Origin of the sequence: Finegoldia magna, from assembly GCF_003182075.1 — a bacterium.
GTDB classification, from domain to species: Bacteria; Bacillota; Clostridia; order Tissierellales; family Peptoniphilaceae; genus Finegoldia; species Finegoldia magna.
Map to the genome: position 1 here is coordinate 1 of NZ_QGTH01000010.1, position 57,671 is coordinate 57,671.

Annotated in this window: 38 protein-coding genes (1 of these 38 running past the window's edge); 35 read left to right on the forward strand and 3 right to left on the reverse strand. The window is 32.2% G+C overall.

The features are described 5' to 3' along the window. From DES33_RS05275 to DES33_RS05425, 32 genes are all read left to right on the forward strand, one after another. On the forward strand, positions 1-553 hold a 553-nt coding region (locus DES33_RS05275), incomplete at its 5' end, for a stalk domain-containing protein (RefSeq protein ID WP_249033613.1). 10 nt (positions 554-563) lie between these two features. Further along, on the forward strand, positions 564-1,478 hold the full coding sequence (locus DES33_RS05280; RefSeq protein ID WP_110058303.1) for a CD1107 family mobile element protein: 915 nt from the start codon (positions 564-566) through the stop codon (positions 1,476-1,478). Between the two features lie 84 nt (positions 1,479-1,562). Then, positions 1,563-2,162 carry a type IV toxin-antitoxin system AbiEi family antitoxin domain-containing protein gene (locus DES33_RS05285; RefSeq protein WP_110058304.1) on the forward strand — a complete coding sequence of 200 codons (600 nt, stop codon included), beginning with the start codon at positions 1,563-1,565 and terminating at the stop codon, positions 2,160-2,162. After that, on the forward strand, positions 2,159-3,001 hold the full coding sequence (locus DES33_RS05290) for a nucleotidyl transferase AbiEii/AbiGii toxin family protein (protein WP_110058305.1): 843 nt from the start codon (positions 2,159-2,161) through the stop codon (positions 2,999-3,001). The genes DES33_RS05285 and DES33_RS05290 overlap by 4 nt, the downstream gene beginning before the upstream one ends. Positions 3,002-3,260: 259 nt before the next feature. After that, positions 3,261-3,338 carry a hypothetical protein gene (locus DES33_RS09805; RefSeq protein ID WP_249033616.1) on the forward strand — a complete coding sequence of 26 codons (78 nt, stop codon included), beginning with the start codon at positions 3,261-3,263 and terminating at the stop codon, positions 3,336-3,338. A gap of 215 nt (positions 3,339-3,553) precedes the next feature. Continuing rightward, positions 3,554-5,272 (forward strand): DNA topoisomerase 3, encoded by a 1,719-nt coding sequence (locus DES33_RS05300; protein ID WP_110058306.1) that lies wholly within the window; start codon positions 3,554-3,556, stop codon positions 5,270-5,272. Between the two features lie 1,063 nt (positions 5,273-6,335). Further along, positions 6,336-6,638, forward strand: a complete 303-nt coding sequence (locus DES33_RS09950) for a TnpV protein (RefSeq protein WP_408583246.1) — start codon at positions 6,336-6,338, stop codon at positions 6,636-6,638. A gap of 536 nt (positions 6,639-7,174) precedes the next feature. Further along, complete coding sequence (locus tag DES33_RS05305) at positions 7,175-14,923, forward strand: helicase-related protein (protein ID WP_428839414.1); 7,749 nt, start codon at positions 7,175-7,177, stop codon at positions 14,921-14,923. A 266-nt stretch (positions 14,924-15,189) separates the two neighbouring features. Then, positions 15,190-16,110, forward strand: coding sequence for a single-stranded DNA-binding protein (locus DES33_RS05310; RefSeq protein WP_110058308.1), 921 nt, complete (start codon positions 15,190-15,192; stop codon positions 16,108-16,110). A gap of 94 nt (positions 16,111-16,204) precedes the next feature. Continuing rightward, the gene (locus tag DES33_RS05315) at positions 16,205-16,576 is read left to right on the forward strand and encodes a metal-dependent transcriptional regulator (protein ID WP_101540565.1); all 372 of its coding nucleotides are present in this window, start codon (positions 16,205-16,207) and stop codon (positions 16,574-16,576) included. A gap of 411 nt (positions 16,577-16,987) precedes the next feature. After that, positions 16,988-17,743, forward strand: coding sequence for a thioesterase II family protein (locus tag DES33_RS05320; RefSeq protein WP_101540567.1), 756 nt, complete (start codon positions 16,988-16,990; stop codon positions 17,741-17,743). Beyond that, positions 17,730-18,425, forward strand: a complete 696-nt coding sequence (locus DES33_RS05325; RefSeq protein WP_110058309.1) for a 4'-phosphopantetheinyl transferase family protein — start codon at positions 17,730-17,732, stop codon at positions 18,423-18,425. Before DES33_RS05320 ends, DES33_RS05325 begins: the two co-directional genes overlap by 14 nt. Further along, complete coding sequence (locus DES33_RS05330; protein WP_110058310.1) at positions 18,422-20,008, forward strand: (2,3-dihydroxybenzoyl)adenylate synthase; 1,587 nt, start codon at positions 18,422-18,424, stop codon at positions 20,006-20,008. The genes DES33_RS05325 and DES33_RS05330 overlap by 4 nt, the downstream gene beginning before the upstream one ends. Before the next feature lie 12 nt (positions 20,009-20,020). Beyond that, positions 20,021-26,185, forward strand: a complete 6,165-nt coding sequence (locus DES33_RS05335; RefSeq protein ID WP_110058311.1) for a non-ribosomal peptide synthetase — start codon at positions 20,021-20,023, stop codon at positions 26,183-26,185. 13 nt (positions 26,186-26,198) lie between these two features. Next, positions 26,199-27,272, forward strand: coding sequence for a Gfo/Idh/MocA family oxidoreductase (locus DES33_RS05340; protein ID WP_101540571.1), 1,074 nt, complete (start codon positions 26,199-26,201; stop codon positions 27,270-27,272). After that, the gene (locus tag DES33_RS05345; protein WP_110058312.1) at positions 27,259-28,728 is read left to right on the forward strand and encodes a condensation domain-containing protein; all 1,470 of its coding nucleotides are present in this window, start codon (positions 27,259-27,261) and stop codon (positions 28,726-28,728) included. The genes DES33_RS05340 and DES33_RS05345 overlap by 14 nt, the downstream gene beginning before the upstream one ends. Further along, the gene (locus DES33_RS05350) at positions 28,721-30,148 is read left to right on the forward strand and encodes an acyl carrier protein (RefSeq protein ID WP_170111621.1); all 1,428 of its coding nucleotides are present in this window, start codon (positions 28,721-28,723) and stop codon (positions 30,146-30,148) included. Before DES33_RS05345 ends, DES33_RS05350 begins: the two co-directional genes overlap by 8 nt. Further along, a complete protein-coding gene (locus DES33_RS05355; RefSeq protein ID WP_110058314.1) occupies positions 30,145-31,218 on the forward strand; it encodes a saccharopine dehydrogenase family protein in 1,074 nt (357 codons plus the stop codon). Before DES33_RS05350 ends, DES33_RS05355 begins: the two co-directional genes overlap by 4 nt. Then, complete coding sequence (locus DES33_RS05360; protein WP_110058315.1) at positions 31,219-32,292, forward strand: Gfo/Idh/MocA family oxidoreductase; 1,074 nt, start codon at positions 31,219-31,221, stop codon at positions 32,290-32,292. Next, a complete protein-coding gene (locus tag DES33_RS05365) occupies positions 32,268-33,686 on the forward strand; it encodes a condensation domain-containing protein (RefSeq protein ID WP_110058316.1) in 1,419 nt (472 codons plus the stop codon). The genes DES33_RS05360 and DES33_RS05365 overlap by 25 nt, the downstream gene beginning before the upstream one ends. Before the next feature lie 160 nt (positions 33,687-33,846). Further along, positions 33,847-36,177: a methyltransferase domain-containing protein gene (locus DES33_RS05370; protein ID WP_110058317.1), complete on the forward strand. Its 2,331-nt coding sequence runs from the start codon at positions 33,847-33,849 to the stop codon at positions 36,175-36,177. A 19-nt stretch (positions 36,178-36,196) separates the two neighbouring features. Continuing rightward, a complete protein-coding gene (locus tag DES33_RS05375) occupies positions 36,197-38,323 on the forward strand; it encodes a methyltransferase (RefSeq protein WP_110058318.1) in 2,127 nt (708 codons plus the stop codon). A gap of 24 nt (positions 38,324-38,347) precedes the next feature. Then, positions 38,348-39,001, forward strand: a complete 654-nt coding sequence (locus DES33_RS05380) for an alpha/beta fold hydrolase (RefSeq protein ID WP_101540578.1) — start codon at positions 38,348-38,350, stop codon at positions 38,999-39,001. A gap of 693 nt (positions 39,002-39,694) precedes the next feature. Beyond that, a complete protein-coding gene (locus DES33_RS05385; RefSeq protein WP_227930678.1) occupies positions 39,695-40,303 on the forward strand; it encodes a TetR/AcrR family transcriptional regulator in 609 nt (202 codons plus the stop codon). A gap of 170 nt (positions 40,304-40,473) precedes the next feature. After that, complete coding sequence (locus DES33_RS05390) at positions 40,474-41,055, forward strand: MptD family putative ECF transporter S component (protein WP_101540580.1); 582 nt, start codon at positions 40,474-40,476, stop codon at positions 41,053-41,055. Then, positions 41,052-41,738 carry an energy-coupling factor transporter transmembrane component T family protein gene (locus DES33_RS05395; protein ID WP_110058320.1) on the forward strand — a complete coding sequence of 229 codons (687 nt, stop codon included), beginning with the start codon at positions 41,052-41,054 and terminating at the stop codon, positions 41,736-41,738. The genes DES33_RS05390 and DES33_RS05395 overlap by 4 nt, the downstream gene beginning before the upstream one ends. Continuing rightward, positions 41,735-43,195 carry an ABC transporter ATP-binding protein gene (locus DES33_RS05400; RefSeq protein WP_101540582.1) on the forward strand — a complete coding sequence of 487 codons (1,461 nt, stop codon included), beginning with the start codon at positions 41,735-41,737 and terminating at the stop codon, positions 43,193-43,195. The genes DES33_RS05395 and DES33_RS05400 overlap by 4 nt, the downstream gene beginning before the upstream one ends. After that, on the forward strand, positions 43,196-44,911 hold the full coding sequence (locus DES33_RS05405) for an ABC transporter ATP-binding protein (protein ID WP_110058321.1): 1,716 nt from the start codon (positions 43,196-43,198) through the stop codon (positions 44,909-44,911). It begins immediately after the preceding gene. After that, positions 44,911-46,647, forward strand: coding sequence for an ABC transporter ATP-binding protein (locus DES33_RS05410; protein ID WP_110058322.1), 1,737 nt, complete (start codon positions 44,911-44,913; stop codon positions 46,645-46,647). Before DES33_RS05405 ends, DES33_RS05410 begins: the two co-directional genes overlap by 1 nt. A gap of 12 nt (positions 46,648-46,659) precedes the next feature. After that, the gene (locus tag DES33_RS05415) at positions 46,660-47,997 is read left to right on the forward strand and encodes an MATE family efflux transporter (RefSeq protein ID WP_110058323.1); all 1,338 of its coding nucleotides are present in this window, start codon (positions 46,660-46,662) and stop codon (positions 47,995-47,997) included. Positions 47,998-48,276: 279 nt separating this feature from the next. After that, entirely contained in the window at positions 48,277-48,633 is a 357-nt protein-coding gene (locus DES33_RS05420) for a TetR/AcrR family transcriptional regulator (protein WP_110058324.1), read from the forward strand. A 912-nt stretch (positions 48,634-49,545) separates the two neighbouring features. Next, a complete protein-coding gene (locus DES33_RS05425; RefSeq protein ID WP_110058325.1) occupies positions 49,546-50,823 on the forward strand; it encodes an IS110 family RNA-guided transposase in 1,278 nt (425 codons plus the stop codon). Positions 50,824-50,980: 157 nt separating this feature from the next. On the opposite strand, the gene DES33_RS05430 is transcribed toward DES33_RS05425, so the two are convergent. From DES33_RS05430 to ltrA, 3 genes are all read right to left on the reverse strand, one after another. Beyond that, complete coding sequence (locus DES33_RS05430) at positions 50,981-52,336, reverse strand: relaxase/mobilization nuclease domain-containing protein (protein WP_110058326.1); 1,356 nt, start codon at positions 52,334-52,336, stop codon at positions 50,981-50,983. Then, positions 52,336-52,704, reverse strand: a complete 369-nt coding sequence (locus DES33_RS05435; RefSeq protein WP_101540588.1) for a plasmid mobilization protein — start codon at positions 52,702-52,704, stop codon at positions 52,336-52,338. Before DES33_RS05435 ends, DES33_RS05430 begins: the two co-directional genes overlap by 1 nt. 125 nt (positions 52,705-52,829) lie before the next feature. Then, the gene (gene ltrA, locus DES33_RS05440; RefSeq protein WP_110058327.1) at positions 52,830-54,110 is read right to left on the reverse strand and encodes a group II intron reverse transcriptase/maturase; all 1,281 of its coding nucleotides are present in this window, start codon (positions 54,108-54,110) and stop codon (positions 52,830-52,832) included. A gap of 672 nt (positions 54,111-54,782) precedes the next feature. Here ltrA and DES33_RS05445 point away from each other — a divergent pair. The 3 genes from DES33_RS05445 to DES33_RS05455 form a co-directional block, all read left to right on the forward strand. Beyond that, entirely contained in the window at positions 54,783-55,460 is a 678-nt protein-coding gene (locus tag DES33_RS05445; RefSeq protein ID WP_110058328.1) for a response regulator transcription factor, read from the forward strand. 40 nt (positions 55,461-55,500) lie between these two features. Continuing rightward, the gene (locus tag DES33_RS05450; RefSeq protein ID WP_170111623.1) at positions 55,501-56,580 is read left to right on the forward strand and encodes a sensor histidine kinase; all 1,080 of its coding nucleotides are present in this window, start codon (positions 55,501-55,503) and stop codon (positions 56,578-56,580) included. Between the two features lie 111 nt (positions 56,581-56,691). Next, positions 56,692-57,671 carry the 5' portion of a radical SAM protein gene (locus DES33_RS05455; RefSeq protein WP_019035149.1) on the forward strand. Its footprint extends 559 nt past the window's final position, so the window shows 980 of its 1,539 coding nt (coding positions 1-980); it begins with the start codon at positions 56,692-56,694; its stop codon lies off the right edge, out of view.

A 57,671-nucleotide genomic window follows, 5' to 3' on the forward strand; every position in this document is an offset into this window, starting at 1 on the left:
GGACGAACTATTGAAAGCTGATGACAAGAACATCCTAAATCAATTTGATCTTAACAAGATGAAAAAGCAAGAGGAACAACAAGGTAAAAAACAAGTTAAAGATGAAAAAGAATTTGCAGTTTTCCAAGTAGACAAAAACTTCTATAACATTATCAACAAAGATGGTAAGACAACAGTATATATGGATGTAAAAACTTATGTGGATCAAGGAAGAACTATGATTCCAGTAAGATATATTGCTTATACTCTAGGTTTTAATGTTGAGTATGACAACTCTACTCGTGAAGCTATTTTCTCCAATAAAGAGAATAATATCTTAGCTAAAAAGACATTAAGACTAAATATTGATACTGGCGTTATGAAAGATTCAGATGGAAAGGTCTACAATTCAGATGTTAAGCCAGTGATTATAAATGGAAGAATTCATGCTTCAATTTCAAATATTGCTAAAGCCTTTGGAGCAAGTCATGGGGATATTAAAGATGGAAAAGATCAAACCATTGAATGGGACAAAGACAAACAAGCTGTCTATGTCTTTAAACACGTAAAGTAAGGAGATATTTATGAGAAGAATCAAAAAGGGAGCAAGTCTAGTCTTGCTCCTTACCCTATTAATATTACCAATGAATGTTTTTGCTGGAACAGAGGGAGTAGTTAAAGAAAAAGGGCAAGAAATCTATGAACCTGAAAATCAAAAGGAAGGCTTAGACCAGCTTTTACAAAAAGAAGATCTTTACAGTCCTTCAAATGAAGAAATACCCTATCAAGATGTACCTAAAGTTCCGGAAAGGAAGGAAGAAAAAGTAAAGCCAGTAAACGGAGGTAATGAAAAAGCCATTAATCCCCTTGCCACAAAAGAAAATAAGGCAAGGGGGACAGTTATTGAAAATGTGGATAGACAAGATAAAGATATTACCCCTAAAAAAGAAGAAATTGTAGAAGAAAAGGAAGCAACATCCGTCAATCCTGAGCAGACAAATGAAAGTTCAAATCAGAAGTCTTTAGATATGAGACAGTTTTTAACCTTTCAAACAAAAAGCGGAAAGACCTTTCACTTAATTGTAGACCATGGAGAACACGAGGAAAATGTTCAGTTATTGACAGAGGTGGGAGAACAGGATCTTTTAAATATGATAGAAGGAGAGTCGGATTTTAAGCCTAAAAAGGAAGAGGTAAAAAAAGTTGAACCTGAAAAAGTAGAAGAAGTTAAAGAAGAAGTCAAGGAGGAGAAAAAATCAGGAGCAGGGCTATATCTATTTGTAGGTTTGATTGTAGCAGGAGTTCTTGGAGCTGGCTACTACTTTAAGGTTTATAAGAAAGAGGAAGATGAAGAAGACGACACCATCTATGATGAATGGGAAGATGAATATGAATACGACGGGACAGAAAAAGATGAGGATTTCATTGACGAAAATCCTTTAGATGAAGACGAGCAAGATACCGAAATATTAGTTCCAGATGAAGATGACTTTGAATAAAACACAGCACAGTTGTCTTTTAATCTCGTATAGGATATAATATATGCGATAAATTAAGACTATTGTTTATAAGGCGGTGAGAAAATGTCAGCTTTAAGGGAGAATATTTTAGAAACTATAAAAAGAAATGGTGGAACCATTACCATAAAAGAAGCAGAGGAAAATAATATTAGTCCAAAAAAATTACAGAGGATGGTAAAGCAAGGTAGCCTAGAGAGGGTTGCCAGAGGTCTTTATCTACATCCGGAATTTTTAGAAGATTCCTATTATATTTTTCAACATCGAGCACCTAAAGCTATTTTTTCTCATGAGACCGCCCTTTATCTTCACAAATTAAGTGATGAAAATCCCCATAAGATTATATCAACGATTCCATCAGGATATAATACATCTATGATTAAGGAAAGAGACAAGTATCTTTTCTACTATTTGAAAGAAGATTTATGGGAAAAAGGACAAGAAAAAATCAAAAGTCCCTTTGGAAATTTGGTTTACGTATATACAAAAGAAATGACCTTAGTGCAAATGATTAGTAAGCTTAACGGCTTAGATAAAGATCTCGTTCTTACAGCATTAAAAAGAGGTTTAAAGAACGCAGAACTAGATAAACTTGAACTATTAAGATATTCTAAATACTTTAAGTGTGAAGAACAAATGAGAAACTATTTGGAGGTTCTTATATGATATTTACAAGTCCCAGACAATTAAAAGATAAAATTAGAAATGCAGAACAGAAATATAATCTTCCGGCAAATACACTTTTAAATTATTATATGATGGAACGCTTTCTTTGCAGACTCTCTAGTAGCGAATATAGTGATAACTTTATTATTAAAGGGGGATTTCTAATCTCTTCCCTTATTGGGATAGACATGAGATCTACCATGGATATAGACACGACAATAAAAGGAATTCCTGTAAATGAAGAGTCAATTAGGAAGATAATTGAAGGAGTTATAAAAATAGAATTAGAAGATAATATTACCTGGGCAATTGAAAAAATACGCTCCATTCACGAGGCTGGAGAATATGACGATTTTCGAATAACTCTTATTGCAACATTCTTTAATATGCAAACACCCATAAAAATTGATATTACAACGGGAGATTGTATCATTCCTAAAGAGGTAGATTATAATTATCAACTTCTTTTTACAGATAAAAGTATCGACATTAAAGCTTACCCCTTGACCACAATTTTGGCTGAAAAGATAGAAACTATTTTATCAAGAAATGTTTTAAACACTAGAGCGAGAGATTACTATGATATATATATTTTAACAAAACTAAATCCTCAGTTAGACTATGAGGGGTTAAGGAAAGCTCTTATAATTAAGGCTGAGGAAAGGAATAGTTTGGAATATATACAAAATTCACAAAAATACCTGAAGGAGATTAAGGCAAGTAAAGAGCTTAAGGATATATGGGATAATTATAGTAGAAAAAACCAGTATTCTAAAGAGATAGATTGGAATGATATATTAGCCACAATAAATGAAGTTCTTACCAAACTAAGTCTTTAAAACTCGTATCAAAGAACAATAATACGAATAAAAAGGACGAAAATGGAACTTTAAATTTAGACGTTCAAGATTTAGAAATAGAAAATTCGTTTTTACAGTTTTGAAAAACTTAAATTATGAGGGTAAAAGTGAGGGTTAATGTGAAGGTCAAAATGAGGGACAAAATGTCGGTCAAAGTGTCGGTTAAAATGTCGGTCAAAAATTAAAGCCTGACGATAGGCGTAAACAAATTATTAAGATTATCAAAGATAAGTCACAAATCACGGCTCTAAATTTATCAGAAATTTTCTCTGTGTCAGAACGTACCATAGAGAGATTTAAAAAGCTTAGCATATAAAAAAGCAATAGAATATATCGGCAGTGCAAAAGATGGCTATTGGGTAGTTAAAAAATAGTATAGAAATATAAGGGTGGTTGTGTTATCTTAATAAAGGATCAAGCCCTTACCATCCGTGGTAGGGCACTATATAGTTTACAATTAAAAAATATCATAACTTAGGCGATAGAGAAAAAAATTTCATCTATCGCCTTTTTTAATGCAAAGGAGGCAATATGCAACTAGTAATAGCAGAGAAACCGAGTGTGGCAATGAGCATAGCCAAGGTTCTCGGTGTAAAGAATAGACAAAACGGATATATGGAGGGCAATGGCTACATCATAAGTTGGTGTGTAGGCCATTTAGTGGGATTAGTTTCTCCAGAATTTTACGATGAAAAATATAAGAAATGGGATATGGAGGACTTGCCCATTTTTCCTAAAGAGTTTAAATACTACGTCCTTCCCAAAGTAAAGAAACAATTCTCCATCTTAAAAACACTAATGAACAGAAAAGACATTAATGAAGTCATAAATGCCTGCGATGCTGGAAGGGAGGGGGAACTCATTTTTCGACTTGTATATAAGCAAGCAAAGTGCAAAAAAGACATAAAGAGATTATGGATTTCGTCCATGGAAGACAGAGCAATTAAAGAAGGCTTTGAAAAGCTAAAAGAGGGTCAGGACTACGATAATTTATTTGCTTCTGCTACGGCCAGGGCAAAGGCGGATTGGCTGGTAGGCATGAACTTAAGTAGACTTTACTCCCTTTTATATAAACAAAATTACTCGGTAGGTAGAGTCCAAACACCAACCCTTGCCCTAATGGTAAAAAGAGAGGGAGACATTCAAAGCTTTAAAAAAGAAAAATACTATACAGTAGAGCTTGATCTAGATGACTTTTCTCTAACAACAGAAAGAATAGATAATCCAGATATCGCTGAACAGTTAAAAAACTTAGTCCCAGAGACTATAAAAATAGATTATGTGGAAGAAAAAGAAAAAATCACAAAACCAGATCTGCCATTTGATCTAACTACACTACAAAGAGAATGTAACAGATATTTTGGCTACTCTGCCAAACAAAGCCTTGACTATGCCCAAAGTCTCTATGAGAAAAAATTGATTACTTATCCAAGGACGGATAGCAGGTATTTAACGGAGGATATGATTACAAGCCTTGTAAATAATATATTAGGGAAAAATGAATTTGATACGGATAGAATCAAGGTCATTTTTAATACCAAGAAAGTAACAGACCACCATGCCATTATCCCCACTGCAAGTGCAAGCATTGAAGAGATTGAGAGCTTACCGGAAAGCGAAAAAAGAGTCTTTAAACTCATTAAAAATAAATTACATGCCAGCTTTTCCTATCCACTTAAAGAAAAACTCACGAAAATAATAGCTGAATTTGATGGATTTGAATTTACAACTAAAGGAAAGACAGTTATAGATGGAGGATTTACAAAATATCTAGAAGATTACAAGCCTAAAGATAAGAAAGACAATCCCCTCCCTATAGTCAATCCAGGAGATGAGTTTAGCATAAAAGAAAAAACCATAAAAGAAAAATACACCCAGCCTCCTAAGCCCTATACAGAAGAAAGCCTTTTAAAAGCCATGGAAATAGCAGGAAAAGAGGATATAGATAAAAGTATTGAGGTAGAAAGAGTGGGGCTTGGAACACCAGCCACTAGGGCGGGGATTATAGAGAATTTAATCTATAAAAAATACATCAAAAGAGAGGGGAAAAATCTTATTCCGACGCATACAGGCTCGGCGGTAATAAGCATAGTGGCTGAAGACCTAAAAAATGCAAAACTAACATCTGATTGGGAAACGAAGCTTTATTATATATCCAAAGGAAAAGTCAAGGCAGAAGATTTTGTAAAAGAAATAGAAAACTTTATCAGTAAAGAGATAGATAAATATAAACATGTAAAAGGCCTGTAGCCATGGTAGACAGTAAAGATGCCTTTACTAATATACCTGAGAAAAGAAGATAACAAGGAAGGAGAAAAAATGGCAAGATACAATTTCAAGGAAGTAGCAGAGATATTAAATGCCACAAGAAAAGAGATAGCTAATCCAAGTTATTACACGGATTTTCTAAAAACCTTGGGCAATAACTATAAATATACTTATGCCCATCAACTAAGTATTTACTCTATAAGTCCCAATGCTACAGCTTGTGCAGAGTACGACTATTGGAAAAGCATTGGAAGAAGTGTAAAAAGAGGAGAAAAGGGCATCCCAATTATAGACTTTGAAACAGGCAAGGTAAAATACCTTTTCGATGTACTACAGACGGTAAACTATCAAAACCATATTGCCGAAGTTAAGGTATGGGAATATAAAAGGAAAGACCACCTAAAAGCCTTAGATTATCTAATAGACGATACGGTTGGACTTAATAGCCTAAACTATTTATCGGAAGAGGAAAAAGTTTCTGCTCTAGCGGAAACTTATGTTAAAGGAAGCTATTATCAGATTTTAGATAGTCTATCAGAAGAAAGCTTGACCTCTTACTCAAAAGTAAATCTAATAAATTTTTTAACAGAGTCTGTAAAAGTGGCAACGAGTGCCAGGATGGGCATAGGCTATATCCCTAATATGGAGAATCTAGAACTAATAGGCAGCTTATCCAACAAGGAAGATATGGACATCCTTTTAGGAAGCATTTCCCAAACCAACAAAAGTCTGCTCATAGATATAGGTAGAGCCATTACAAGAGAGGAATTTATTAAAAGAAACTTACAAAATGAAAATAGGGAGCAGACAAAAGGGCTTAAGGAGCGTTATAATACAATTACTCAAAATGAAATGGACCCAAATAAGGTTAAAAATATAGGAGGTAGTGAAGATGGCAGAGATGATAACCATAGCGGGCAAAAAATACCAGAAACAAGGGGAGGAATACATTCCAACATTGAAAGAGACACCTTTCGAGAAAGAGGGAGGGACCTACCGACTGGAGATGGTAGACCAACACGAGATGATGATTCCCAATATCCAAATGCCGATAAAGCTAGACATAGGGAAGCTGAACAGCTTTGGCAGGGCAAGGTTAAAATTTCTCAAGGAACACAAGGAGAACAGCTATCAGATTATGATGATGGAAGAAAGACTAATGGACCATCTGATGGATATAGAGAATCAAGTGGAAGAATTTCTGAGACAGGAAGAAAGAAAGATGATGGAAAGCTGGGGACTGACCTTAGAAATGAAGAGTCAGAATCTGGAGAAATATTTGAAACTGAAAAAGAACATGGATATGGAACTACAGGAGATAGCGATGAAGGAAATCGTCCTAGTATAGAAGATGAACGACAAAAAAGGGAAGCTCAGGCTTCCTTTTTTAATGAGAAAAATTCAGCAAGTCAAATTCGATTTACTAGTCCCATAAGTCAAGAAGAGATTGACCAATTTCTTATCCATGGAGGAAACATTGAAGGAGGCAGACTCCCTGTAATCGCTGAGTTTTCCAAGGGAAAGGATACTGAAAGTCAAATAGAATTTTTAAAGAAAAATTACCAAGGAGGAAATGGTCTTCTCATAGATGGCAGAGAGCTTTCAGCCTACTTTACAGATAGAGGAATGGCCCTTTCGGAAGGAAGAAAAATTGGAGACCCTCCTGATAAAGTTCTTTCTTGGGAAGAGATGGCTACAAGGATAAATGAACTCTTAGACAGGGGATACTTTGCAACAAATGTAGAAATAGACGAAAGCCAATCTTATGAAAGAAACCGTCTATCAGAAGCCGTTCTGTATATGTATAGGGATATAGCTGAAGATTATGAGGGCCAATACTTCACTTTTCTTTCAGCTTTGGTTACTGGAAGCTTTCCAGATAGTATGGAAGCTCTAAGTAAAGAATTAGAGGATAAGGATTTTAGGAATACACTTGTCCAAGAATATGAGGACTTTTTAAGTGCTTATAAGCAAAATCCACAAATTCTAAGATTTCACTATCATAAGACGGAAGACTTATTAGAAAAACTTAAAGACCTTGATATTACAAGAAAAGATTATGTAAGACTATTAAGAGATATTCAAAATCCTAATGCCTTTATTACTCAAGATGAAATTGATGATGTTTTAAGGGGAGGAAGTGGTTTCGTCCAAGGCAGGGAAAGAATATATAACTATTTTATAGAAGACCACAGTCTAAAGGAAAAGGCCGACTTTCTAAAGTCTGAATATGGGATAGGAGGCAGTTCTCCCGGGATTTCAGGAGATAGAAATAGTAACCAGTGGCATGATGGGAAAGGTATTAGATTAGAAAAAGAGTTCGCTCCTTCTATTGGTCTTAATTGGAACGAAGCAACAAAAAGGATTACTAATTTAATAGCAAAAGACCAATACCTAGAAGCGAAAAAAGAAATTGGTATAGAAAGTCAAAACCAAGAACAAGAAGTAGAGACAAAGGTTAAAAGTGAAGAAGATCTACCTGTTACAGACAACAGTTTATATATTGAACAGGGCTTTGATGGAAGCAAGACCTACTATGTAGATGGAATATCCCTAGCCTATATGGAAGAAAACGGACGACTGGTTTTCTATGATGATCAAATAGACAACGAGTTTAAGGAAGAGTTAATAAGAATCGCTCACGAGATTCAACAGGCCTATCCTTTAGATTATATAGAGGACGGCATCGTCTTAGAAGGAATAAATGATACCTTCTATATCAAAGATAGAGAAACGATAAATGGTATCGAATACTATCTTCTAGAAAGTCAAAGGGAATACGAGGATGTTCCTAATCTTATTGTCAATAAGGCAAGGGAAATTATAGATGATGATATTATAAATGGTTTTGATGAATTTAGAGAATTTCTTGGAGATAAAGGCCTCGAGCAAGGGGAAGAAACCCAGATAGACACTATAGCCGTAAAGGTCGGTCAATATTACGGACTTGTAGATAGGGAAGAGCTTAAAGATATTGGGCTTACCGCTGATGGCAGAAGGGTCTATCCAGAGGACAATCTTAAAGGTCAAGTTTACCCACTATATAAGGGAGAGACTTTTGAAGATAGCCAAAAGATTGATGCCCTATTTGATCGTCTTGTCGTAAAAATGAAAGATACAAATCTTATGGATTTAAATGATCTTTTTTATATTGAAAACCAAGGTCTAAGGGAAATAGAGACGGATACAGTAACAAAAGAAATAGAGGGGATAGATTTTTATATCTCATCATTTGGCCAGCAGTTTCCAGACTATTCCAATGATATTTATGTTTCCAATAAAAACCTTGAAATAAACGGAGCCTATCAGTCTATTGCCTATATTAATAAGGACAATGAAGTAAACTATAGATTTGAGCTTACAGGGGATATTAAAGAAGCTATTGAAGGCATAAGGGATAAAAAAGAAATCATCTCAAGGCTTATTCAAAAAGAGATAGAAGATCATCAGGTCTATTCCTTTGACCCACAAGGAGAAATCTTTACTTTAGACCATGTGGATGTGGAAGAAAACTTACTCAATCCACCGAAAAGTCTTCCCCAAGAAGAACAAAAGGGAGCTTATACAGAAGATCTTGCCCTAGATATGAAAGAATTGAAGTTAAAGCAGGTCCTTAAATGGAAGGACTATATTATTTCTGAAAACACAGCTATTTCTTATGACTCCTACAAGGAGATCCTTGATAATCTGCCCTATTTATTAGATGATGATCACAGGCAAGTCCTTCTTCAAGGCTACTTAAATGAACAAGTAGAAAAGGCTAAAGAAATGGAAGGAGATCTAGAGCCTATCTATAAGATAGGCATGGAAGTAAGCTATGACGGCAAAGAATACACCATCGCAGATATTAAAAAATATGAAGACTACAATACGATGACCTTAAAGGATAATGAAGAATATCTTGGTGGTTTTATTAAAAATAATGTTATTTTGCCCTATGGCAGAGAAAAAGATTTAAAGCTTAAAATCTTAAAAGAGCCAGAAAAGGAAATAAGTCAGTTAGATTTTAAGGACCTAATCGGACCTGGTGGGCAAGAAGTTCAAGCAAAAAGCTTTGATTCTGCGGAACGAATAAAAAGCGTAGAGAAAGAAGAAACTAGGGAAGAAAAGCCAGATAAAAATCGAGATTCTGAAAGTATTGAAGAAGTAACCGATACGAAAAACTACAAGATCCTTTCTAGTGAAGATGAAATCCCTTTACCACCGTCAAAAAGGTTAGAAAACAACATCAAAGCCATAGGCTTATTAAAGACGCTGGAAAAAGAAGATCGAATACCCAGTGATGAAGAAAAAGACATCTTAGCAGGCTATATAGGTTGGGGCGGATTGGCAGATGTCTTTGACGAAGAAAAAGAAGGACAGTGGCTAGAGGCAAGGAACTTCTTAAAGGAAAATCTCACAGAAAAAGAATACGAAGATGCCAGAGCTTCCACCCTTACCGCTTTTTATACACCAAATTTTGTTATAGAAAGTATTTATTCCACCCTATCCAAGATGGGCTTTAAAGAAGGAAATATATTAGAGCCATCCCTGGGCACAGGTAGATTTATAGGTAATCTTCCAGAAAGTATGGAAAAATCAAAAATCTATGGCACAGAGTTAGACCCCATCTCAGGAAATATTGCCAAGATTCTATATCCAAAAGCTAATATAGAAATTAAAGGCTTTGAAGAAACTAATTATTCCAATAATCTATTTGATCTTGCCCTAGGCAATGTTCCCTTTGGTGAATATAAGATAAATGATCGTGACTATGAGAAAAACAACTTCTTCATCCACGATTATTTTTTTGCCAAAACTTTAGACAAGGTAAGAGATGGAGGTATAATCGCCTTTATCACTTCTTCAGGCACCATGGATAAAAAGAATGAAGATGTAAGAAGGTACATCTCAGAAAGGGCGGAATTTCTAGGGGCTATAAGACTTTCCAACACCACCTTTAAAGGAGAAGCAGGAACAGAGGTTACTTCAGACATTATCTTTTTGAAGAAAAGGGATAGGCTCTTAAAGATAGACGAAGACTGGCAGAGTTTAGAAACAGATAACCAAGGCCTTACCTATAACAAGTATTTTGTAGAACACCCTGAAATGATTATGGGAAAAATGGAGGAAGTATCGGGACCTTTTGGCAAGACACTAAGCTGTATTGATACAGAAGACAACTTAAAAGAAAAGCTAAAAGAAGCCATTTTAAACATTGAAGGGACCTATGAGGAAATGGAAAGGGAAGAAGTATTCCAAGAGGCAAAAACCCTACCGGCAGATGATAGGGTCAAGAATTTTTCCTATACCCTAATTGATGACAAGGTATATTTTCGAGAGCAATCCTTGATGTTTGAAAAAAACTTAAGTGAGAAGGATAAAAATAAGGTTAAGGCTTATATAACTGTAAATGATGCTCTAAGAGAGTTAATTGACCGCCAAAAATATGACTTCACAGATGAAGAAATAAAAAAATCTCAAGCTAAGTTAAATAGGGTTTATGATGAGTTTAATAAGGACTACGGAAGATTAAACAGTAGGGAAAACTCAAGGCTATTTAGGGAAGACAGCAATTACTCCCTCCTATCTTCCATTGAGAACCTAGATAAAGAGGGAAACTTTATCGGCAAGTCCGACATCTTTACAAAGAGGACGATAAAAAAGCAACAAGTTATTGACCATGTGGACAATAGTCAAGATGCTCTAATCCTATCTGTAAGCAATATGGGAAATATTAACTTCCCCTATATGGGAGATTTGACAGGTAAAGATCGAAAGACCCTTATAAATGATTTAAGAGGGGAAATCTTTTTAAACCTTGACAGCTACAATCCAAAAGATCTAGACCCCTTTAAAACCGCCTTGGAAGATGATGACTTTGCTAGAGCCTATGTAACGGCAGATGAATATTTGAGTGGCAATATTAGAAAAAAGATAGACGTCTTAAATTCCTATATAGAAAATATCGAAAAAGAACTCTCTCAAGAAGAAAGAAACAAGGTTGCCATAAGTTCGGACTACACTATTTACAGTCTAGAGGAAAAAGAAGCCTTAAGAGAGGAACTCAACCAGCTAAACTATCAAAAAGAAAAACTAAAAGAAGTTATGCCTAAGGCCTTGGAAGCGGGGGAAATTTCTGTTCGTTTAGGGGCTACTTGGATAGAGCCTGAAGTTTATGAAGAGTTTATGTTTCATCTTTTAAAGACACCAGGTTACGAAAGATATAATATCCACTTGAGATATACAGAAGTAACGGGAGAATGGAGAGTTGAGGGTAAAAGTTCGGATAAATCCAACGATCTTGCCAATCTAACCTACGGAACAAGTAGGGCTAATGCCTATCGACTGATAGAAGATACATTAAATCTAAAAGAGACAAAGATCTATGACCGCTTTGAAGAAGATGGGAAAAAGGTATCTGTTCTAAACAAGGAAGAAACCATGCTTGCCGGACAGAAGCAGGAAATTATAAAGGAAGAATTTAAGAACTGGATTTTTGAAGAACCTAATAGGCGTAATCGATTGGTTAATAAATACAATGAACTTTTTAATTCCACAAGACTTAGGGAATACGATGGAAGCAACTTAATCATGGAGGGAATGAATCCTGAAATTGAGTTAAGAGTTCATCAGAAGAATGCTATTGCCAGAAGTCTTTACGGAGGTAATACACTACTAGCCCACGAAGTGGGAGCAGGAAAGACCTTTGAAATGATAGGTATTGCCATGGAAGGAAAAAGACTAGGGATTCATAATAAGTCTCTATTCGTAGTTCCCAACCATATTACAGAGCAGTTTGGCAGGGAGTTTATGCAACTTTACCCAACGGCAAATATCCTTGTAGCTACTCAGGAAGATTTTCAACCAGCTAAGAGAAAGAGATTTTGTGCTCGTATAGCGACTGGCGGTTATGACGCCATCATCATTGGCCATTCCCAATTTGAGAAAATTCCCATGTCTAAGGAAAGACAGGAATATGAAATCCAAAGTCAAATTGATGAAATATTGGACTATATAGAAGAATATAAAAGGGATCGAGACCAAAGATTTACCGTTAAGCAATTAGAAAAGACCAAGAAAAAATTAGAAACCCGACTTAAGAAATTAAATGATGACTACAAAAAAGATAGTGTAGTTACCTTTGAAGAATTAGGTGTTGATAAGCTCTTTGTAGATGAAGCCCATGCTTATAAAAATCTCTATTTATTTTCAAAAATGCAAAATGTAGCGGGCATATCCAATACCGATGCTAAGAAGTCTTCAGATATGTTGATGAAATGTCGCTATATGGATGAAATCACCGACAATAAGGGGATTGTCTTTGCTACAGGAACGCCAGTTAGTAATAGTATGGCCGAACTCTATACCATGCAAAGATATTTGCAATATGACAGGCTCAAAGAAATGGGCTTAAATCATTTCGACTCTTGGGCATCCACCTTTGGAGAAACTATAACCGCCATAGAACTTGCTCCTGAGGGCAACGGCTACCGAGCAAAAACTCGTTTCGCCAAGTTCTACAACCTTCCAGAACTTATGAATACGGTAAAGGAATTTGCAGATATTAAGACTTCAGATGTTTTAAATTTACCAGTACCAAAAGCCCACTATGAAACCATTAAGACGGAGCCAAGCCAAGAACAAAAGCTTATATTGGAAAGCCTTTCTGAAAGGGCTGACAAGGTAAGAAACAAGCAGGTGGATTCAACTGTTGACAATATGTTAAAAATAACGGGAGATGGGAAAAAACTAGCCTTAGACCAAAGGCTTATGAATCCATTACTACCAGACGATGAACATTCAAAAGTAAATACCTGTGTGAAAAACACCTTTAGCATCTGGGATAAATATAAGGATCAAAGATCAACTCAGCTTATTTTTTGCGATATGTCCACACCAAGGTCTGATGAGTTTAATGTTTATGATGATATTAAGAAAAAGCTAATGGATATGGGTGTACCTGAAAGAGAGATAGAATATATACACTCTGCAAAAAACAACAAAGAAAAGGACGCTATTTTTGACAAGGTAAGAAAGGGAGAAATAAGAGTCCTTCTTGGCTCAACTCAAAAAATGGGTTCAGGAACCAATGCCCAAAACAAGCTTATCGCCATTCATGACCTTGATATACCATGGAGACCCGCTGATTTACAGCAAAGAGCGGGAAGAATAGTAAGGCAGGGCAATGAAAATAAAGAAGTGCATATCTTTCGTTATGTTACAGAAAATACTTTTGATGCCTATCTATTCCAAACTCTAGAAAATAAACAAAAATATATTTCTCAAATCATGACCAGTAAAACCCCTGTTAGAGTGGCAGAAGATGTAGATGAGGCAACCCTAAATTACGCTGAAATCAAAGCTCTTGCTACAGGCAATCCTCTAATTAGGGAAAAGATGGATTTAGATAATGAAGTATCTAAGTTAAAGATTTTGGAATCCAATTTTAAAACCAATAGATACAAGCTTGAAGATAAGGTCTATAAAGACTATCCCAAGGAGATAGAAAAACTAAAAATTCAAATAGAACATATTAACAAGGACATCTCAAACACAGAGAAATTAAATGAAGATGAAAATAAGTTTACTTCTATTATGGTAGATGGGGTCAAAGAAAGTGACAAGAAACGAGCTGGGGAGTTACTTTTACAGAAAATAAAATCTCTAAAAGTGGGAGAAGACAAGGAAGAAAAGTTAGCGGATTATCGAAACTTTGAGATCTATGGTAGGTATAATTCCTTCTTTAATTCCTATACAGCGATTGTTAAAGGACAAGGAAAGTATTATGGAGAATTTGGTACGGATACCCTGGGAAATATAACCAGACTAGACAATATCTTGGATAAGCTTCCTGAAAGACTGGAAGACACAAAGACCAAGCTAGATACTGTTGAAAAGCAACTTGAAACGGCGAAACTTGAAATCCAGAAAGACTTTCCACAAAAAGATTTGCTCATGGAGAAAAACCTTAGACTCTTGGAAGTTAATAAATTATTAGACCTAGGTCAAAGGGAGGCAGAGGTACAGGCAGATCCTTTGCTTGATGAAATAAAGGGAGAAATAATAAACTTTCTTAACAGAGAATATCAAGAGGAAAACACAGTAGAAGATTTTGATAGGCTCTTTCCTGACATAGAAAATATTGGCCTAGCCTATACGACTACACCAGATGAAAATCATGAAATACAAACAACCCTTGACCTTAAAAACTACAAACTAAATCAATATGTAGACAACACATTAATTAACAGCCAAGCCTTTACTTTTGACCCAGAAGATGCCAGTAGCACTAAGGAATTAGCCCAAATAGCTGCCCATATTAGCCTATGGGACTTTCAAGAACTTGTTTATGTCGATGAAGAAAACCTAAAAAGTGCATTAGGTCTTGAAATAGATGACGAAGGTAACTTTTATGATCCTCTTTCTAAGGATATGGACTTAGATGGCGTTGTAGATAGAAACGATGCAGACTTTCGAGATAACACAGTTCTAGAAATTGGTGACATAGAGGAAAGAGATAAGGAAAAACATTCTATCTTAGACAAAATTAATGAGTATAAAGAACGAATTGAGCACGGAAATAATAAAAAAGAAAAATCACAAAATTTAGAATCCCAACTCAGAGAGGAGGGCGTTCATGGAGCCTTGTAAAGAAGATGTAGGAATTAATAAAGGAGAAAAAAATTTCAAAAATTCAAACAAGAAATTAAAAAATTAGATAGGAGCAATAAGAAGGTTTTTAAAGATATGGACCTTAAGCTAGTAATAGCTAAGGTTCTAAATGAAGAGAGTTTTAAAATAATACAGGATATTTGGATTGAATTAGAAAATAAAAACCTTATTCATGAAATTTGCAAGGATATAGAAATAAGGATTAATGAAATCAACCAGTAAAGAAATCAAAAGAGGAGGAAATAATGAACTTACAGAAAGGCGATACGATAAGGACCAGTTTATCTGATAACACTATTGTTTTAGATATTGAAGACAATCGAGCCACACTATTTACAGGCAATCAGTTTGTAGTGGTAGGAGGTATAGACTTTAATGAAAAGAAAGGTATCTTTGAATGGCAGGGAGGAAGATATGCCGATTCAATAGATAAAGTACCTTTAGTCAAGATTGACGACTTTAGAAAAATGAAAGACTTGCTTTCTGATTTAATGGACAATAGCTATGAGAATTTTGTAAAGGCCATGGTTTCAATTGAAAGCGGGATTGAAAACAAAGAAGTCCTACAAAACGCTTATGACAATTATATGAACGATGACATTATGGGATTAATTGACGATAATTTTGCAAAATATCTTGATGATTATTCACTAGAAAGTGAGCAAAGTCAAGAGATAGAAAAAGAAGAAAGGGTTAGTAGTCCTATAAACAAAGAGGATAATAAAGATTCAAAGGAGAAAGAGAATATGCCAGATGGAAAAAAAGAAAAAGAAAACCAAAGTATTACAGGGAATTTGACAGCTGACCCCAAAATTTCAGAACATACTAGTAAAGATGGGAGGGACTTTAAAGTGGCCTCCTTTTCTATAGCCAGTAATGACAAAGATGGGAATGTAAAATATACTAACTGCTATGCTTATGATAATAAAATTGAAAAAGTTGAAAATCTTAAGAAGGGAGACTTTGTTTCTCTTTTAGGAAAGATGCAAGCGTCACAATCTAAAGAAGGAAAAAGCTATGAAAACTTTAAAGTTTATGGAGTGAAAATTTTAAAAGAAAAGAAGAAAGAATCGGTGATTGGAAATATGAATAAATTTAAAGAAAAATCCAAGGTAAATAATAAAGACAGGGAAAGAAAAAATAAGGTAAAAGAAAATGAAATCTGATAAAATATATCTTAAGGCTCAGATATATAATCATAATAATTGAAATAAAACTATAATATCATGTATATTTGAATTTTGAGAGGAGGGGTTCTCAATAGTACACAGGGAATTTGCAGAAGAAAATTATCTAGAGGCAATTTACATTTTATATAAAAATCATAGAGAAGTTAGAAGCATTGATATTGCAAACTATCTAGAGGTTGCCAGATCAACTGTTCATAAGATGTTAAGAAAGCTGGTAGACAAGGGCTATATCCTTTATGAAGAAGATAAAATAGTACGATTTACAGAAGAAGGAGAAAAGATAGCTAAGAGCATATACGAAAGGCATCTTTATTTGAAAAAACTGTTAATTGAAATTGGCATCGAGCAAAAACGAGCGGAGGAAGAAGCGTGTCAAATCGAGCATATAATCTCTGAAGATAGCTTTCAAAAAATTAAAAAATATTTTGGCAACAAAATTTAAGGACTTTAAACCAAGGCACATGTGAGGAAATCTTCACGTGTGCCTTGTTTTTTTATTGAAAGAAAATAAAAAATATAAAAAATTAATAAAAGCATAAAAAAGCGAAAGCTATTGATGCAAGTTACTGTATGCAAACCTACTCATAACTACTACACATAATGAAAGTAGAAAAAGCCTCTGTACCTAATCAAAAGATTATTTATCAAATAATCTTTCAATATAAATCTGAAATATTAGATATTCTACTTGTAAATTTTAGAAAATGAAAAAGTTTTAGTGAGAGTACAACAAAACAAAGTATTGATATTAAGTATCAATACATGGTATAATATGATTGAGTTAGACACAGCTAACACAAAACAAACAAAAACTCCTTTTAACAGAGAGTTAATTTTTGCAAAGAGGTGTGATATGTCAAAGTGGTTTGAATGCATTAATAAAGATACATATAAGGAGAACAAAAAAGCTAATCTTTTTATCTTTCCTTTTGCTGGAGGTGGTGTCTCTGTCTTTAGAAAATGGGGAGATCAATTTAACAATATAGGAGTTTATGTTGCTCAATACCCTGGGAGAGAATCTAGATTCGGAGAAAGAGCAATAGACAACATAGATGAGTTAGTGTACGAGCTATTTTACAGTTTAAGAGAAAACCTGGATACCCAAACACCATACTATCTATTTGGTCATAGCATGGGTACAAAGATTGTTTATGAACTGACATTAAGGATAAAAGAAAGCGACTTACCCAACCCCAAAGGAATAATTATATCTGCTGGTCGTGCGCCTTGTTACAAGGAACCAAACCCTATATATCACCTTGATGATGAAGGATTTATAGAAGGATTAAGAAGATATGACGGAACACCAGATGAAATTTTAGATAACAAAGATCTAATTAGCATATTTCTTCCGACTCTAAGAGCAGATTTTATTATAGATGAGGATTATCAAGATAAAAAATATGAAAAAGTTGATAGCAACATCCTTGGTTTGATGGGGGACATTGACGAAGAAATGAAGTTGGATGAGTTATTGAAATGGTCGGAATATACAACTAAAAGCTTTTCGTATAAATATATTCCAGGTAAGCATATGTTTGTTAATACTTCCGAGAATAACGTAATAGAAGCTATAAAAGAATTTGTTGGCTTAGATGAAAGTTTATAAGATTGAACTTTTAACGAAAGATGACTTTTATAAGTTTGAAAAATTAGATGAAAGATTCTATTTTTATGACGTCATGTTAGTTGTGGCTAACATGAATGAAATTAAAATTAGAGATCTTGAGAGATGGCTAAGTAAGAGCGAAATAAAAAGATCGAAATCTTACGTATCTGAAATTGCAAAGATAAATTTTGTGATATCCAGAGTCATTGTAAACATCGTCTTTAAAGAAATTCTTAAAACCGACATTGAAAATCTTAACTTTCAAAGAGACAGTAACAACAAGCCTTTCATAGAAAATCCGCAAGGGATTAAATTTAATATATCTCATACAGATGGATGTGTGATAGCGGGATTTTCAAAAAGAGAAATAGGTGTAGATGTAGAAAAAATCAATAAAAGATTTAGCTTTCAAGATATTTTAAAAGAGTGTTTTGTGGAAAAAGAAATAAATCTAATTAGAAATAAACATACACTGTTTTTTAAGTATTGGACTGCAAAAGAAGCATACTTGAAATGGGAAGGCAGCGGTCTATTAAGAAATCCAAAAGAAATAGAAATACTTTATGTGGATGAGAGTTTGATAAAAATCAGAGATAAAAACATGAAAAAAGCAAAGACATTAAAACCTATTAAATTATCTAAAAATTATGTAGGTGCACTTTGCATATCGGAGGAAATATGAATATAGAGTTAAAAGAAAAATTAGAAAAATTCTATGATGAAAATGTTTGGGAGCATAGGACACTGGGCGAATTTATAAGTGACTGTGCAAAAAAATATGGAGATAAAATAGCTGTTATAGATGATGGAAAGAAATATTCATACAAAGATCTGGAGGCAGATTCCATTAAATATGCAAACGGACTTTTGAAGGCGGGCTTTAAGCCTGGAGATAAAATCGTTTTGCAACTTCCTAATTGTTATGAATTTATAGTGATAGCTTTTGCTATGTTCAAAGTTGGAATTATTCCTGCGTTAAGTTTACCGGCTCATAGAGAAAATGAAATGAAGGGAATTATTGAAAAATCAGAGGCGAAAGCTTACATATCGAAGGATAAGTATTTAGGGTTTTCTTATGCGGACATGATTCGTGACATAAAAAGAGAATTACATCATAGCATTGAGGTTTATATTCTTGGTGATAGTCAAGAGTATAAAAATTTTTCAGATCTTGTTGATAATGATTATAATTACAAATTGCCTGAAGTAGATTATAAAAACATTGGTCTACTACTATTATCTGGTGGCACAACAGGAATTCCGAAGTTAATTCCAAGAAGACATTGCGATTATATTTATGTTGCAAAACGCACGGCGCTAAAATGCAAGATGGATGAACAAAGCATTTATTTAGCAGCTCTTCCTATAGCTCATAACTTTCCTTTATGCTGTCCTGGTATTTTAGGAACATTTTCAGTGGGCGGAAAGGTTGTTTTATGTAGAGTAACAAGTCCAGATGAGATTCTCCCCCTCATAGAAGAAGAAAAAGTGACCATAACAGGCTTAGTGCCTGCTGTAGCGAATATTTGTCTGGAATTTTTAAAAGATGGTGATTACGATATATCCTCATTAGAAATCTTACAAATAGGCGGATCGGTATTGGAAGCCTCACTTGCAGAAAAAATTGAAAAAGAATTTAAGGCAAAATTGCAACAGATTTTTGGCATTGCTGAAGGGTTGATATTGGTCACAGACATACAAGACAATTACGATATTAGAATGCATACCCAAGGCAAACCAATAAGTAAATACGACGACATAAGAATTGTTGAAGAAAATGGCGATGATGCACTAAATGAAGACTTTGGCGAACTTATTGTACGAGGACCATACACGATTTATGGATATTATAATTTACCTGAAATCAACAAGAATTGCATGACGGCAGATTGCTATTTCAGAACAGGGGATAAGGCTAGAAGGCTTAAAGATGGGAATTATCAAATAGTCGGTAGAATTAAAGAAACAATAAACAGAGCTGGCGAGAAGATAACACCGCTAGAGCTTGAAGATATTCTCCTTACTCATAAAGACATAGATGGCGTCCAAGTAGTGGGAATTCCTGATGAACTTTTAGGAGAAGCCATAGCAGTTTTTGTCTTAAAGACGAATGAAAAAGAATTAAAACTTGATGAAATCAGACACTTTTTATCTGACAAAAACTTAGCAGAATTTAAATTGCCGGACAGTGTCAGGTATATTGATGATTGGCCATTAACAGCCTTAGGTAAAATAGACAGAAATAAGTTAAGAGAAATGATATGAGAGGAGTTTGAAGTGGAGTCTAATACAATAAAAGGAAAAGCAAAAATAATAATAGAGAGATGGTTAAGTGATATTATTGATGGCTCTAAAATTGACGCTTCTGATAATTTAATCGAAAAAGGACTAAGCTCTATTCAAATAATGCAACTTTCGGGAAAGTTAAAGAAAAATGGAATCATTGTACCCTTTGCTAAATTGATTGAGAACCCATCTAAGGAAAAATGGTTTTCACTGGTAGATACTGCAAAAATCAAAGAAGTTAATCAGGTTAAAAAAGATAGCAAGAAGATTAGTGAAGCATTTCCTCTTACTGATGTTCAGTATTCTTACTTTATAGGAAGAGAAGACGATCAAACCCTAGGGGGTATAGGTTGCCACGCCTATTTAGAGATAGATGGGGAAGGTATAAATCCCGATAGGTTAAATAAAGCTTGGAACATTTTGCAATACAGGCACCCAATGCTTAGAGCTAGATTTATAGACGATGGAAATCAAGAAATTTTAGAAGAACCATATAGTGACAGCATAGAAATTTTTAACTTGTCAGAAAAAGATAAAAAAGAAGTAGAAGTTCAACTCAAAAACATAAGAAATAATATATCTCACAGAAAACTAAAAGTCAAAGAAGGGCAGGTTGCTGATATCAAACTGGCTTTACTCCCTAGTGGTAAACATAGGATATTCTTTGATATAGATTTACTTGTTGCTGATGTAATGAGTATGAGTATTTTGCTTAGAGAATTATCTGAGATTTATGCTGGATTTGAAGAAGAAAAGGCAAGCAAATACACTTTCGCTGATTATATTTATAGTTTAGAAAGTACAGCTGAAGATGACACTAAGGATAAAGAGTTTTGGGAAGCTAAAATTAATTCCTTTGAAATAGAGAGACCAAATCTTCCTATCAAAACACAACCTGAACAAATTAAAGAAACAAGATTTACAAGAAGAAAAAGAATTATTGATAGAGAAGATTGGAAGAAAATTAAAGAAATAGCAGCCACATATAAAACCACTCCATCAATGGTACTTTTAACCTGTTATACATTAGTCTTAGAAAGATGGTGTAATCAAGATAAATTTTTTATAAACATTCCTCTATTCAATAGAGATCTTGAAAATGAAAACCTTAAAAACATGGTTGCGGATTTCACAACATTATTATTGGTTGAGCATGAAACATTAAAGGATGATTCTTTCATAGAAACATTAAAAAGAACTAACAAAACATTTTTAGAAAATGCTTCCCATAGTTTATATAATGGCGTTCAGGTTCAAAGAGATATATCAAAAATCCAAGGATCAAGTGCCAATGTGGCACCTGTTGTTTTTGCGTGCAATATTGACTATCCCCTTGAAACAGAAATATTGAGAAACAATTTAGGCAGGATAGAGTACATGATTTCTCAAACGCCAGGAGTATGGCTGGATTTTCAAAGCTACATAAATGATGGTAATTTGATTCTTTGTTGGGATTCAGTAGATGAGCTTTTCCCAGAAGGAGTACTTGATGATATGTTTGAGTCATTGAATGCTCTTCTGAAATCTTTAACAGATGAATCAAGTTGGAGCAATAAGGTAGATGTACTTCCTGATAATCAGAAAAAAATAAGAAAGCAGGATGTAGAAGGCATTTTACCTCTAAAGTTTCCTGATGAAACTCTATATGACGGTTTTGTAAAAAATGTAAATAGAAATCCTGGTAAAGTCGCTGTTATAGATTCTGAAACCGGAGAGGAGCTAACATACAAACATCTTTACGAGATGTCTTTAAAAATAGCGCATTATTTGATTAAAAATGGAGTAAAAAAAGGGGACTATATAGGAATAACACTTACAAGGGGAAGCAGACAAATTGTAGCTATATTTGGGATTCTTTTTGCTGGGGCGGCTTATGTCCCTATTGGAATTACACAGCCAAACGAAAGAAGAAGTAAAATCTACTCTCAAATTGGAATTAAACATATTATTAGTGATTTAAGAACTAGCGAAGAATGCTCCTTAAAAGAAGAAGACGTAATAGTTTTAGATTTTGACCAAGGAATATCTAATGAAGGAATGTTAGAAAAGATAGTAACTATAAGTCCTTATGATAGTGCTTATATTATCATGACATCAGGAACGACAGGAGTCCCTAAAGGTGTTGAGATAATGCACACCAGTGCCATAAATACATGTGTAGATTTGAATGAAAAATATAAAATAAATGACAAAGATACAGTGCTTATGGTATCAGCCATTGATTTCGATCTTTCAGTTTATGACATTTTCGGCATACTCCATGCAGGTGGCACTATAGTAACAACAAGTGAAGATAATTATAGAAATCCAGATGAATGGATAAAATTGATTGATGCATACAAGGTGACAATATGGGATTCTGTTCCTATACTATTTGACATGCTCGTAACTATGGCAGAAGGCAAAAATATGAACTTGCCATTTAGAGTTGTTATGCTTTCAGGCGATTGGATTACCATAAATCTACCTGAAAGATTTTACAAAATAAGTGAGTATAAAAATTCTTTTGTTGTGGCCATGGGTGGTGCAACAGAAGCCTCTATTTGGTCAAATCACCTAGATGTTCCAAGAATAATTCCTAAAGAATGGATTTCCATACCATACGGGAAGTCACTTAAAAATCAAGTTTATCGAGTAGTAGATGAGATAGGCAGAATTTGCCCCAACTATGTGAAAGGTGAACTCTTAATTGGCGGAGTTGGAGTAGCTAAATGCTACCATGGCGATGAAGAGCTAACTAAGAAAAAATATTTTGAAGAAGACGGGATTAGATGGTATAGAACTGGAGATAATGGAAGAACTTGGAACGATGGTACAATTGAATTTTTAGGCAGAAAAGACACTCAAGTCAAGATTAAAGGGCATCGTATAGAATTAGGAGAAATTGAGGATGCTATTAGAAAATATGATGGGGTCGACAAGGTAATTGTTGATTTTGTTGAAAGAGGCTGGAGTAAGCATCTAGTCGCTTTTGTAAAAAGTGATTTAAGTGCATATGAGGCAGTTGGTTATTCAAATCTTATAAACAATGATTTCTCTTTCATAGTAAAGCCGGAAACATCTTTAATAAATAAGACAGAACTACAAAACAAGGAAATAGACAAAATTGTCGTTAAGGCTGTTATAGACATTTTCAGAGAATATGATGTTGATTTCTCAAAGGGAAGTTATTCCATTGAGGAAATATGTCGAATAATAGATTGCTCAGACTCAAACAAGGTTGTAATCGAAAAATGGATTAGAGAACTTGAAAAACTCAATTATTTAATAAGCAGCAATGGAAGATACAAAAAGAACGAATCTGTTTCGGAATTGACTGTAAACTCAGAGTATGCACGAGCAATTGAACGATTTGCAAAGGAGTTAGAACCTGAGCTTTTGGATATTTTAAAAGGCAAAAAAGACCCTATAGAGGTTTTCTATAGAGAAGATGATAAGTTTTCTTTATCAAAACTAGTTAGAAACCTTACAGGTTACGAGGAGTCCATAAAAAGCATAATAAAAACTTTAAAAAATTATATAGAGAAGAATTCGAATAAGAAATTAAGAGTTTTAGAATATTCCACAAGGAACGAGGAAATAACAGAGGAATTGTTTAATGAGTGCAAAGATTTTATTGATGAATATGTTTATGTTGATAATTCCATCTATTTTGAAAAAGAGCTCTTGAGTCTTAAAGAAAATAGTAAATTCAAGCACGTAACCTTTAAAGGTGATCTAAAAGAAGCTTTAGAAAATGACTATTTTGATATTGTAATAGCATTAAACTCAATCCACAGAAGTGATAATCCTCAGAAAAAATTAAAAGCTTTAGTTGGTTTATTAAAGCCCAATGGATTACTATTTGGCAATGAAATTAATCAATTGAATCTACTGCCTTTAATTACAGCGAATATCTTAGAAAAAAACTTTGAAACTGACAAAGAAGTTAATATAAAGGTTAATAATAGCGAAGTTTTATATCAAAGTGCTACAAAAGACTTAGCTGAAACAAATTTTAACACATTTTTCATTAGAAAATTGCAAAGCAGTGTTGTTTCTTTTGATAATCTTAGAGATTATTTGCTTAAAGAAGTTCCAAGCTATATGGTCCCAACTCATTTTTACCATGTAGATGAAATTCCATTAAATAAAAACGGTAAAGCAGATAGAAAAAGATTGAAAAAGAATTTATATAAAGATCAAGAAAGCTTGAAGACAAGCACAGAAGCAAAAACACAAGCCAGAAGCGATAGAGAGGAATTGCTTTTAAATATATGGAAAGAATCTTTAAACAAAGAAGACATAGGCATAAATGATAATTATTTCTCTTTAGGAGGAGATTCCTTAGTAGCAACAACTATCGTTGGAAAAGTTAGAAATAAACTTGGAATAGTAATCTCCATTAAAGATATTTTTGAAAACTCATCTGTAGTTTCTCTATCAAAATATATTGATGAAAATAAAACAGATGGAAACGGTAACAATTTTCAAAGTATAGTTCCAGACAAAGAAAATTTATATAAACCATTTCCGTTAACGGATGTACAAATGGCTTATTGGATTGGAAGGCAAGGTGTATTTGATTTAGGCAATGTATCGACTCATTGTTATTTCGAGTTCAATTGTCTTGATTTAAATATCAAAAAACTCCAAAAGTCATTAAATGAATCCATTGTATATAATCCTGCTTTAAGAACAATAATATTAAAGAGTGGGGAACAGCAAATTTTAAAGGAAACACCATATGTTTTAGTAGACGTAAATGATGTAAGTGAGTTAAGAAATAAGGATCGAGAAGATGCTCTGCTTAAAATAAGAGAAAATTTGTCACATAGAGTTATAGACTTGAGCGTGTTTCCAACGATTGACTTCAAAGTGGCCAAGCTGACGGAGAATGAATTTAGAGTATTTATAGGCATTGACAATACAATACTTGATGGATGGAGCATGTTTGAATTCTTAAGAGAAATTAAGCTTAGATATGAAGGAAGATTTATCGAAGAGAAGATAGAGATTACTTTCAGAGATTATGTCTTAAATAAAAAGCAAGAAAACAAAAGGAATTATGAAGAAGACAAAGCGTACTGGTTAAATAGACTAGACTCATTTCCTCATGTTCCAAACCTTTCTTTTATGAACAAAGAAAATAGTAATATTGTTCAAAAGTTCAATAGAAAAGAAGCGGTAATTGAAGAAGAAGTTTGGTCAGATGTTAAAAGTATTGCAATAAAGAATGATTTAACACCAACCTCATTACTTCTTACTTTATTCTCACTTATCTTAAATAAGTATAGTGATGATGAAAAATTTGCAATTAATGTGACTCAATTCATGAAGGAGGAGATTCATCCACAAATTCATAAGATAATGGGTGATTTTACAGAATTAAATTTACTTGAGGTGCAGCTGGATAAAAAGAATACTATTATCGAGAATGCAAAGAAATTACAAAATCAACTCATTTCTGATAGGGAACATTCTTCATATAGCTCTTTAGAATTTTTAAGAGAGTTACGAAATGATAAACAACTAGACATTGTTGCTCCAATAGTATTTACAAGCGGATTAGGAATAATGGAAAATGAAAGCAAAGAATTTTTAGCCACTTACAATTACGGAATAAGCCAGACTCCACAAATATGGCTAGATCATCAGGTTTTAGAAATTGATGGAAAGCTATTATTAGTTTGGGATTATGTAAAGGAACTTTTTGATAGCGCACAATTGAACAATTGTTTTGTGGATTATGTAAATATGGTTAAAGAGTTTTCTATTAATAAAGAAAAGCAAATTAAAGATTTTACTAAATTGAATGGAAACCTACAATTAAACAACGAGCGTAAAAATGACAAGAATGAGAAAAGGACTGAATTCGGACACATAGAAGAAAACTCTAATGAGAAGATAGATACAGATAAAACAAACGATAAACATTCTTATAGCGCCGAACTGGAGGAAGAAATAAAAGATTTATGGAGAGAGGTTTTAGAATTAGAAGAGATAGGGATAGAAGATAACTTTTTCTCTTTAGGTGGAAACTCTCTAAATATGATTCAGCTATCAAACAAAATGTTAGAGAAATATAATTATCAGCTTGACTTTAGTGAATTCTTAGAAAATTCAACGGTATACTATACTTTATTAAAAGTTGATGAATATTTAAGGAAAATATAAAGAAGGAGAAGGCATGAGACTAAAAGTAATAGTGTGTGGAACTACATTTGGACAATCTTATATGAGAGCAATAAGTATGAGTGATAGCCTTGAACTGGTTGGTATATATGCAAAAGGAAGCAAACGCTCTATGGATTGTTCAAAAATTTATAATGTGCCTTTATTTTCCGATTTGGATACTATTCCTGATAGTGTTGATATTGCGTTTGTGATAATTAAATCTGGAGTTCTTGGGGGAGAAGGCACGGAGATATCTAAGCACCTTTTAAAAAAAGGAATAAATGTAATGCAGGAACATCCTATCAACCATAGTGAAATTTCCGAATGTTTTAAAATAGCTAGAGAAAATAATGTTTTTTACAAAGTTGGAAACTTATATCCTTATTTAGAAAATGTTCAAATTTTTTGCAATGCAAGTCGATATCTGAGTTCTCACGATGCATTTCAATATGGAAGTGTTATGTCATCTTCACAAGGATTATATGGGCTTTCGTCTATACTAATCAAATCACTTAACAACCCCCGTAGTTATATGATAAATAAGAGCGAAACAGTTCAGAGATATCCCTTTAGCAATATAAGAATTTCTAATGGACAATCAGACGTTTTTTTACAAATTCACAATGAAATCTCAGACAAGGATGGCAACAATCACATGCATTTACTACACAGGATCATATATTTCTTTAATTCTGGAAGATTAGAACTTAATGATACCTTTGGTTCGGTTATTTGGAGAAGCAGGATGAATGTTTCAGATGCTTCTGCATATAGAAACGAAAATAATCGAAGTGACACATCGAGTTTGATGGAATGTATTCTAGCTGATGAAAATGAAGAAACGTACTCGGGGTTACTAGAAAAAAAATTTCCTTCTTCAATAAAAATGCAAATAGATAATTTTATTGAAGAAATAAGAAATAAAAACATGAATGGAATAGAATTGCAAAGAGAACTATTAATTTCAAAAAAATGGAGCGATATAACTCATGAAATAAGCTTTCCTAGATTGACTAAATTTCATGAAAATTATAATGATTATACTAGAGGTTTGAAAGCTTTGAGGAATACAAATGAAAAATGTTAAAAACTTTAATAGCTTAAAAGTATTTGAATATCTAAAAAGTTTAAAATCAAAAGGTATTTATCTGTATGTGGAAGAAGGAATTCTTAAATATAAGGCGAAAAACAATGTACTGTTAAAAGAAATCTTAAATGATATAAAAAGCAACAAGGAAGATATTACAAAATTCCTTATGCTTGCAAAAGACAACTATGTAGACTTAAGTTCGCTTCAATTGGCATATATGGCAGGGCAGTCAAAAACTCAAGTGTTAAATAAAGTGAACGCACACTACTATATAGAATACTCAAAAGAGAATATAGATGTATCAAAATTAGAGAATGCGCTAAATATTTTAATAAGGGAAAATGATGCATTGAGAATGATAATTTTATCATCTGGGCATGGATTAATAATAGATGAGATGCCTAGATATAGAATTCAAACATATAATTTAGTTAATGGGACTGATAGATTATCTACTAGAGAAAATTTATCCCACAAACGTTATTTTTATGATTCTTGGCCAATGTTTACTATTGTAGTTGGCAAAAGCGATAAGTTTGAAGATGTTTTTCATTTTAGCTTTGATTGCTCTATATTGGATGCTTGGTGTGCAGGCAAAATGGTGAATAATCTTTTTAAAATTTATTCAGGGCAAAAACCAAAACAAACAGAATATACTTACAAAGATTATACCTATGATCTTAAGGGCTACAAAGAAAAGAATAAAAAAATAATTCAAAAAGCTGAACAGTATTGGGAAAATCGAATTTTAGCTATCAGCGACAGTCCCGAATTAAAATACAATAAAAGTTTTAATGAATTGCAGACGACCACCTTTAGTAGACAAGAATTTTCTTTTGAAAAAGGCGTTGTAAAAGCATTAGAAAAATATTCAAAATTACATAAAGTTACTTTAACATCTATTGTAATGACCATATATATGATTACACTATCGAATATTAGCTCAAGAAAAAACATATCCATAAATATTACGGTTTTTGGGAAACTGCCTTTAAACAAAAATGTTGATGAAATTCTCGGGGAATTTACAAATAATGGATTAATAGAATATAAAGATGAGAATGATGATTTTGTAGAAGCTGTAAAAAGTACTCAGAAACAAATATTTAAATTGTTAGAATTTAGAGCTTATGATGGTGTAAATATATTGAACAAAGCGAAAATATCAAGTTTAGGAAAACAAAGATATTTTCCTATCGTTATGACTTGTATGATTGGTGAAAATTATAATTCTGTAATAAATGGATTTAAGGAAGAATATTCCTTAAGTCAAACACCACAAGTTGCGTTAGATCATCACGTAAGAATAATTGATGGAACCATGAAAATAACGTTTGATTATATCGAGGAGTTGTTTAACAAGAATCAAATACAAGAATTGATATATGCATACAAAGAAAAGATTGATTCTATATGCAAAGGAAATATGGGAGGTAGCAAAGATAATGAGTGAATTAGTCGAAAATAATAAACTGGATATCAAAAAGTTTAGGGAAAAAGTTCTCATCGCAACGAATATCGAAAATGATAGAAAACATTTTTTAAAAACAAAAGTTGTCAATAAAGTTAATGAAAAAGAAATAAAAAAAAGAACATATACAGTAAAAAAAATTATAAAAAAGATTTTAGCAGAAATAGATAATGGAAATATAAGCGTCGATAGAGAAAATATGCATATAATCACATACTGGAGAAACTACACAAAAAATTTTAGCGAAGATGCGATGCTGAACAAACAAACAGATGATGATTTATTCAACTTATTAAACGACAAAAAAGAGTTATTTATTTATGCATTAGAAAAAAGGGAAAATAAGAATTATTTATTAATGGATAAAAAAATCTCCCCTGAAATATTAAGCTTTAGGGATGAAGATGTTTGCAAGTCTTATAGGAATATAATACTTAATATCAAAAATTATACAAGTGGTGATTTTATAAGCGTTGGTATAGTAAATCCAGGACAAGGCTTATTTTTGAATCACCTATTAAAAAACATACAAAACATAAAGGAGGTAGACTTAATAGGACAAACAACTCTATCTATTAAAGATTTAAGAAAAGAATATAACAATATAAAGTTTACAAAATGGAAGATGGATGAAAATTATATACTAGGAGAGCATGTGGGGAAATTCAACTACTTATTTATGCCAAATGTTGTCCATCATTTTAAAAACATTCAAAAAGAGTTAGAGCTTTTGAGTATGACTTTAAAGAAAAGCGGGATGCTATATTTAACAGATTTTGTAGACGTTGATCCAGTGTCAAGATTAGTAGCTATATTTTTTGAAGATAAAAAGGCAAGTATAAATGATGATAAGAAAAATGGATTCTTCTATAAGAATGATTACCTTGAAAAAGTAATCAACTCTTTAGTTACAAAACCACATGACTCGTATATTATTCGACGTGGGAACGTATTTGAGGCTTGCCTTATGAATAATCTTAATTACAAAGACGAGATAGATTTATTTGCAAAAGAAAATGAAATATCTAAGTGTAATATCAAACTTATCTATGATAAGGAAAATACTCTAATAAAAGAAAATATAGAAAAACTCAATGATGGTTTAGATATATTAAAACATGAGTATGGCATGGGAACAGATTCAAAGACTGCAAACATTCAAAAATTGACAAATTTATGGAAAAAGAATTTAGGAATTGACGATGAAAATTTTGGGAAGTCTAACTATTTCGAACTTGGCGGAGATAGCTTATTAGCTACTAAACTAGTTGTGGCTATTAATAAGGAATTTCACTGCGAATTGTCGCTTACTGATATTTTTTCCAATGCATATTTTCAAGAGATGTTGAAGTTAATAGAAGACAAAAAGGATAATTTATCTATCATAGAAGGTGAAATATGATTGGTATTGTTGGTGCAAATGGAGAAATAGGAAATCTATGTATTAAGTTTTTAAAAGATTACGGGATAAATAATATAAAGGCAGGCATAAGAAATAGAAATTTATTAGAAGAAAATTCTAATTTTAGTTACGATTACATAGATTTATCAAATAAAGAATCATGTATTTCTTTTGCTAAAAACTGTGATTGTGTTATAAATTGTGCCACAGCTAATAAAGAAGGAATTAAAAATTTAGTAGAAGCAGTTGAACTTGGCAAAACCAAGCTGGTTGATCTGACGTATTATAGGAATATTGAATTGCCAAAAGTTAAAAATTCATTAATTTGTCATGGCGTTGGAGTTTCTCCTGGTTTAACTGAATCTCTTCCAAAAATAATTACGAAGCATTTTGATGAAGTAGAGTCTCTGAACTTATATTACGTTACAATAGATAAATTCACCTATTCGTCTGCAAAGTCATATTTGGAATATTTGGATAGCTCGAATATCTATCCAATGACAGAGATAAATGACTGGAAACTTCAGGCGACTTCCTATAACGGTGAAGCTATTAGTTTGAAAAACCTGTCAGTGAAACTAAAACAAATCCCTTATATGGACAACAGATCTATTTCTATTTGTAGAAATTTAGGGATAAAAAATGCTAAGTTTAATATATGTATGCCTGACGGAGAAACATATAAGCTGTTAATGAACCCAAATTTTCGTAAATTTGACAAATCTGAAAAAATTCGCAAATTGATTATAGCTTCCAGACTTGATGTACAGATCTTTGATTCCTACTGTGCCATGTTAGTTGAATCCAAAGGGCAATTAAGAAACAATGAGGTATTTCATAGATTTTTAATTGAAGAAAAATCATCTGCGAACTTAACGGCAATTATTTCAGTTGCTGTTGCAGTAAAAATATTGAAAAATACATACGACGTAGGTATATATGAAATGGCAAACTTGGAATATAGTAGTAAATTTTTAAGCTTAATTTTAGATATAGACAAAAAAGCAAATATTATTTTGGAAAATGGAGAAAATACTTTGTTCAAGAATTCAATTGGTGGGGAAATATAAATGAAAAGATTAAATGTCATAGTATGCGGTTCTACTTTTGGCGAATACTATGTTCGAGCCATACAAAAAAATACAGATAAATTTAACCTAACAGGTTTATTGGCAAAAGGTAGCGCAAGATCTCATCGTTTATCCGAAAAATATAACATACCTTTGTACTCTAATATTGAATCGCTTCCAAAAGACACTGATGTTGCATGTGTAATAATTCGATCAGAAGGTGCTGGAGGTCAAGGGACACTAATATGTAACAAATTAATACAGAAAGGGATACATGTTATTCAAGAACAGCCGACTCATAGTATATATTTAAAAGAAAGTTACAGACTAGCAAGAATTAACGATGTAATATATATGACTTCTAATTTATATAATCATTTGCCAGCGATAGAAACATTTAAATTATATAATGAAAAATTAAAATCACTTTCAAAACTTGAGTACGTGAATTTATCTTTTTCAACTCAAGTTTCATATACGGTTTTTGATATCATTTCTAAGTTAGGGATGCATGGAAAATTATCTTTGAATAAAAAAGTTATAAAAAATGAAGGTCCATTTGACATAATCAGCGTCAGACTTGATGAATTACCCATTTTAATAGAATTCAATAATAGAATAAACCCCAACCATTCAGACAAGAACATGTCTATTATGTATAACTTTAGGTTTTATTATGAAGACGGAATATTATCTTTAGAGGATATATTTGGTCCCGTTACGTGGCGACCCAGAAAATATATAGAATCAAGGGATAGTGTTTCAGAGGTTGAAAATCAATTACCTTTCCAGATAATTTATTCTAACGATTTAAATATGGAAGAATGTTTTGAGGAAACCTGGACTACTGCAATCTTAAAAGAATTAGAAGAAATGTATCATTACATTGCACAAGGTTGCATAAATCAACAAAGAGCTAATGGAGAAATAGCTGCAGCTATAAACTGGGAAACCTTATCCGAATTCGCTGGTTATGCCGAATTAGTTAACACATATAGAGAATGCGAAGTAATACTAGATACTTTCAGAAATAATGTAAGGAGAATAAAATGCAAAAAACTAAAAAACTGGTAAATCATTGTAGAACAAATGGTATTGAACTGTATGTCGTAAATAAAAAATTAAGATATAAATCATTAAAAGGTAAAATAACTAAAGAATTATTAAATGAATTAAAAGAACATAAAAATGAAATTATAGAATATTTAGAGCAAGAAAAAGAGAGTGATGGGAAAATAGATATTAACATGTCTTTTCCGCTAACTCCAGTACAATCAGCTTACGTATTAGGAAGAAGTGATTCGTATTCTCTAGGAGGTGTATCTTGTCACATCTACCAGGAATTTATTTATGAAAAGTTGGATGTTAATAGAGTAGAAAAAATATGGAATAAAATAATAAATAAAAACCCCATGCTTAGAGCTGTAGTAAACCCAAACTCCACTCAAAAAGTTATTGAAAAAACTCCGAGGTATAGAGTTATGGAAGGGAAAAGAAAAACCCTAAGAAATAAACTAGAAAACAAACATTATATACTGGGTGAATGGCCGATGTTTGATATAGGTATATCTCAGGAAAGAAAATACAGCGTTTTGCATTTTTCAATGGATTTTTTAATAGCTGATTGGCTGAGTATATGGAATTTATTAAAAGAGTTTGAGGATATGTACTTTAATTGCGAAGACATCCAAATAATGGATAACAGTAAATATACCTATGCGGACTATATAAAAAGTATCCAGATTAAGAGTAGAAGCAATAAATATTTCAAGGATAAAGAATTTTGGAAAAATCATAAAAATGAAATAAAAGCAGCTCCGCATTTGCCTTTACTTGAGGAAAAATCATACACTGATGATTTTATCAGGCATTCATTGTTGCTGAGGAGAGAAGATTGGGAGTTTTTTAATAAAACTTCACGAGAAAATGGTTTAACACCTACAGCCGCTATACTATCTATCTACAACGAAACCTTAAAAAGATTTAGCATTAATAAAGATTTTAGCATTATTCTTACTACATTTAACTTAGAAGAAAGAAAAAAGTTTGGGAACATAGTAGGAGATTTTACCAACACATCAATTATATCAACAACCTCAACGAACTGCCCATTTAAAGACGCAACACAAAGCATTAATAAACAAATATTTAGAAACTTGGATCACAGTAGTTATTCTGGAGTTGAAGTTTTAAGAGACTTATCAAAAAGTATTGGCAGTAAGGAGTTTTTATTACCTTTTGTATTTACTAGCGCAATTGGATTAAACAATAGAGACATGATTGGAAAGTATGATTACGGAATTTCTCAAACGCCTCAAGTACTGATAGATTGTCAAACAATTGATACACCAGAAGGTCTTAGAATTAATTGGGATGTTAGAAAAAACAAATTAAGCGAGATGTTAGTAAAAGACATGTTTAATTATTTTGAAAAAAATTTAATTAAATTGTCACAAAAAAACCTCTGAATGGAATAAAAATACAGGGCATTACCTTTCTCCATTAGAAATTAATTATTTATATGGTGCTGAGAATTTAAATAAATATTCGCCAATTAAATTGTTGGACAAAATAGAACATTCAACCGTTTTGCATTGTAGTGATTACTCATATATTCGAAATTGTACAATGAGAGATGAACTATGCCTTGGTATAATGCTAAAAACGCTGATAAATTTAGGAGTTTTTAAGGAAACAGAAAAGAATAAATATAAACTAGCGGAGCAGTATAACCAAAGAGATGATCAAAAATACAGCTGGGTAATACATAGGTGGATTGATCAATTAAATGTTATGGGGATTATCGAAAAAAATTCATTGAGTAAAGAGTATGAGGCGGAACTAGAACACGATGAGCATTTTTATATTATAACATGGGAAAGATTATTTTCTCGATGGGTTGAAACACATGGAGATTTAAATGTACTTAAATATATAAAATCAAATTTAGAGAATTTAGAAAAAATAATAAAAGGCGAAATAGATCCAATTAGCTTATTATACCCTAATGGGTCTACTGTTTACACAAAAGCATTATACGAAAATAGTTATAGTGCATCTGTTATAAATGATTGTATTTCTAGCGTTGTTGAAAAAATTATAAAAGAAAAAAGACAAAATAAAATAAGAATATTAGAGATAGGAGCTGGAACAGGGGCTACAACTAAAGAAATTCTAAAGAAACTAGAAAATGTAAATTATGAATACTTTTTTACGGATTCACAGAAATATTTTTTTCCAGAAGCAAAAAAAACTTATAGAAACAACAAAAACATTAAAATCAAAAAATTAAACATAGACTTATCTCCTGTTGATCAAGGATTTGATGAAAAATATTTTGATATTATCATAGCTGCTTACGTATTAGACAACACTAAGGATGTACCTAAAACTTTGGAACATATTTCAGAAATAATAGCTCCAGATGGTTATTTGTTGTTCTCAGAGCCTTCAAGAAATGAGCCGTGGTTAATGGCATCCCAAGCTTTATTAATGGAGGAACCCCTAGATGAATATAGAAATGATTGTTTTTTCCTAACTGTTGAACAATGGGTCAGAATGTTAAATAGCATGGATGGGAAGTACCAGACAAAGATTTTTCCTGAAGATAGCGTAATTAGAGAAAGACTTAGTGCTACATTATTTGTAAAAAAGATATCAAATATGAACAGTATACGCTCATCATATAGAGATTCTAATAATGAAAAAAGATCGGGAAAAAGTGATATCCAAGATGAGAACAACTTTGAAATACCAATGACATCTCTCGAATTAAAAATAAAAAATATTTGTAAAAATACATTTGATGTGAAAGAAATTAAAAAGAATACAAATTTTTATGATATTGGTGTAGATTCTTTAATGATGGCAAAATTTGTAACAGAATTGAAGGATGATATAATAACGGACTTACCTTTTGAGTATTTGTTACGAGAGTGTATAAAAAACCCTACTATTGATGGTGTAGCAGAAATTATTAAATCAGGTAATAATTTAGAAAATGTAGAAACCAATGAAAATGATTATTCAATTGTATCACAAAGGCTAATTGAATCAGATTGCAATACTAAAGATAAGGTTTTAAGAGTTTTAATAAATGGTGCGTTTGGAAATGTAAGTGATCTCGAAAAATTAGGAATCCAGCTCGTAAATCAAAACAAAGGGGATGTTTTAATTTTAGGTGTTTCAAACAAGGATTTATATTTAAGTACACAAAATGATAAACTAATTTCACGCCTCATTAGTCAATACTATGAGTGTATTGTACGTCAAGATTATAAAGACGTTCAATTGATAGGATATAGCTCAAGCGGAACAATGGCTATAGAAGTAGCGAGACGTTTGTTAGAATCAGGTATTAACATAAAGAATCTCTCTATTATAGAAGGTGGTATATTGCCCGACATAAAATATGATGAAATCATTTTAGAATTTATCTTTTTAAGAGCTTTTAATATTGATCTTGGTGACTTTGAAGTAAAAGATAGAAATGTTATTGATGGTTTAATTAAACAAAATGTAAATTATCTTTTAAACCTAGAAGTCAAGGACGTTATAAAAAATTTAAAGGATCAACAAGATGTAAGGATTTTAAAAGCCTTACAGAATAAAGAACAAGACGAAAGGTTTCATGAATATTTTAAATTAATTAAGGATAAACAAGAAAAACATATTACGGAAAAGTCTTTTTCAGAATTATATAAAATCTTCAAAAAATCTATTGAAATTCAGAAGTTTGTTCCTGATCCATACTTTGGAAATATTGATTATTATATAGCATCCGATAATATTGGAATATATAAACATTTTGAAAAACTAATGGGCAATCTTTCTGAGATAATAATAGGAGATATAAATAGATATGACATACCAGGGAACCACTATAGTTCAGTACAATCTCTAAACAATGCCAAGATTTTGGCAAAGAAATTAGAGATAAAAGTAATGTCCAAGCATTAATTACGTTGGAGGAATAACAATGAGAAAGAACTTAATCGTTTGTGGGTATTTACCAGAACATCATTACTTTTACAATTTAATCGAAACATCTAATAAAATAAATTTGGTAGGGATATTAGATTCGTATAATGAATTAGCCCTTAAAAATGCATATAATAATAATGTTTCATGCTTTAACAGCCTAGATGAAATATTGGAGAATTTTGGGAAAATAGATTTAGCATATATTCCAAAAGCTTCATTTATAGCTTCTGAAGATAACAGATTAAGCATCTCTTTATTAGAAAGGCAAATATCTGTTCTAGATGAGAATTCATGCAATTCAGAATTATTAATAGAGAATTTAAGAAAAGCAAATCAAAAAAATGAATTTTATTACGCTTATAGACACATAATTGATACTGCTTTTTTTAACAGAATGATTGGTATAATTAAAGATTTATCAAGAAAAATGGAAATTATTTTAATAGATGCCACTTTCGAACAGAAAAACTTAATTCTAATCTCAAGAATTATATGTGACTCTTTAAAAATAAATACAACTATAAAGGTAAAGAATAACGATGTTTATAGCTATTATTATTTGATAACAGGAGAAATAGGTTCGTATGATTATATGTTTAAAATTTATAATATTGACAATCGAAGCATGTACAATAACCAAAAACATATTAATGCATTAACCTTAATAACCAACGAAGGATCCCTAACAATAGATTTAACATTCAAAAATATTTGTTGGCATGGAAATAATCTAAAACCATCAAAAACAATTTTAAAAAATCATGAAATAAGTGATTGCGAAAGCAAAGTTCTTGACAATTTTATAAGTAAAAGAATTATACAGAGGGATGTGCAAGCAATACTCAATGATGCTGTTAAAATAAAAGAGATAGATGGGCTATTAAGTGGAGGGGGTAAAAAAAATAATGCAAAACAATTAAAGGGAAAAATTAAAACAAGTGTTCACCTTAGCCTGTACAATCAAATTACTTCGAGTGATACAGGGGGTGCAATAGATAGGGACCTTAAGACTATTAAATCCAACATTTATAAAAAGTATTTATATTATAAAAATGATTTTCTAGATGACTATTTTCAATCAATGAATAATTATGTGGGAATGGAAATTATGCTATTTCTTAATTCTAAAAATATCTTCAACAAACCGTACAAGAAATATAATTGCAATGAAATTATGAACAAAGTTACTTCACGAAAAACTAAAAGGAATGAAAGTATTATAAAATTATGGCTTTCTCAATTATCTAACACAGGATTTATAAATTCTGATTATGACAATTATTATTGGGCATCAAATGTAGTTTTAAAAACCGAACGAGATAGGATATATGATCATTTGAGTTTTCTTTGGAATTGGAAATTGGGAAATCCTCTTTCTCTTAAATATTTAAAGAAAAATATTAAAGAAATGGACAAACTCTTTAACGGTGAAATTAATTGCAATGAGATATTGTTTCCTCAAGGGAAAATAGATTATGCTGAAGCATTATACAAGGAAAATACAATTTACAAGATGCTAAACGAACTACTTGCGTTAAAAGTAGCCGAATATATCTTGGGCAATTGTGAAGAAGATAGATTATCGGTATTAGAAGTAGGTGCAGGAATTGGAGCAACGACAAGTGCAATTTTCACTATGTTGGAAAAAATGAATTTACAAAGAAGATGCGAATATATATATTCGGATATATCGGATTTCTTTTTGCAAATCGGTAGAGAGAAATTCACAGGAGTAAGTGATATTAATTACAAAAAAATTGACTTAAATAATTATAGGCAATTAAAGATATTACCACAGGCAGACATAATCGTAGCTGCTGGAGTTTTAAATAATGTAAAGGATGTCGACATAACGCTGGAACTATTATACAAAAAGATAAAACCCAAAGGTTTGTTGCTTATTACAGAACCTGTTGGAAATCAAATTGAAATGCTTGTATCACAAGTATTCATGATGGAATCTATATTGAAAAATGATGAAGATGATAACAATTTGTTTGCAAGTGAAGTTTTATGGATAGAGAAACTAAAAAAAACAGGCTTTAACAACATAGAATCCTTTCCGAGCGATAGTCATAAATATAAAGAATTCGGCCAAAGGTTATTTGTTGCCGAGAAATAAGAAAATAAGAAAATAGGAATTAAAATGGAAAATAAAACTATAATTTTTGTATGCGGGGCTTTTCACGGCGAGTGGTGTTGGAATGAAAACTTTGTACCATTTTTCAAGAACAGAGGATATGAAATAAAAATTCATGTTCTTTCAGACGGTGCGAAAAATGTAGAAGAATCTATTGAAAAACTTAAAGAGATAACATCTAAAATCAAAGGTGAGTTTACGATAATATCTCATTCAATTGGGAATCTATTTGTCAATGAATATTTAATGAAAGGACATAGAAAACCAGCTTCTTTAGTAATCCTAAATCCGTATCCTGTGAATAAAAAATTTATAAATGCCGTAAGAATAGCTAAACGATTTTTTTGCCTAAAAAATAAAGAGCTATATTTTTCAAATACAAAGAAAGATGTAAACAAATATATAGATTTATTAAAAAAAGAAGAACCTTCAGGGATTAAATCTCTTACAGTATGTCACAAATATAATAAAAGCTGCGTTAGAGGAATACCAGTCTTGATTATAGGATCATTAAATGATAAGTGTATCCCATTAAACTCACTATTGGATACAATGAAACTTTATGATGGAAAATTAATAATTTATAGGAATGTTTGCCATGACAGCATGTTAGATTCTGAATGGGAATCTATAGCTGGAGATATAGCTGAATTTATATAATATCTAAAATTCCGAGCATTAATATTATAAAATTGAATTTAGTGTTTCATTAATCAGCAGCAATAGTTTTCAATAAATAAGTTGACTTTTTATTATTAGCTCTTCTCTATAGCCCCTCTATTGCTTCTTAAGATATATGGCTTATCAAACATTTGTGCATATACAGCTGGATAAATCATCATATAAATGATAGTCGTTGATGGTTCCTCAAGTTAGAATATTTGTTCAATATCTAGAGAAGAGTATTGATTATTTAGAAATTTATCTTTAACATATGCGTGAAGTATTGGATTCTCAAATTTTAAGTATTTTCTTCCATCTAGTATTTGGTGCTAGTATTTGGTGGCATTTATTATTTGTGCAAACAAGAAAATATTTACAGGAGGCTTGCTTCTATTAAGGTCCCTTGAAAATGTTAATTTATTTCAGAACAATTTTGCGCAATTTAAATTGCTCAATAACCAATGTGTGATTTTTCGGGATAATTTTATGAACTTGCACAGTGGTAATTAATAACGCACACCCCTTATATATAAATAACCAATAACTTTTAAAAGGTTATAGCAGTAGGAGCATCAAAAACCTAGCATGGTAGTTTCTACAAGTCTATTATGATAATGGTTATTGACAAAAGAATTAGTCAGTGGTAACATTATGATAACAGCGTTATCTTTTTAGGGGGGAATGCAAGTGATGAATTTTGGAACACGTGAAAGAATATTAAGATGTGGGAAAGAGTTGTTTTTAGAAAAGGGATTCGAACAAGCCAGTCTGCGAGAGATATCAAAGATGGCTGGTGTTACTACGGGGGCTTTTTATCGAAATTTTAGTGACAAAGAGGAACTTTTTTCAGAATTAGTAGATCCGCTGGTAGAAGCTGTATTTACAAAGTATAAAGAATTTGAAGAGAAAAATTTTCAAAATTCAGGAGATAATCACGAGAACTTAAATTCAAAAGTGAATATAGAGGGAACGATAGAGGTCAGCCTTTTTCTTTTTGAAAATAAAGAGATTTTAGAACTGCTAATTAATTGTTCAGGTGAAACAAAGTATAGCAACTTCATAGAGCAATTAACCTTAATGCAAGATGAAAGTCAAAAAAAAATAAAGAATAGAACAGGATCTAAAAATGTTATTGTTGAAAAAAGAGCGAGCATAGGAATTCATGCATTGAACCATGCAAGATTTTCTGCATTGATAGAAATAGTTTTACATTCTGATAGTGAAGAGGAGTTAATTATAAATTCAAAGCTGATTGCTATTTTCTTCGAAGAAGGTTGGAAAAAAATAAAGAGTTACTAAATGCTCTTTTTTACCCAGACGATAACGGCGTTATCAAATATATTAAATTAATTTAGGAATACGATAATGGGGAGGAAAATTATGGTGAAAATAAATCTTAGTGGATAAACAAAACTTAATAAATTAGAACAAGAAAAGAAAAACAAAAATATTAAATAAGGAGCGTTGTTATGAAATTAAAAGATATTGTTCAAATTGCAGTATTAACTGTTATAGGTTTTGCTATTGGAATGGTTGTTTCAATGTTCACTGGAACATTAGGTACGATCTCACTTTATGCTTCAGCGGGATTTGCAGCCTTTGTTGTTGGACCAGTTTTTGTAATTATGGCAAAAAGGGTTCGAAAGAAAGGCGCTGCTTTTCTTTTTTGGATAGTTTACGGATTGCTGTATGCTGCTATGGGTTACTGGATCATGATTCCAATTTGTCTGATCTCTGCGATTTTATCTGAACTTATAGCTGGAGACTATTCTTCCAATACAAAAGTAGGAATAGCATTTACAGTTGGAATGTTTATTGTGGCTATGCACCCAATCATATTTGTCAAGATTTTAGGTGTTGAAGGAATTGTAAAGTTTGCAGCTTCAATTGGTAGGGAACAAGCAGAATGGATGGCTAATTTTTACACTACTAAAAATATTTTGATAGCTGTTGCTAGTAATATCGTTTTAGAATTTTTAGCTGGTAAGTTTGGAATCTACATCAATAATAAATTCTTTGAAAAGAGAACGGATGGGGCAATCTTGAAATGATAAGCTTTAAGAAAATCCAAGAAAATAATGTAAATCCTATAACTTTGTTTGTTTTAATAATTTTTACATCATTCTTGATTTTTCTTGTAAATGATAGGTTGTTTCTTTATATCTTAGTTGCAAGTTTTGCTTTACTGTTATTTTTCTCTTTTAAGGAATTTATCAAGAGGATTATTATCTATTTAGTCATGATTGGCTTGGTTAAATTAATTTCCATGACCAATATAGGACTAACCACAAATGCATTAATAGCTCTATTGGCATTAGGATTAAGGCTATACCCTATATTCAATATAGGGTTAGCCCTAATTTTAACGAGTCCCCTAAAAATAATGAGTGCTTTAAGAAAAATAAAAGTCACTAACAATATAAGCATTGCTCTTGTGACAGCCTTAAGATATTTAGGTGAACTGAGATTAAGAATGAAAGAAATTAAGAATGGCATGAAGGTACGTGGATTTAGAGCAAATGTTTTTCGACCAGTATATTCATTTGAATTATACTTGATTCCTTTAATTTACAAATGCCTCCATATAAGTGAAACCTTAACTTCTTCAATTATTTCACGAGGAATTGAGTATGAAGGGGATAAAACAAGCTATAGATCAATAAGATTTGGTTTGATAGACCTTGTCTTCATAGGAATATTCACAGGGATATTAATTGCATGGAGGTTGACATGAAAGTAATAGAAGCAACTATAAAAAGTTTTAAATACGAAAACGATACTAAAGAGACATTGAAGGAGATCAATTTAAATATTGAAGAAGGAGAACTTGTTGTAATAACAGGTTTGTCAGGTTGTGGAAAAACTACTCTCACCAGAGTTTTAAATGGTCTTGTCCCTCATCATTATGGCGGTAATTTAATTGGTGAAGTTAAGCTTCTTGGCCAGAATATTCTAGACTATAGAAAAGGTGAAATTGCAAAGCATATTGGTAATGTTTTTCAAAACCCTAGTGATCAGTTTTTTGCCACTGTTGCAGAAGACGAAGTCGCTTTTGTAGGTGAAAATCTTGGCATGGAGTATGAAGTTTTAAAGGAGAGAACGAAACAAGCCTTTCGAGAAATGAAAATAGATAATTTGCTGGACAAAAAACTATCAGAGCTATCAGGAGGGCAGAAACAAAAAGTTGCCATAGCTTCTACATTAATTTACGACACGAAGATTATTTTCTTTGATGAACCCTCATCGAATTTAGACTTCCAAGGCATTGCTCAATTTGTGGAAATCATAAAAGATCTTAAGAAGATGGGAAAAACACTTGTTATTGTAGAGCATAGACTTTTTTATTTAAGAGACCTTTATGACAGATTACTTTATATGAAAAACGGAAGAGTAGTTAAAGAATTTGGAAAGGGCAGATTAACTGAAGTAGATTGTAAGGAAAACAACCTAAGGAGTATTAATTACGAAAATCTTGTTAGTGAGAATGCAACCTCTTTTAAAGAAAAAACTGAAGAGATTAACAAATTAAATATATCTATAGGAAAAAGAACTTTGATTGAGAATCTTTCCTTTGAATTGCATAGAAATGAAATCATGGCTATTGTCGGTGCGAACGGCATTGGAAAAACAACGTTAGCAAGAACTTTAGCTGGTTTAATTAAGTCGAAAGGTTCTATAAGCTTTGGGGCTTATAGAAGGGAAAGACTAAAGAATGCTTATTACATGATGCAAGATGTAGACTATCAAATATTCTTTGATACAGTGGAGAATGAACTAATACCAAAAAATAGATTACAAGATGATAATTATCTAGTGCAAGTTAAAAATTATTTAGAGCAAATTGATTTATGGGATAAAAGATTGGAGCATCCACAAAACTTATCTGGAGGCGAGAAACAAAGGTTATCGTTAGCGACTTCTTTTTTGAGTGAAAGAAAAGTAATAATCTTAGATGAACCAACATCGGGGCTTGATTATAAACGAATGGCGGAAATATCCACATCAATAAGAGATTACGCTAAATATCACCCTGTTATTATAATAACGCATGACCTAGAGCTTATATTTAAGACTTGCAACACAATTTTAATGTTAAATAAAGATTCATTTAAAAAGATTAAGACTTATGGTAACGAAAAAGCCATATTAAATTTTTTAACTAATGAATCCTTATATGAGGAGGTTATTTAAATGGGCTTAATTAAGCAATATGTAAAAAAAAGAAAGGGAAGTTATTTCGCTTCCATTTTACTAGCTATCATAGGCGTGGTTGCTAGCCTTTTTTCCTACATTTACATGGCCGAAATTATAGTTAGCCTAATAGGTGGTAATGGAACAACAAAATATTATCTAAATACATGTTTAATGATTCTTCTAATGTTTGTCATTAAAGAGATTGCTTCATGTGTCTCTACGATGATATCTCATACAGCAACATTCCAAGCACTTGGAGAAATCAGAAGGGACATTTCAAACAAGTTATTTAAGATGCCCTTGGGCGATGTGATGTCCAGATCATCTGGAGAATTAAAAAATATTATGGTGGAACAGGTAGATAGCATGGAAACATCCCTTGCCCACCTAGTGCCAGAGTTTACAGCTAATTTAGTAGGACCTGTCGTACTCTTAGTCTACATGTTTATCCTAGATTGGAGGTTGGCTCTCTTATCACTCGTGCCCTTTGTCATTGGCATGTCCATTATGATGAGTGTTATGAATGATAGTTACAAGGAAATGTTTGGAAAATCCGTAGCTATTGGACAAAGAATGAATAACTCAATTGTGGAATATATCAATGGGATTGAAGTTATTAAAACTTTTAACCAAGGCGATAATTCATATGAGAAATATTCCGATGCAGTTTATGACAACGCCCAGTTTTATTATGACTGGATGGGTCAAACCATGACTAAGGTGGCCATCGGTCGATTACTATCGCCTATGGGTATTCTAACCATTATTCCCTTTGGAATTCTTTTCTATCTTCATGGAAGCATTGCTCTACCAAGTTTAATCACCTTGATTGTCTTATCTTTTGCAACAGTATCAAGCATCGTAAAGATTATGAACTATATGGATGACTTATCTAGAATATCAACCATAACAGGAGAAATTGGAAAGATATTAGACTCCAGAGAGTTAGAAAACAGGGAGCAAAGCAAAGAGATCAAGGGATATGACATTGAACTTAAAAATGTAGACTTCTCCTATGATGGAGAAAAGAAAGTCATTGATGATATCTCTTTAAAAATTGAAGAAGGAAGCACTTCAGCTCTCGTTGGGCCGTCTGGTTCGGGCAAATCTACTTTGGCAAAACTGATTGCAGGATTCTGGAATGTGGACAAAGGGATAATAAAAATAGGTGGTGTGGAAACAAGAGATATGTCACTAGAAAAACTCTCTTCATTAATTTCCTATGTATCTCAAGACAACTTCCTCTTTGATATGTCTGTAAGAGAAAATATACGTACAGGTAGAAAAGATGCAAGTGATAAAGAAGTAGAAGAAATTGCCAAGAAATCAGGTTGCCATGACTTTATTATAAACCTAACTGATGGTTATGACACCATCGTTGGGGAAGGTGGAGGACACTTATCTGGTGGAGAAAGACAAAGAATATCTATTGCAAGAGCAATGCTTAAAGATGCTCCTATCGTTATCTTAGATGAAGCCACTTCCTATATTGACCCAGAAAATGAAGCGGTTATTCAAGAGGCCATTAGAAACCTAGTTAAAGGTAAAACCCTTCTTATCATTGCTCATAGGTTAAAAACGATTACAGATTCCGACCGAATTTTTGTCATCAAAGACGGAAAACTGGACAGCTTTGGCACCCAAGAAGAACTGGTTCAAAAATCTGAAGTGTACAAACAAATGGTCGAAGCAAGTCGAAAGGGGGAAGAATAATGATTAAAGTATTTAAAAAGATATGGAATTTTTCCCAAGAAGAACAAGGTTATATCCGAAGATCCATTATTGCAGGCTTCTTCCATGCTATCTTTAATGCCCTTCAATTTGGTGCCATTTACTATATGCTGATTGCTATATTCAGCCAAAGGGTAAGTACACAAACTATTTGGATTTGTTTAGGTATATTACTTGTTTCACTGATTGGGAAAATTGCTACACAAAAGATTTCACAAATGAATCAAACCCATGCGGGCTATTTTATGGCTGCTCATAAGAGAATTGAAATTGGGGAAAAGATTAAAAAAGTACCGATGGGATTTTTCTCAAGCTACAGTCTTGGCAGATTAACAACCATCGCAACAACAAGCTTAAGTCAGGCGGAACAATGGATTCCTATGCTTTTGGTTTTAGTACTCGGTGGCATTCTCAACACCTTGATATTTGTCCTCGGTACTTTCATTTTCAATCAAAAGATTGGTCTTGTGGCGGTGGTTGGTGTTATTGTGTTCTTCATTGTAACTTCTCTAATGGAAAAGAAGTCTACAAAAAATGCAAAGAAGATGACCGAAACACAAACAGAATTAACAAAGCAAGTTTTAGCAGCCATTCAAGGCATGCAGGTGATTAAGTCCTATAATTTAGCAGGTACAAACAATAGAAAGCTTGAAAAATCGATTAAGGACACCTCATCTCTTTTATTGAAGCTTGAAAAAAGTGTTCAGCCCTATATTGTTACACAAAGAATCGTTATGGGCATTACAACCGTTGCTATGACTTATCTTTCTATCAAATTGAATTTAGCTGGAGACTTGCCATTGGCAGAAACCATCCTTATGATTATTGCCAGCTTTATCATCTTTGAAGGCTTAGTTGGAGCAGGTTCAAATATGGCCATTTTAAGGGCAGCAGAAAATGCTATAGATTCCGTAGATTTTGTCAATGAAATTCCAGACATGAAAGAGGGAACAGAACGCACACCCATTCAAAATCACAATATTGAATTTAAAGACGTATCTTTCTCCTATGACCAAAGACCGATTCTTAAAAATGTGTCTTGTGCAATCAAAGAAAATACAATGACGGCTATTGTTGGACCATCTGGTTCAGGTAAAACGACCTTCTGCAACCTCATTGCTCGTTTCTGGGATGTAGATTCTGGACAAATTAGCATTGGTGGTAAGAATATCAAAGACTACACCATTGAAAACTTAATGAACAATATTTCTATGGTGTTCCAAAATGTCTATCTCTTTGAAGATACCATCGAAAACAATATTAAATTTGGCAAACAAGATGCAACGAAAGATGAAATCATTGAAGCAGCTAAAAAAGCACAATGCCACGACCTCATTATGACACTTCCTCAAGGTTATCAAACCATGATTGGAGAAGGTGGAGCAAGTCTATCAGGTGGTGAAAAGCAAAGAATATCCATCGCCAGAGCTATGCTAAAAGATGCACCAATTATTATCTTTGACGAAGCTACAGCCAACATTGACCCAGAAAACGAAGACAAGTTAAAAGAAGCCATAGAGTCTTTAACAAAAGATAAGACCGTTATTATGATTGCCCACAGACTAAAAACCATTAGAAATGCGGATCAAATTCTGGTCTTAAATCAAGGCAATATTGTCGAACGAGGAGACCATGAAACTCTTATGGCATATGGTGGACTCTATAAAGACTTGATTAAAGCCAAGAAGGTATCTGAAAGTTGGAAATTGAATAATTAGGAGAGTGACCTAATGAAGGAAAAAGAAGATAAATTATTAAAAGAAAAACCCTTTAAGCTTATGTTGGAGCTTTCAGTCCCTGCCATTATAGGTATGGTGATTATTGGCTTATATCCCTTAATGGATGGGATTTTTGCGGGACAAATTCTAGGAAATCAAGCAATGACAGCAGTCGGCATAGCTATGCCTATGACCTTTATTAACTCGGGTATATCTACGCTGATAGGAGTTGGTTCTGCATCAATACTGTCCAGAGCTATTGGACGTAAAGATCAACAAACAATAGATAAGATAATGAATAATCTCTTGTTTTGGGTGGTTTTATTATCAGCCATTGTTACTGTACTGGGACTTGTATTTACCGACCAGTTACTCTCTATTATGGGAGCAACACCAGACATACAGGCTCTTGCAGTAAGGTATATGAAAATTATTTTCATAGGCTCATTCTTTGTCAACTTTACACAAGCTTCTAATATGGTTATTCGTGGTGAAGGATTGATGAAAGATGCCATGATAATAATGGGAACAGGAGCTTTAATAAACATTATATTAGACCCTATTCTCATGAAAGCAATGGGTGATAAAGGAATAGAAGGAGCAGCAATTGCTACGGTTACTGCACAAATACTCCAAGCCATAATGACAATTTTCCACTTTAAAAAGAAAAGTAAGATTGTACAGATAAAGGGAATAAAAGCGGATAGAACACTTTATAAAGAGATGTTTGCTATTGGAGTATCTGCAATGTTAATGCAGGTATTATCTATCATACAACAGACTCTTTTATATAATTCCGCTTTTGCAAATGGTGGGGAAAGTGCTGGATCAATTATGGCCGCATCTCTTAGAGTATTCTCTTTCTCATTTATCCCATTATGGGGTATGAGCCAAGGTTTACAACCAGCGATAGGAGCGAACATTGGAGCTAAAAACTATGATAGGGTAAAAAGAGTATTTAAGGTATTCTCTCTAAGTTCAGTAGTATTAGCAGCTTTGTTTTGGATACCGTCCTTAATATTTTCAGAAAAGCTTCTAGGATTATTTGGGATAGAGGGACAAACTTTAATCCAAGGTATACCAAGTTTTAGAATTTTCTATAGTGTCTATATAACCTACGGAATTATGATTATGTGTATTACATTTTTCCAAGCTATAGGAGATGGAAAATCAGCAGGGCTACTCGTTATGCTGAGACAAATCATATTGTTTGTGCCTGCAATCTTTATACTTCCTAAATTGCTTGGACTTACAGGTGTATGGTTAGCCGAGCCAATCACAGACTTTATTGTTTTTGTATTAGGCGTTTGGAGATATAAAAAAACAGTAGCAAAGCTTCAACAGGAATAGTAATAACTGAGGAGGAAATAATGACAAGAAAAAATCTTATGATAGGAATAACGGCATTGGGACTTGTGTTAGTTTTGGCAGGTAAAAAGGTGATAGATTGCAAAAGAACGAGAGTTTAAGATAGATAAATTTTCTGAAAATATTAAAATCAATAGAACTTGGCAGAGAGTTTTTTCAGCCAAGTTTTATTTTAAATAAGAAAGAAGAAGAGGCAGATATGAAAAAAAGAAGACTAGATAAAAGTACAAAAAAACGAAAAATCTGTGAAGCTTCGAAAAAATGTTTGTAGAAAAGGGATTTAAAAATACTGTAATCACCGATATTATGAACGATTCAAGACTTTCTACTGGTGGCATATATCATCATTATAAAAGTACAGATGAAATCTTATATGACATCATCGAAGAAGACTACAAGAAACTAGAAGATTATTTAGATGAACTATTAAGCGTCAACAAAAATACCATGGAGCCTAAAAGGCTGGCAGAAATTATTGCCGAGAAGGTACTAGAAGGTATCGCCTACATTCCAATATACACGATGTTTTTGTGTGAACTTAATGAAAGCGAAAAATTAAAAAAATTGTTTTATGAATTAAAAAAGAAGACAATTCAAAAGCTTAGAGAATATATATAAGAAAGAAAAGCAATAAAACTCTTTCAGAAGGAGTTTTTAACTTTCCTATATATTTAATCAATTCTACTCTGCTTGGATGTGAAATTTTAGATGATAGATTAACTTTTATAGAAAAAAATGCGTTTTGAATAGCTTGGAACTCTATTTAAAAAAAGTAGAAAATTAAAAAACTTCTGAGAAGTAGTTTTCTATAACAACGTTTTATTTTTTCTATACTTTGTTACTTTTCGTAGAGAGTTTTATTGATTGAGCATTCCAACAATGCAAATGAATAATTATATTAAATAAACCGATAATTTGTTTGTGATTTTCAAGATATTAGATAATGAATAGTTAGCTACGCTGAGATAAGGAATTTTGTTTTACTATAAATATTCATACTTTTGGGAAATTTTTAAAAATATAACAATATTCGAAGGATGATAATTGTAAGGAAAAACTTAGCAATATTAATAACAGAATTAAGCCTTGCATTACAATTTTATTAGTGAAAAATAATATATCATAAAAGACTAAGTGTTTAGAAATTATACGAATAGGGTTTGGGAGAATCCCAAAAATTAATAAAACTTGGCAGAGAATTTTTTCTTGCCAAGTTTATTTTTTCGTAAGTGCATATGCACTTACTGTGCTTGCTCATATACTAATAGTATAAGAACAGCTTTAAGCATAGTTCTTAAAAATGAACCTAATCATCTATGATAAAATTATAGATATTAGGGATGAAATGGGATTGTTTTATGTGCTTGCTGGGTTTCCAATTTAGGAATTACTCATTTGGTAGACTCCACCCTCATTCCATTGCCTTTCATCTTTTCGGTTGGTTAGGTTCATTTATTGATTACCTGTATAACTCGTGAGCCTGTTGTGGTTTTGGATTAACAGGGCATCCCAAATTATAGGAGGTATATTATGTCAGAAAAAATTGTTGTAGGAATTGATGTGAGTAAAGCTTTCAGTGATATCTGTATTCTATCACCTAATAATGACATCATCAAAAGACTTAAAATTTCTAATGATATTACTGGTATGAGGTCGCTCATATATGTACTTGAAAAGGTAGAAGATGAGTACAAAGACAGAGCAGTAATTATCATGGAAGCTACTGCACACTATCATCAAATTTTAGCTAATTTTTTCCGTAAGCATAATTACGAAGTCATTGTAATTAATCCGATTCAAAGTGGAGCATTGAAAAATATCAATATCCGAAAAATTAAATCAGATAAAACAGATGCATATAATATAGCGTTGCTATATCGTATTAGGAATTACAACGAAACAATTACACACTCAGATACCGTTAACAGTATCAAAAAGCTTTGCAGACAGCATAAAGAATTGACGGATGAAATTGTGGAACACATCAACCGACTAATCGCTTTTTTAGATATTTCCTTTCCAGATTTCAAGAAAGTATTTGCGGATTTGCAAGGGAAAACACCTTTGTCTTTGCTTGAAAAATATCCTACTATACAGGAAGTCTTATCTCCTGAAAATAAGCAAGATATTATTCAACTGATAAAAGAAAATTCACATAAAAGCAGCTCCTATGCCGAAGCAAAATATGAAAAACTATTTAAAGCTGCTGAAAAATCTATTGAAGTTTGTATAGTAAGCCTTAGTTCAGCAGTACTTATTCAAACAACTGTGAGGGTTATTTTCAGTTTACAGGAAGCTTTGAAAGCAATTGATGATGAAATTAAAAGACTATCTCTTTTAGATGAAAAGTTTCATAAAGAAATAGTGCTTTTACAAAGTATTCCAGGCGTTGGAGAGTATACAGCATGTGTCGTTTTATCAGAACTTGGAGATATTTCCAATTTCTCGAAACCGAAAGAATTAGTTGCCTTCTTTGGATTGGATCCAGGAGTATCCCAAAGTGGAACATACAATAGGAAAAACAATAAAATCTCTAAAAGAGGATCACCTCATGTTCGCTCAATTCTCCATATGCTGGCTAAATCTAATGTGTATCCAAATCGCAACAGAGAGTATTTAAATCCTGTTATGCGAGCTTATTTTGAAAAGAAAATAGCTGAAAAACCATACAAAGTTGTAATGTGTGCAATAATGCGAAAGATGGTTCAAATTATTTTTGCTGTTCTCAGAAACCAAAAATCATTTGAATTAAGAACACCCGAAGAACATCAAAAACTAATTCGAGAAAAAAGTAAGTTAGTCGCATAAACTATTAAAAGTGTTGCCTCAAAAAATGAAAATATATGAGGTTTATTTGCTATGCACATTTTTAAGTTCTTCGACTGAAAAAATTTTCAAAAAAATTTTTAAAATAACTATTGACTTCCTTAGTTGGTCTACAAATGAGAGATTAGTAAAAGATGCTTCAGAACCTTTCCTTATTTATTTCCTGATATTGTTCAATAGTCTTCTTTAAAGAATAGCATTCGTTTATTTTAGCGTTTAGCACTTCATAATCCTTCATCTTTTTAGACTTGTCTGAAGATAATTTTTTAGACCTTTCTGAAAGAGAATGGATATTAAAATTAACTATCCCCTTTTCTAATAAATTTTTATAAGCCTTTTCATATAAGGTAATTTGATATTTATAGGTTTCATAAAAATCTTTATCGTTGGGATCAGACTGGTAGGCATCATAAGTTTTTTTGTAAATTTTTAAGAGATGGAGTTCTTCTACTACTTCTTTAATATCATCCATTTCCTTTTCAATTTTTTTGATTTCTATTAAGGTATTTTGTCTCTCTGACGCTTGATTTTGGATAAGACTTTCTAATTCGGAATAGTCCTTAATATTATTTTTTCTAAGTTCATTTAATGTTTCAGCAGTAAGTTTCATATTAAATCTATTAGCCCATACTTCATAGCCTATAGACTTTTTAACTTTGGGATTTTTATTTATGCTTACTAGGTTTCTATGTCTTAAAGATTTCTTTTCAAGATTATAAGTTGAATTATGAATTTTATTTTTATCAAGACTCTTGATACGCTTTTTGATTTCTTCTTCGGTATAATCAGGTCCAATGGTTTTTGATCTGGTAAATCTAGTTTGATTTTTGTGCTTAAAAGAGATATATTTCCCAAACTTAATTTCGTAGTTGAATGACTCCATAATCTTTAAAAAATTGTCATAAGAGTTTGACATTAAAACAGCCTTATCTATAGCTACTTGTAATTTATATTTCCAGGAATTACCTTTCTTAAATTCCATATACTCCTTATATGATTTACCTTTGGTAGAGTAAAGCTTTTTAAACTGTCTATACTCTTCATCAATAACACTGAGATGATATTTTTCACATAGCTCATCACTTATATTTCTAATTTGGTGATAAGACTTCTTATTACTTTGATAGGCCTTGCCAGTTTTGAAATTGACATTACTAAAAAGTATATGATTATGAATATGGCCCTTATCAATGTGAGTGGTTAGAACATATTCATATTCTCCTTTTAAAATTTCTTCACAAAGTTGTATTCCAATTTCATGAGCAAGATCTGGTGTAACTTCACCAGGAAGAAAAGCTTGTATTAAATGTCTTGCTAGGACTTTTGTTTTTGAATTACACTCAGCTCTAGTCTGCTCAAATTCTAAATGAGCAGTATCAGGATTGCACAAAAAAGAAGAGATTAAAATTTGTTCATCTGTTTTATCTTTATCCATTATATAATCCAAGGCCAAATTAAGGGTGGATTTAATAGGGTGTATTTTTGTAACCGCCATTATTTTTCCTCCAAAGATTTAGTGGAAGGGAAAGAGGTATTGAAGAGTTTCTTTCTCATCTCTATAATCATTTTATTTTGCTCTTTAAGTAATTTCTTTAAGTCGTCTATATCCTCTTTATAAATCATACCAGTTTGATTTGTGCGTTTAGCAATTTGATTAATTGATCCCGTAGTCCTACCTATAGAAGAAGACATTTCTCTAAAAGGATTCATATCCAAAACAAATATCTCTTTTTCTAGGATACATTTTAAAATAAATTGTCTTAGGGATTTACATTCTGACAACTTATATTTTTCATTCAAAATTTCTTTTTCTTCATCTGATAGCATGATATAAATACCATTAGGTCTTTCTCGATTTGTCATATAATCATCTCCTTATAAATTAGTTGTTTTTTTAATTCTTAAATTTCTATAGTAAATCGAATAGGGGCTAAGATCTAGCCCCTTTCACACCACCGTACGTGCCGTTCGGCATACGGCGGTTCAATTTAATTTACACATGACCTGCTTATGTAGTAATCATAAGGGTCAATTAAGCCTGTTTTACTTAATCTTTCTTTTGTGATTGCTCTTACTAAGCAGGTTTTTGTTGCTACAAAGTAGTATCTGTTTCCACAATAGGATGTTAATCTTGCTAGGTCTTTTACTATTCCCATTTTTCTTAACGCCCATTGTCTTTTCTTTGGTACTTTCCACATTTTCCAGCATATTATTCTGAGTCTGGTTCTTAGGTGCTCGCTAAAACTTTTTAGTTTGCTTTTCATGCTTGCTATTTTAAAGTAGTTTATCCAGCCTCTTATTACTTCATTTATCTTTTTGATTCTGTATTCTAGGGATACTGGCCATTTTCTTGTGGTTAGTTTCTTTATTTTATCCTTGAATCTTTTAAATGATGTTTCATGGACTCGTGCTTTCCATTGATTTGTTTTGTTGTCTTTCCAGTAGCCAAATCCAAGATATTTTATTTTGTTTGGTCTTGTTATTTTGCTTTTTTCTGCATTTACTTTTAAGCCAAGTTTGTTTTCTATGAATCTTGTTACTGAATGCATTACTCTTGTTGCTGCTGCTTTACTTCCTACAAATATTAGACAATCATCTGCATATCTTGTGTATCTAAGCTTTCTTGCTTCTAGCTCTTTGTCTAGTTTGTCTAGCATGATGTTGCTTAGGAGTGGTGATAGGTTTCCTCCCTGAGGCGTTCCTATTTCACTTTTTTCGTATATACCTTTGTTCATTATTCCCACTTTTAAGTATTTTCTGATTAGTGACTCTGTGTCTGGTGCTTTGATATGCTCATGGACTATGCTCATTAGTTTATCTTGTGGCACTTTGTCGAAGAATTTTTCTAGGTCTATGTCTACTACCCATTCAAATCCATCATTTAAGTATTCTAGGCTTTTGGTTATTGCCATTTGACAGTTTCTTCCTGGTCTGAAGCCATAGCTTGTTTCAGAAAATCTTTTATCTATTATTGGGGTTAGTACTTGTACGATTGCTTGTTGGATTATTCTGTCCATTACTGTTGGTATTCCGAGTTTTCTTTTTCCTCCGTTTGGTTTTGGGATTTCTACTCGGAGTACTGGTTGTGGTTTGTAGCGTCTTTCGATTATTTCTTGTCTTATCCTTGCCCAATTTTCTTTGATGTATTCATCTATTTCTTCTACACTTATTCCGTCTGTTCCAGCTGCTCCTTTATTGGAGATAACTTTTACTTTGGCTTGGTGCATATTTTCTGGGTTTAGGATTTGATTTATTAAATTATCTTCCATGTGTGCACTTGCTCCTTTCCGCTTACATAACTTTTTCTTAGGTGTGAGATTTTGAGTTCATTTACGTTTCTTCTACTTTCTCTGTCAGATTTGTTATGCTACATACATTTTGCTTATGCTGTTAAATTGTTCGGTCCTTCGGTGTTTCCACCTACTATGACTTCTGCTGACTTCTCATAGTTCGTTGTTACTACTGCGTCGTCTATGAGACCTCACGGGATAAGTCCTAATACTTTCATCGTTTACTTGCAGAATTTACGCTTTGGGTTTACGGTTACCTTTTGGGTCTTTGCTATCTCTTGCTAGCTTGCCCACCTGTTACGCCTTATATTCTGTTTCTGTTCGTCAAGCCACGATTTCGCTACCCGTTCTTCTCTCCTAGATGTCGCCACCTAAAACTTCGGGGTCGCTATTAGATTCGTTGGTAACTACGCTCTGTAGGGAATTTCACCCCAGCCTTAGGACATGCCCGTCATACAAGAAAACAGAGCAACCATAGATTTGGCTGCTCTGCTTTTAAATGTGACTGTTTTTTTTCAATCCTCAGCTATATTAGATTATAATATCTTTTCTTTTATATTACCAGTTAACAAATCATGTTTAAAAACAAATTGAAAAATAGTATAATTGTAACTAATAATAAGCAAGAAAAAATTTTGGCGGTGATTAACAATGAGTAAAATAGCGATTATAGATGATGATATTTCAATCGTTGAACTTCTAACAGCCTGTTTAGTACGTGAAGATTATGAAGTTGTATCTTTTGTAGATTCGAAAAAAGGATTGGAATATCTATTAAGAAATCCTGTAGATGGCCTTATTTTGGACATCATGATGCCACAAGTAGACGGACTATCTATTCTAAAAATTTTAAAAGAAAAATATGACTATCCTATTATCTTACTTACAGCTAAAACAGAACAAAATGACGTTTTGACAGGATTATATTCTGGAGCAAGTGATTATGTAAAAAAACCTTTTGACATAGCCGAATTGGTACAAAGGTTAAAAATTCATTTGATGAATAAAGAAGTTCACGAAAACGTGCTACAATCAATCACTTATAGAAATTTAAACATAAATGAATCCACTCATGAATTTTCAATCAATAATCATTGCCTTTGTCTTACTCCTATAGAGTTTAAAATCATGAAGATATTGATGGAGAAAACAAACCAAATTATTTCCTCTGAAAATATTTTTGAAAGTGTATGGGGGGAAGAGTATCTTGAAAAAGACTCAAATACTGTGAGTGTGCATATTAGAAACATAAGAACAAAAATAAAACAATTAGGAGAGGATTGTAGTTTTTTAAAAACTATATGGGGAGTAGGGTATAAAATTGAATAAGAAAAAATGGTTAAAAAAATTAGCAATAATTATCTTTGTAATGTCAATAATAATTATTATTTTGAAAGCGATTAATTATACAGCATCATTTGAATTAGGAAATAAATTTATAAGCATATATATGAAGGATTCTTATGTTAATGATAATATTGAAGGAATTAGTGGAATTCTTTTATGGGGTAAGCTAAAATCTGATATTTTAATTTTTATTTGCCTAATTCTTATTATATTAGTTTTAACATATATAATAACAGGCTATTTTATAGAAAAGAACACAAAATTAAATATTGAAAAAAATTGTATAAGGATTATGAAATGTTATATTAATCATATAGATTTGTCAGAAGAAGATAAAAGAGAGGAGTTCTATGAAGCTCTTACTGAATTGAGCACAAAATACTTAATAGTAAATAGATATAGTAACAATTACTTAATTAAAGATGAAATGATTGCTGATTTTGCACACGATATTAGAACACCCTTATCATCAATCATAGGATTCTTGACTCTTATAAAAAATGATAATGATATGTCTGAAAAATCACGTGATAAATATATAAACACTTTGTTAGAAAAATCTTACGAAGTACAATCACAACTAGAAGATTTATTTTATATCTCAAAATATAATTTTGAACATAAAAACAAATCTAAAAAAGAAGAGAATTTAAAATTATTCTTAGATCAAATTTCAGACGAATTATATCCAGAGTACTCAAACAAAGGTCTAATTATTGATATAAATGTGGATGATAGTATTAGAATAATAGCAAATCTAGAAGAACTGGCGAAAGCATTAGTAAATATTATTACTAATGCAGTGAAGTATACAAAAGAATTTTCGACTATTAAAATTAAAGCAAAAATTACTGATGGATTACTGAATATAGAGATATCAAATAAATCTGAATATATTTCTGAAAAAGATTTAAGTAGAGTGTTTAATAGATTTTATAGAGTAGACCAATCTAGAAATCCCAATATAGGCGGAAGTGGTCTTGGTTTAGCTATTAGTAAAGCTATAATTGAAAATATGGGTGGAACAATTAAAGCAGAATATCAAGGTGGAAACTTTATAATAAAAATTTTCCTACCAAATTTAATATCTTGCGACTACTAAAACTTCATAAAATATTCATTTTTTCTTGCGGATTTATGAACAAACGTCTTCATGCAAAGTTATATAATAATTTATAACAAGCATGGAGATTTTTTATATTAGGAGGCAGCAATGATAAAGGAAGACATATTGAATAAAATTAAAAGTAAAATTCAATGTAGGAACTATAAACGATTAGGCCGCTGCTTTGAAAGCAATAATAAAAAATATTTTTATGACTTAGGTACTGGGAAAATATTTCTAGTCGAGCCTGAAGTATTTGATTTATTAAATTTAATTCTTGATAATAAATGGGATGAAGCTGTAAAAATTAGTAGTCAGTCGAAATCAGACGTTTACGAATCTATTATTAACGAAAATATATTACTAGCTCCAGAATTAAATTCTTATATAGGAGTTCAGATTAGCGATTTGGAAAATCAACTACTTAGAAACAGGGCTCAAATCACTCTTGAATTAACTGAAAAGTGTAATATGAGATGTAAGTATTGCATTTATCAGGAAGGGCAGGGTGGATATAGAGAATTTGGAAATCATGATATGACTTTTGAAGTCGCAAAATTAGCAATAGATGATTTAATCGAACACAGTCAAGATGAAAAGGTGATTTTTGTAAGCTTTTATGGCGGCGAGCCACTTTTAAAGTTTGATTTATTGAAACAATGTATAGATTATTGTGAAACAATTAAGGGGAAAAATATATCTTACGCTTTGACCACTAACGGAACACTAGTGGATAGAGATATGGCTAACTATTTTTCAAGGTTAGGAGAAAGAATACATATTACCATAAGTTTGGATGGTCCTAAATATATGAATGATAAATACAGAGTTTATGGTGATGGCAAGGGAACATTTGATGATGCTGTAAGGGGAGCAAAACTGATTATAAATGAATTTAGCAAAAATGGAAGTAAATTATCTTTAGGAATAAATTCAGTTTTACCAGAATATCATGAACATGACTTGAACAGTATAGAGCATTATTTTGAAAGTCAAGAATGGTTACCAAGTGATGTAGTCTTCACATCTTCTTTTGTTGCAACCAAGGATAAAGAAATGGATTATTTAGGTATCGATAGTCCTATTGA

Bases quoted from the DNA above. Each gene is read 5' to 3' on its own strand.
- DES33_RS05300 (WP_110058306.1), top strand. From the start codon at position 3,554: ATGCAACTAGTAATAGCAGAGAAACCGAGTGTGGCAATGAGCATAGCC.
- DES33_RS05395 (WP_110058320.1), top strand. From the start codon at position 41,052: ATGATAAGCTTTAAGAAAATCCAAGAAAATAATGTAAATCCTATAACT.
- DES33_RS05415 (WP_110058323.1), top strand. From the start codon at position 46,660: ATGAAGGAAAAAGAAGATAAATTATTAAAAGAAAAACCCTTTAAGCTT.
- DES33_RS05450 (WP_170111623.1), top strand. From the start codon at position 55,501: ATGTCAATAATAATTATTATTTTGAAAGCGATTAATTATACAGCATCA.
- DES33_RS05350 (WP_170111621.1), top strand. From the start codon at position 28,721: ATGAGTGAATTAGTCGAAAATAATAAACTGGATATCAAAAAGTTTAGG.
- DES33_RS05370 (WP_110058317.1), top strand. From the start codon at position 33,847: ATGAGAGATGAACTATGCCTTGGTATAATGCTAAAAACGCTGATAAAT.
- DES33_RS05310 (WP_110058308.1), top strand. From the start codon at position 15,190: ATGAACTTACAGAAAGGCGATACGATAAGGACCAGTTTATCTGATAAC.
- DES33_RS05320 (WP_101540567.1), top strand. From the start codon at position 16,988: ATGTCAAAGTGGTTTGAATGCATTAATAAAGATACATATAAGGAGAAC.
- DES33_RS05285 (WP_110058304.1), top strand. From the start codon at position 1,563: ATGTCAGCTTTAAGGGAGAATATTTTAGAAACTATAAAAAGAAATGGT.
- ltrA (WP_110058327.1), bottom strand. From the start codon at position 54,110: ATGGAAGATAATTTAATAAATCAAATCCTAAACCCAGAAAATATGCAC.
- DES33_RS05385 (WP_227930678.1), top strand. From the start codon at position 39,695: ATGAATTTTGGAACACGTGAAAGAATATTAAGATGTGGGAAAGAGTTG.
- DES33_RS05425 (WP_110058325.1), top strand. From the start codon at position 49,546: ATGTCAGAAAAAATTGTTGTAGGAATTGATGTGAGTAAAGCTTTCAGT.
- DES33_RS05405 (WP_110058321.1), top strand. From the start codon at position 43,196: ATGGGCTTAATTAAGCAATATGTAAAAAAAAGAAAGGGAAGTTATTTC.
- DES33_RS05305 (WP_428839414.1), top strand. From the start codon at position 7,175: ATGGAAGCTCTAAGTAAAGAATTAGAGGATAAGGATTTTAGGAATACA.
- DES33_RS05365 (WP_110058316.1), top strand. From the start codon at position 32,268: ATGCAAAAAACTAAAAAACTGGTAAATCATTGTAGAACAAATGGTATT.
- DES33_RS05290 (WP_110058305.1), top strand. From the start codon at position 2,159: ATGATATTTACAAGTCCCAGACAATTAAAAGATAAAATTAGAAATGCA.
- DES33_RS05420 (WP_110058324.1), top strand. From the start codon at position 48,277: ATGTTTGTAGAAAAGGGATTTAAAAATACTGTAATCACCGATATTATG.
- DES33_RS05360 (WP_110058315.1), top strand. From the start codon at position 31,219: ATGAAAAGATTAAATGTCATAGTATGCGGTTCTACTTTTGGCGAATAC.
- DES33_RS05330 (WP_110058310.1), top strand. From the start codon at position 18,422: ATGAATATAGAGTTAAAAGAAAAATTAGAAAAATTCTATGATGAAAAT.
- DES33_RS05435 (WP_101540588.1), bottom strand. From the start codon at position 52,704: ATGACAAATCGAGAAAGACCTAATGGTATTTATATCATGCTATCAGAT.
- DES33_RS09950 (WP_408583246.1), top strand. From the start codon at position 6,336: ATGCCGATAAAGCTAGACATAGGGAAGCTGAACAGCTTTGGCAGGGCA.
- DES33_RS05410 (WP_110058322.1), top strand. From the start codon at position 44,911: ATGATTAAAGTATTTAAAAAGATATGGAATTTTTCCCAAGAAGAACAA.
- DES33_RS05355 (WP_110058314.1), top strand. From the start codon at position 30,145: ATGATTGGTATTGTTGGTGCAAATGGAGAAATAGGAAATCTATGTATT.
- DES33_RS05375 (WP_110058318.1), top strand. From the start codon at position 36,197: ATGAGAAAGAACTTAATCGTTTGTGGGTATTTACCAGAACATCATTAC.
- DES33_RS05400 (WP_101540582.1), top strand. From the start codon at position 41,735: ATGAAAGTAATAGAAGCAACTATAAAAAGTTTTAAATACGAAAACGAT.
- DES33_RS05390 (WP_101540580.1), top strand. From the start codon at position 40,474: ATGAAATTAAAAGATATTGTTCAAATTGCAGTATTAACTGTTATAGGT.
- DES33_RS05280 (WP_110058303.1), top strand. From the start codon at position 564: ATGAGAAGAATCAAAAAGGGAGCAAGTCTAGTCTTGCTCCTTACCCTA.
- DES33_RS05445 (WP_110058328.1), top strand. From the start codon at position 54,783: ATGAGTAAAATAGCGATTATAGATGATGATATTTCAATCGTTGAACTT.
- DES33_RS05345 (WP_110058312.1), top strand. From the start codon at position 27,259: ATGAAAAATGTTAAAAACTTTAATAGCTTAAAAGTATTTGAATATCTA.
- DES33_RS05325 (WP_110058309.1), top strand. From the start codon at position 17,730: ATGAAAGTTTATAAGATTGAACTTTTAACGAAAGATGACTTTTATAAG.
- DES33_RS05380 (WP_101540578.1), top strand. From the start codon at position 38,348: ATGGAAAATAAAACTATAATTTTTGTATGCGGGGCTTTTCACGGCGAG.
- DES33_RS05430 (WP_110058326.1), bottom strand. From the start codon at position 52,336: ATGGCGGTTACAAAAATACACCCTATTAAATCCACCCTTAATTTGGCC.
- DES33_RS05340 (WP_101540571.1), top strand. From the start codon at position 26,199: ATGAGACTAAAAGTAATAGTGTGTGGAACTACATTTGGACAATCTTAT.